Annotated in this window: 50 protein-coding genes and 2 tRNA genes (2 of these 52 only partly in view); 31 read left to right on the plus strand and 21 right to left on the minus strand. The window is 69.3% G+C overall.

The window, feature by feature from the left end:
- The 3 genes from ACFWGN_RS02540 to ACFWGN_RS02550 form a co-directional block, all read left to right on the plus strand.
- Nucleotides 1-222, plus strand: partial view of an alkyl/aryl-sulfatase gene (locus ACFWGN_RS02540; protein WP_377615552.1) — the end only. Its footprint begins 1,668 nt before the window's first position; 222 of the gene's 1,890 nt are visible here — the last part of the coding sequence; the start codon falls outside the window, past its left edge; its stop codon occupies nt 220-222.
- An 8-nt stretch (nt 223-230) separates the two neighbouring features.
- Nucleotides 231-1,064, plus strand: a complete 834-nt coding sequence (locus ACFWGN_RS02545; protein ID WP_377615553.1) for a CPBP family intramembrane glutamic endopeptidase — start codon at nt 231-233, stop codon at nt 1,062-1,064.
- A gap of 146 nt (nt 1,065-1,210) precedes the next feature.
- On the plus strand, nt 1,211-1,714 hold the full coding sequence (locus ACFWGN_RS02550; RefSeq protein WP_377615554.1) for a VanZ family protein: 504 nt from the start codon (nt 1,211-1,213) through the stop codon (nt 1,712-1,714).
- Nucleotides 1,715-1,763: 49 nt separating this feature from the next.
- Here ACFWGN_RS02550 and ACFWGN_RS02555 read toward each other — a convergent pair whose 3' ends face one another.
- From ACFWGN_RS02555 to dnaB, 3 genes are all read right to left on the minus strand, one after another.
- Nucleotides 1,764-2,159, minus strand: coding sequence for an NUDIX domain-containing protein (locus ACFWGN_RS02555; RefSeq protein ID WP_377615555.1), 396 nt, complete (start codon nt 2,157-2,159; stop codon nt 1,764-1,766).
- 284 nt (nt 2,160-2,443) lie between these two features.
- Entirely contained in the window at nt 2,444-2,683 is a 240-nt protein-coding gene (locus tag ACFWGN_RS02560; RefSeq protein ID WP_377615556.1) for a hypothetical protein, read from the minus strand.
- A gap of 288 nt (nt 2,684-2,971) precedes the next feature.
- Nucleotides 2,972-4,348 (minus strand): replicative DNA helicase, encoded by a 1,377-nt coding sequence (gene dnaB / locus ACFWGN_RS02565; RefSeq protein ID WP_056654050.1) that lies wholly within the window; start codon nt 4,346-4,348, stop codon nt 2,972-2,974.
- A 486-nt stretch (nt 4,349-4,834) separates the two neighbouring features.
- On the opposite strand from dnaB, the gene ACFWGN_RS02570 reads away from it, so the two are divergent.
- The gene (locus tag ACFWGN_RS02570; protein ID WP_377615557.1) at nt 4,835-6,187 is read left to right on the plus strand and encodes an MATE family efflux transporter; all 1,353 of its coding nucleotides are present in this window, start codon (nt 4,835-4,837) and stop codon (nt 6,185-6,187) included.
- A 113-nt stretch (nt 6,188-6,300) separates the two neighbouring features.
- Here ACFWGN_RS02570 and rplI read toward each other — a convergent pair whose 3' ends face one another.
- The 5 genes from rplI to ACFWGN_RS02595 all read right to left on the minus strand — a co-directional run bounded on the left by rplI (nt 6,301) and on the right by ACFWGN_RS02595 (nt 10,657).
- The gene (rplI, locus tag ACFWGN_RS02575; RefSeq protein WP_056654042.1) at nt 6,301-6,750 is read right to left on the minus strand and encodes a 50S ribosomal protein L9; all 450 of its coding nucleotides are present in this window, start codon (nt 6,748-6,750) and stop codon (nt 6,301-6,303) included.
- A gap of 17 nt (nt 6,751-6,767) precedes the next feature.
- Nucleotides 6,768-7,004 (minus strand): 30S ribosomal protein S18, encoded by a 237-nt coding sequence (gene rpsR, locus ACFWGN_RS02580; protein WP_030152654.1) that lies wholly within the window; start codon nt 7,002-7,004, stop codon nt 6,768-6,770.
- A 97-nt stretch (nt 7,005-7,101) separates the two neighbouring features.
- Nucleotides 7,102-7,641: a single-stranded DNA-binding protein gene (locus ACFWGN_RS02585; RefSeq protein ID WP_056765068.1), complete on the minus strand. Its 540-nt coding sequence runs from the start codon at nt 7,639-7,641 to the stop codon at nt 7,102-7,104.
- 148 nt (nt 7,642-7,789) lie between these two features.
- Nucleotides 7,790-8,080, minus strand: coding sequence for a 30S ribosomal protein S6 (gene rpsF / locus ACFWGN_RS02590; protein WP_056654034.1), 291 nt, complete (start codon nt 8,078-8,080; stop codon nt 7,790-7,792).
- Between the two features lie 171 nt (nt 8,081-8,251).
- Nucleotides 8,252-10,657 carry a transglycosylase domain-containing protein gene (locus ACFWGN_RS02595; protein WP_377615558.1) on the minus strand — a complete coding sequence of 802 codons (2,406 nt, stop codon included), beginning with the start codon at nt 10,655-10,657 and terminating at the stop codon, nt 8,252-8,254.
- Between the two features lie 332 nt (nt 10,658-10,989).
- On the opposite strand from ACFWGN_RS02595, the gene ACFWGN_RS02600 reads away from it, so the two are divergent.
- The 4 genes from ACFWGN_RS02600 (at nt 10,990) to ACFWGN_RS02615 (ending at nt 16,424) form a co-directional block, all read left to right on the plus strand.
- Entirely contained in the window at nt 10,990-11,598 is a 609-nt protein-coding gene (locus ACFWGN_RS02600; protein WP_056654029.1) for a PadR family transcriptional regulator, read from the plus strand.
- A 52-nt stretch (nt 11,599-11,650) separates the two neighbouring features.
- Nucleotides 11,651-12,742 carry an inositol-3-phosphate synthase gene (locus ACFWGN_RS02605; RefSeq protein ID WP_377615559.1) on the plus strand — a complete coding sequence of 364 codons (1,092 nt, stop codon included), beginning with the start codon at nt 11,651-11,653 and terminating at the stop codon, nt 12,740-12,742.
- 547 nt (nt 12,743-13,289) lie between these two features.
- Entirely contained in the window at nt 13,290-14,612 is a 1,323-nt protein-coding gene (locus tag ACFWGN_RS02610; RefSeq protein ID WP_377615560.1) for an MFS transporter, read from the plus strand.
- Nucleotides 14,613-14,888: 276 nt separating this feature from the next.
- Nucleotides 14,889-16,424, plus strand: coding sequence for an MDR family MFS transporter (locus ACFWGN_RS02615; RefSeq protein WP_191801737.1), 1,536 nt, complete (start codon nt 14,889-14,891; stop codon nt 16,422-16,424).
- A 159-nt stretch (nt 16,425-16,583) separates the two neighbouring features.
- On the opposite strand, the gene ACFWGN_RS02620 is transcribed toward ACFWGN_RS02615, so the two are convergent.
- Nucleotides 16,584-18,131, minus strand: coding sequence for a CCA tRNA nucleotidyltransferase (locus ACFWGN_RS02620; RefSeq protein WP_377615561.1), 1,548 nt, complete (start codon nt 18,129-18,131; stop codon nt 16,584-16,586).
- A 54-nt stretch (nt 18,132-18,185) separates the two neighbouring features.
- Here ACFWGN_RS02620 and ACFWGN_RS02625 point away from each other — a divergent pair, with 54 nt between their 5' ends.
- The 8 genes from ACFWGN_RS02625 (at nt 18,186) to ACFWGN_RS02660 (ending at nt 29,120) form a co-directional block, all read left to right on the plus strand.
- Entirely contained in the window at nt 18,186-18,845 is a 660-nt protein-coding gene (locus ACFWGN_RS02625) for an NUDIX hydrolase (RefSeq protein WP_191801738.1), read from the plus strand.
- Nucleotides 18,846-18,982: 137 nt separating this feature from the next.
- Entirely contained in the window at nt 18,983-21,133 is a 2,151-nt protein-coding gene (locus ACFWGN_RS02630) for a DUF6049 family protein (RefSeq protein ID WP_191801739.1), read from the plus strand.
- Entirely contained in the window at nt 21,130-22,986 is a 1,857-nt protein-coding gene (gene murJ / locus ACFWGN_RS02635; RefSeq protein ID WP_377615562.1) for a murein biosynthesis integral membrane protein MurJ, read from the plus strand. The genes ACFWGN_RS02630 and murJ overlap by 4 nt, the downstream gene beginning before the upstream one ends.
- A gap of 59 nt (nt 22,987-23,045) precedes the next feature.
- Complete coding sequence (locus tag ACFWGN_RS02640; RefSeq protein ID WP_377615563.1) at nt 23,046-24,956, plus strand: protein kinase family protein; 1,911 nt, start codon at nt 23,046-23,048, stop codon at nt 24,954-24,956.
- Between the two features lie 145 nt (nt 24,957-25,101).
- Nucleotides 25,102-26,148, plus strand: coding sequence for a thioredoxin-disulfide reductase (gene trxB / locus ACFWGN_RS02645; RefSeq protein WP_191801743.1), 1,047 nt, complete (start codon nt 25,102-25,104; stop codon nt 26,146-26,148).
- Nucleotides 26,145-26,471, plus strand: coding sequence for a thioredoxin (gene trxA, locus ACFWGN_RS02650; RefSeq protein WP_191801745.1), 327 nt, complete (start codon nt 26,145-26,147; stop codon nt 26,469-26,471). Before trxB ends, trxA begins: the two co-directional genes overlap by 4 nt.
- A gap of 208 nt (nt 26,472-26,679) precedes the next feature.
- Entirely contained in the window at nt 26,680-28,011 is a 1,332-nt protein-coding gene (locus ACFWGN_RS02655) for a PLP-dependent aminotransferase family protein (protein WP_377615564.1), read from the plus strand.
- Nucleotides 28,008-29,120, plus strand: a complete 1,113-nt coding sequence (locus ACFWGN_RS02660; RefSeq protein ID WP_377615565.1) for a D-alanine--D-alanine ligase — start codon at nt 28,008-28,010, stop codon at nt 29,118-29,120. The genes ACFWGN_RS02655 and ACFWGN_RS02660 overlap by 4 nt, the downstream gene beginning before the upstream one ends.
- A 101-nt stretch (nt 29,121-29,221) precedes the next feature.
- Here ACFWGN_RS02660 and ACFWGN_RS02665 read toward each other — a convergent pair whose 3' ends face one another.
- The 8 genes from ACFWGN_RS02665 to rpmH form a co-directional block, all read right to left on the minus strand.
- A complete protein-coding gene (locus ACFWGN_RS02665) occupies nt 29,222-30,445 on the minus strand; it encodes a ParB/RepB/Spo0J family partition protein (RefSeq protein WP_377615566.1) in 1,224 nt (407 codons plus the stop codon).
- Complete coding sequence (locus ACFWGN_RS02670; protein WP_377615783.1) at nt 30,442-31,569, minus strand: ParA family protein; 1,128 nt, start codon at nt 31,567-31,569, stop codon at nt 30,442-30,444. The genes ACFWGN_RS02665 and ACFWGN_RS02670 overlap by 4 nt, the downstream gene beginning before the upstream one ends.
- Before the next feature lie 239 nt (nt 31,570-31,808).
- On the minus strand, nt 31,809-32,483 hold the full coding sequence (gene rsmG / locus ACFWGN_RS02675) for a 16S rRNA (guanine(527)-N(7))-methyltransferase RsmG (protein ID WP_191801749.1): 675 nt from the start codon (nt 32,481-32,483) through the stop codon (nt 31,809-31,811).
- A gap of 440 nt (nt 32,484-32,923) precedes the next feature.
- On the minus strand, nt 32,924-33,445 hold the full coding sequence (locus ACFWGN_RS02680; RefSeq protein ID WP_377615567.1) for a protein jag: 522 nt from the start codon (nt 33,443-33,445) through the stop codon (nt 32,924-32,926).
- Between the two features lie 70 nt (nt 33,446-33,515).
- Nucleotides 33,516-34,580 carry a membrane protein insertase YidC gene (gene yidC, locus ACFWGN_RS02685; protein ID WP_377615568.1) on the minus strand — a complete coding sequence of 355 codons (1,065 nt, stop codon included), beginning with the start codon at nt 34,578-34,580 and terminating at the stop codon, nt 33,516-33,518.
- A gap of 58 nt (nt 34,581-34,638) precedes the next feature.
- The gene (gene yidD / locus ACFWGN_RS02690; RefSeq protein ID WP_191801755.1) at nt 34,639-34,956 is read right to left on the minus strand and encodes a membrane protein insertion efficiency factor YidD; all 318 of its coding nucleotides are present in this window, start codon (nt 34,954-34,956) and stop codon (nt 34,639-34,641) included.
- The gene (rnpA, locus tag ACFWGN_RS02695; RefSeq protein ID WP_191801757.1) at nt 34,953-35,318 is read right to left on the minus strand and encodes a ribonuclease P protein component; all 366 of its coding nucleotides are present in this window, start codon (nt 35,316-35,318) and stop codon (nt 34,953-34,955) included. Before rnpA ends, yidD begins: the two co-directional genes overlap by 4 nt.
- Nucleotides 35,319-35,324: 6 nt before the next feature.
- Nucleotides 35,325-35,462 carry a 50S ribosomal protein L34 gene (rpmH, locus tag ACFWGN_RS02700; RefSeq protein ID WP_010849920.1) on the minus strand — a complete coding sequence of 46 codons (138 nt, stop codon included), beginning with the start codon at nt 35,460-35,462 and terminating at the stop codon, nt 35,325-35,327.
- 492 nt (nt 35,463-35,954) lie between these two features.
- Here rpmH and dnaA point away from each other — a divergent pair, with 492 nt between their 5' ends.
- From dnaA to ACFWGN_RS02755, 11 genes are all read left to right on the plus strand, one after another.
- Nucleotides 35,955-37,379 (plus strand): chromosomal replication initiator protein DnaA, encoded by a 1,425-nt coding sequence (dnaA, locus tag ACFWGN_RS02705; RefSeq protein WP_318244395.1) that lies wholly within the window; start codon nt 35,955-35,957, stop codon nt 37,377-37,379.
- A 1,365-nt stretch (nt 37,380-38,744) separates the two neighbouring features.
- Complete coding sequence (gene dnaN / locus ACFWGN_RS02710) at nt 38,745-39,875, plus strand: DNA polymerase III subunit beta (RefSeq protein WP_056648090.1); 1,131 nt, start codon at nt 38,745-38,747, stop codon at nt 39,873-39,875.
- A 49-nt stretch (nt 39,876-39,924) separates the two neighbouring features.
- Nucleotides 39,925-40,827, plus strand: a complete 903-nt coding sequence (gnd, locus tag ACFWGN_RS02715) for a phosphogluconate dehydrogenase (NAD(+)-dependent, decarboxylating) (protein WP_191801763.1) — start codon at nt 39,925-39,927, stop codon at nt 40,825-40,827.
- Nucleotides 40,828-40,997: 170 nt separating this feature from the next.
- Entirely contained in the window at nt 40,998-42,212 is a 1,215-nt protein-coding gene (gene recF / locus ACFWGN_RS02720; protein WP_377615569.1) for a DNA replication/repair protein RecF, read from the plus strand.
- Nucleotides 42,205-42,798 (plus strand): DUF721 domain-containing protein, encoded by a 594-nt coding sequence (locus ACFWGN_RS02725; RefSeq protein ID WP_377615570.1) that lies wholly within the window; start codon nt 42,205-42,207, stop codon nt 42,796-42,798. Before recF ends, ACFWGN_RS02725 begins: the two co-directional genes overlap by 8 nt.
- Before the next feature lie 345 nt (nt 42,799-43,143).
- Nucleotides 43,144-45,183, plus strand: a complete 2,040-nt coding sequence (gyrB, locus tag ACFWGN_RS02730; RefSeq protein ID WP_377615784.1) for a DNA topoisomerase (ATP-hydrolyzing) subunit B — start codon at nt 43,144-43,146, stop codon at nt 45,181-45,183.
- Nucleotides 45,184-45,379: 196 nt separating this feature from the next.
- On the plus strand, nt 45,380-48,064 hold the full coding sequence (gyrA, locus tag ACFWGN_RS02735) for a DNA gyrase subunit A (RefSeq protein WP_377615571.1): 2,685 nt from the start codon (nt 45,380-45,382) through the stop codon (nt 48,062-48,064).
- Nucleotides 48,061-49,077, plus strand: a complete 1,017-nt coding sequence (locus ACFWGN_RS02740; protein ID WP_377615572.1) for a DUF3566 domain-containing protein — start codon at nt 48,061-48,063, stop codon at nt 49,075-49,077. The genes gyrA and ACFWGN_RS02740 overlap by 4 nt, the downstream gene beginning before the upstream one ends.
- Before the next feature lie 127 nt (nt 49,078-49,204).
- Nucleotides 49,205-49,278: transfer RNA gene (locus ACFWGN_RS02745), tRNA-Ile, on the plus strand.
- A gap of 30 nt (nt 49,279-49,308) precedes the next feature.
- Nucleotides 49,309-49,428, plus strand: coding sequence for a DLW-39 family protein (locus tag ACFWGN_RS02750; protein WP_210410998.1), 120 nt, complete (start codon nt 49,309-49,311; stop codon nt 49,426-49,428).
- A gap of 31 nt (nt 49,429-49,459) precedes the next feature.
- Nucleotides 49,460-49,532, plus strand: a tRNA-Ala gene (locus ACFWGN_RS02755).
- Nucleotides 49,533-49,680: 148 nt separating this feature from the next.
- Here ACFWGN_RS02755 and ACFWGN_RS02760 read toward each other — a convergent pair.
- Complete coding sequence (locus ACFWGN_RS02760; RefSeq protein ID WP_377615573.1) at nt 49,681-50,667, minus strand: hypothetical protein; 987 nt, start codon at nt 50,665-50,667, stop codon at nt 49,681-49,683.
- 150 nt (nt 50,668-50,817) lie between these two features.
- On the opposite strand from ACFWGN_RS02760, the gene ACFWGN_RS02765 reads away from it, so the two are divergent.
- Both ACFWGN_RS02765 and ACFWGN_RS02770 read left to right on the plus strand, forming a co-directional pair.
- Nucleotides 50,818-51,357 (plus strand): peptidylprolyl isomerase, encoded by a 540-nt coding sequence (locus tag ACFWGN_RS02765; protein ID WP_056648078.1) that lies wholly within the window; start codon nt 50,818-50,820, stop codon nt 51,355-51,357.
- Between the two features lie 185 nt (nt 51,358-51,542).
- Nucleotides 51,543-52,238, plus strand: a complete 696-nt coding sequence (locus ACFWGN_RS02770) for a rhomboid family intramembrane serine protease (RefSeq protein ID WP_377615574.1) — start codon at nt 51,543-51,545, stop codon at nt 52,236-52,238.
- 219 nt (nt 52,239-52,457) lie between these two features.
- Here the strand turns inward: ACFWGN_RS02770 and ACFWGN_RS02775 are convergent, their stop codons facing one another.
- Nucleotides 52,458-52,712: a cell division protein CrgA gene (locus tag ACFWGN_RS02775; protein WP_056648075.1), complete on the minus strand. Its 255-nt coding sequence runs from the start codon at nt 52,710-52,712 to the stop codon at nt 52,458-52,460.
- Nucleotides 52,713-52,895: 183 nt separating this feature from the next.
- Between ACFWGN_RS02775 and ACFWGN_RS02780 the strand changes: the two genes are divergently transcribed.
- A complete protein-coding gene (locus ACFWGN_RS02780; RefSeq protein WP_191801948.1) occupies nt 52,896-53,732 on the plus strand; it encodes a DUF881 domain-containing protein in 837 nt (278 codons plus the stop codon).
- A gap of 203 nt (nt 53,733-53,935) precedes the next feature.
- Nucleotides 53,936-54,583 carry an aminodeoxychorismate/anthranilate synthase component II gene (locus ACFWGN_RS02785; RefSeq protein WP_377615575.1) on the plus strand — a complete coding sequence of 216 codons (648 nt, stop codon included), beginning with the start codon at nt 53,936-53,938 and terminating at the stop codon, nt 54,581-54,583.
- Nucleotides 54,584-54,713: 130 nt separating this feature from the next.
- Here ACFWGN_RS02785 and pknB read toward each other — a convergent pair whose 3' ends face one another.
- A complete protein-coding gene (gene pknB / locus ACFWGN_RS02790) occupies nt 54,714-56,777 on the minus strand; it encodes a Stk1 family PASTA domain-containing Ser/Thr kinase (RefSeq protein ID WP_377615576.1) in 2,064 nt (687 codons plus the stop codon).
- Nucleotides 56,778-57,671, minus strand: partial view of a protein kinase gene (locus tag ACFWGN_RS02795; protein ID WP_377615577.1) — the 3' portion only. It continues 822 nt past the right edge of the window; 894 of the gene's 1,716 nt are visible here — the last part of the coding sequence; its start codon lies off the right edge, out of view; it ends in the stop codon at nt 56,778-56,780.

Here is a 57,671-nt window from a genome sequence, read left to right on the forward strand (position 1 = left end):
CGCAACGGCGTCCTCACGTACAGCGCCGCGCCGCAGCGTGGCGAGGCGGGCGTCACGCTCACGACGACGAGCCGGGCGCTGCCTGCCCTGGCGAGCGGGGACGTCACACCGGACACGCTCGCCCAGGCAGGTATCGAGCTGGCGGGCGACGCGACCGTGCTCGGTCGCCTCACGGCCGTGCTGGACCCGGGGGACCCGGACTTCGCGATCGTGACCCCATGACCGGAGGCATGTCCTCACCTGTCGCGCCCCCTTCTCCCCGGTGGCGCGTGGCCCCCTCGGTGCCCGTCGCCGCGGTGGTGTTCGTCGTCTACTGCGTGATCGTCATCGGCCTGATGAAGATCTCGGGCGTGGGGTACGAGCACTTCTTCGACTCCGCGGACTCGACGCTGCGCGCCGCCGTCCTACCGCTCGCGGCGGGCGGGGTCTGGCTCGTCGCCTTCCTCGCCTGGGCGCGCTGGGACCACGTGTTCCGGGACGCACGGCGCCTGCCGACGGGCTGGTTCCTGTGGGTGCTGCCGACCGTCATGGTCCTCCTCTCGGTGCTGCACCTCCTGGGGCTCGAGTGGAGCCTGTTCGCGCCCGCGCACGTGCTCACCGTCCTGCTGGCGAGCCTGCTCGTCGGGTTCACCGAGGAGACCCTGTTCCGTGGGGTCGTCCTGCGCTCGATGCGGCAAGGAGGACGCTCCGAGGGCATGGCGGTCCTGTGGACGACGCTGTGGTTCGGCGGGTTCCACCTGACCAACCTCCTGCTGGACGAGCCCGGGGCGGTCATCCAGATCTTCTTCGCGGCCCTGACCGGGACGGGCCTCTACCTGGCACGGCGCGGGACCGGCACGATCCTGGCTGCCATGGCCCTGCACGCGTTCTGGGACTTCTCGTCCTTCCTGGTCGGCGTCCACCCGGCCGACAACGGTGCGACCCTGGGCGCGAACTTCCTCGTCCCGCTCGTCTACCTCCTGGCCGCGGTGACGCTCGTCGTGCTCGTCGTCCGCGAGCGCACGCGGCCCGCTCGCGAGGCGATCACCCCGCTCCTCGTGCCCGACGGCGGGGCGCGCCCGTGAGGTGCGTCCCGCCCGTCGCGTCGGTGGAGCTCGCGGGGGCTACTGGTCGGCCCGGGACGTGGCGGGTGGGGGTTCGTCGGCGTTGAGCGTCCGGCCCGGCTACGGTGATCCCTCGTGCCCGACCCGAGCTGGAGCGTCCGTCCCCCGTGATCTCTACCCTCCTCGTCGCCCACCCGTGGTTCTCCCCCGCGGTCCTCGCCGTCCTCGTGCTCGGCGGGCCGGTGGTGGGGCGCTGGCTGTCCTGGCGTCCGCGCCTCGCGTGGGCGCTGTTCGCGGCGTCGCTGCTGCCGGTGGTGCTCCTGACGCTCGTCCCGACGAGCCGGGAGGTCTTCGAACGCTGCGCCGTCTCCTGGTCCCTGCCGACGTTCGGGCGCGTGGAGCTCCTGGCCAACGTGATCCTGTTCGTCCCGCCGGTCCTGCTCGCCGCGATCGCGAGCCGCAGACCCGCCGTGGCGCTCGCCGGCGGTGTCGTCGGCTCCGCCGCGATCGAGCTGGTGCAGGCGCTGCTCCCTGGCCTCGGGCGCTCGTGCGACACCAACGACTGGCTCTCGAACTCGATCGGTGCAGTGATCGGCGCGGCCCTGGCCTGGACCGCGATCTGGGCCGCACGACGGTGGCCGCAGCGGGTCGGGTCCACAGGTCGTCGGTGATGCGGGGCGTCCGAGGAGGCTGAGTCCACGGACGCGAGCCACGTCCCTGCTAGGGACCGACGAGGTCCGCCAGAAGTCTCAGGTAGAGCGGGTCGGCGAGCCTGAGCCGTGGGACCTCCTGGACGCCGACGAATCGCAGCTCGTCGTGCTCATCGGGCGCAGCGTTGATGATGCGGCCGGACCACTCGGTGACGAGGTGAGCATCAAGCGGCATCTCGTCCGACTCGATCCGGAACAGGACCGTCGGCTCGACGAGAGCCTCGATACCGAGCTCCTCGCGCAGTTCGCGAGCCAGGGCAGCCACCGCGCTCTCGCCCGGTTCGACGTGTCCACCCGGAAGGTCCCACACGCCGGGGTACCAGCGACGCGACGCCGACCGACGCCCCAGCAACACAGCCCCACCTCGACGGAGCACGCCGACGACGACCCGATGCTCGTTGCCCACGTGGGCATGCTAGCCCTCGCTCGCGGCGCTCGGTTGGTAAGTCCGAACAAGCACGACCCGGGGGTGGTGAGTCTCCGGGGCCACATCAATGTGGTGACACGCATGCTAGGCGCACGCTCCGAAACGAGTATTGCAGCGAGGGCTAGGGGTACTCAAAGGCTGTGGCGAACCGCAAGGCCCGCCCCCTCGAACGGTGAGGCACGCGGGACTATCGCACCTCTAGGTCGCCGGGCGAGTTCAATGCGCGCCGGTGCGCTGGACAACGAGGTGTGTGGGCGTCTCGTTCAGTCTCGGCTGAGGTTCCCGACCAGCGGATCAGTGTCGGCGTCGAACCGTAGGGCGGTACGGACCGACTTCTGCCAGTCCTCCCAGCGCGCTGGATCTGACTGCAAGTACTGGTGGAACAACACCAAGCCCTCGTCGGGGCTGGACTCCAGACCGATATACATGTCAGTCATGAAGAAGGCTGCCCGATACGCCTCAACGAGTGTCAGGGTCTCGGGCAAAGTCGAGTCGTCGGTCACCGGACGATCCTCTCAGCTGGGTCTACCAAAGAGCCGGCTTGGGCTCGGTCCGCCGCGAGTATGGCAGCGAGGGCAAGGGCTACTCAAGGGCTGTGGCGAACCGCAAGGCCCGCCCTCGAACGGTGAGGCACGCCGGATAGTCGCACCTCTAAGTCACCGGGCGAGACAACGGTCCCCTACCCAAACGCCACCACGCCATCAGTTAGCCAACACGTTGCAAAGCGTCAGCCATGCAGCATAGGTGCAGGATCGTGCAATCTAGGCTGCACGTCGACAACAAGAAGGAACTCAGACCTGCATGTCCACGAATCTCGCGTAGTGCCCCTGGAACGCCACAGTGATCGTGTCGGTCGGGCCGTTACGGTGCTTGGCCACGATCAGGTCTGCCTCGCCCGCTCGCGGGGACTCCTTCTCGTACGCGTCCTCACGGTGCAGAAGGATGACCATGTCGGCATCCTGCTCGATAGAGCCAGACTCACGCAAATCCGACATAGCGGGCTTCTTGTCCGTGCGCTGCTCAGCACCACGGTTCAGCTGCGAGATCGCGATGACCGGCACCTCGAGTTCCTTCGCGAGGAGCTTGAGCGCACGGGAGAACTCGGAGACCTCCTGCTGGCGGGACTCGACGCGCTTGCCCGACGTCATGAGCTGGAGGTAGTCGATCACGACGAGCTTGAGGTCGTGCTTCTGCTTGAGCCGGCGGCACTTGGCGCGGATCTCCATGAGCGACATGTTGGGAGAGTCGTCGATGAACAGCGGCGCCTCGGAGATCTTGCCCATGGTGCCGGCGAGCTTCTGCCAGTCGTCCTCCCCCATGGATCCGTTACGCATCTTCTGCAGGTGGATGCGCGCCTCGGCAGCCAACAGACGCATCGTGATCTCGTTACGGCTCATCTCGAGCGAGAACACGACGGACGTCATGTTGTGCTTTATGGAAGCACTCCTTACTATATCGATTCCCAGCGTGCTCTTCCCGATGGCCGGACGTGCCGCGATCACGATCATCTGCCCGGGGTGCAGCCCGTTGGTCAGCCGGTCGAGGTCCGCGAAGCCCGTGGGCACGCCGACCATGCCTTCGCCTCGGTGCCCGGCTGCCTCGATCTCGTCGACCGTCCCGCCGATGACCTCGCCCAGCACGATGTAGTCCTCGGCCGTGCGGCGCTCGGTGACGGCGTAGACCTCGGCCTGCGCGTTGTTGACCACGTCGTCGACGTCGCCGCCGTCCGTCGCGTACCCCAGCTGGACGATCCTGGTCCCGGCCTCGACGAGGCGGCGCAGCACCGCGCGCTCGCGCACGATGCGTGCGTAGTAGCCCGCGTTCGCGGCAGTGGGCACCATGGCCATGAGGTCGTGGATGTAGGGCGCGCCCCCGATCCGGCCCAGCTCGCCGCGCCGCGTGAGCTCGGCGACGACCGTGATGGCGTCCGCGGGCTCGCCGCGCCCGTAGAGGTCGATGATGACGTCGTAGATCGACTCGTGCGCCGGCTTGTAGAAGTCTGTCCCGCGGATCTGCTCGATCACGTCCGCGATGGCGTCCTTGGACAGCAGCATGCCGCCGAGCACGCTCTGCTCGGCGGCGATGTCCTGTGGCGGGGTGCGGTCGAACCCGGGACCGCCGCTGCCTGCGGGCGGTCCAAAGCTCGACTCGAGCTCGTCGATCGACATGCGGGCCCCTCACTCCCCCGGCACGGCCGGGTATCGTCCTGCGTCGCACGTCTGTTCTACTCCGGCCCACCGACACGCCTGCGCCCGCATCGTCGAGGGGTATCGCTGGTGGTGCACCGTCGACCGTTCGGAAGGCCCGAGCATGCGCGACTCAGCGACACTAGATCGCGCTCCCACAGCCCGCAAACGGCCCTGTTCACAGAGGTGTGGACAGCCTGTGGACAGAGGCCCCCATGCTGTTCACAGGCTTGTGGACAACCATGTGGACAAGTGACCAGTTTTCCCCTGTACAGCGCCGGGAGCAGCCAGTTCACTAGGCTCAGCCATGTGGACGAAGAAAATTCCGGCAACACGCCGCCGACACGCCAGCCCTCCCCCGGTCAGGGCGAGGACACCGGTCGTTCACCCCGTTCATCCGAGCACCGCCCCCGGGACACGCAGGACGCCCCAGGCGCTTCGGGGTCACCCGCTTCGTCCACAGGGCCTGTGGAGACACCCGCCGGGTCCCCGCCCCAGCCTCCGAGCCGTCGCCTCATCGACAAGCAGATCCTGGCCCTCGCGGTCCCGGCCCTGGGGGCGCTCGTCGCGGAGCCGATCTTCGTGCTCGTGGACAGCGCCGTCGTCGGGCACCTGGGGACCGCGCAGCTCGCCGGGCTCTCCCTCGCGTCGACGGTCCTGCTGACGCTCGTCGGCCTGTGCGTGTTCCTCGCGTACGCGACCACCGCGGCCGTTGCCCGGCGCATCGGCGCGGGCCATCGGCGCGAGGCGCTCCAGTCCGGGATCGACGGCATGTGGCTCGCGCTCGGGCTGGGCCTCGTGCTCGCCGCGGCCCTGTGGTTCGGGGGCGGCTGGGCGATCGGCGCGATGGGCGGCACGGGCGAGGTCGCGCACCACGCCCTCGTGTACCTGCGGTGGTCGGGCCTGGGCCTGCCCGGCATGCTTGTCGTCCTGGCGTCCACGGGCGTGCTGCGCGGCCTCCAGGACACCCGCACCCCCCTCTGGGTCGCCGCGGGCGGCGCGACGTTCAACGCCATCCTCAACGTCGTGCTCGTCTACGGCGTGGGCCTGGGCATCGCGGGCTCGGGCATCGGGACCGCGGTCGCCCAGCTGACGATGGGCGCCGTCCTCGGCATCGTCGTGGTCCGCGGGGCCCGGCGCGAGGGCGCCTCCCTGCGCCCCGCCGCGGGCGGGATCTGGTCCAACGCGCGCGCGGGCGCACCGCTGTTCGTCCGCACGCTCTCGCTGCGCCTCGCGATCCTCCTGACGGTCTTCGTCGCGACGGGCCTCGGCGAGGTCACGCTCGCCGGCTACCAGGTGGTCGCGTCGGTGTGGGGGCTCGCCGCCTTCGCGCTCGACGCCCTCGCGATCGCCGCGCAGGCCCTCGTGGGCCACGGCCTGGGAGCGGGCGACCGGTCGCACGTGCGCTCGGTCCTGCGGCGCACGCTCCAGTGGGGCGTCGCGGCAGGAGCGCTGCTCGGCCTGGTCATGGCCGTCGGCGGTTGGTGGTTCGCGCTGTTCTTCACGTCCGACCCCGACGTCCGCACCGCCGTCGCGCTCGGCATGGCCGTGTGCGGGCTGCTGCTGCCGATGGCGGGGTGGGTGTTCGTCCTGGACGGGGTGCTCATCGGGGCCGGGGACGGCCGCTACCTCGCGTGGGCGGGCATGGTCACGTTCGTCGTGTACGTGCCGTTCGCGCTGGCGGTCCGTGAGCTCGCGCCCGACGGCGCCGCGGGCCTCGCGTGGTTGTGGGCGGCCTTCGCGGGGGTCTTCATGGCGGCGCGCGCCCTGACGACGGGGCTCAGGGCGCGCGGCGACCGGTGGATGGTCACCGGGGCCTGAGGGGGACTTCCTCCGGGAACGCCGACGGCCCGGCCCCCTCCGCAGAGGGGACCGGGCCGTCGGGTGAGATCTCCGATCCATCCATCCCTCGCGGGACAGGGGCGATCAGTCGATCAGGCAGCCACCACGTTGACCGCGATGTTCGCCGAGACCTCGGCGTGCAGGCGGATGGTGACCGTGTACGAACCGGTCGACTTGATCGGCTGGCCGATCTCGATCTTGCGCTTGTCGACGGACGGGCCGCCGACGGCCTTGACGGCCTCAGCGATGTCACCGGTGGTGACAGCGCCGAACAGACGGCCGCCCTGGCCCGCCTTGGCCTTCACGACGACAGGCTTCGACTGCAGCGAGTCGCGCGTCGCCTTGGCCTCGTCGAGCGTCGCGATCTCGCGAGCCTTGCGTGCCTTGCGGATCGCAGAGATCTGCGACTCGGCACCCTTGGACCACCCGGTCGCCAGGCCACGGGGGACGAGGAAGTTACGGGCGTACCCGTCCTTGACCTCGACCACGTCGCCGGGCTCGCCCAGGCCGGTGACCTCGTGGGTCAGAATGAGCTTTGCCATGTTCTATCCCCTCTCGATCAGCGTGCGGACGACGAGTACGGCAGGAGTGCCATCTCGCGGGCGTTCTTGACGGCACGTGCGATCTGGCGCTGCTCCTGGACGGAGACGCCGGTCACGCGACGGGCACGGATCTTCCCGCGGTCGGAGATGAACTTCCGCAGCAGGGTCGTGTCCTTGTAGTCGACCGACTCGATCTTCGCCGACTTCAGGGGGTTGGACTTCTTCTTGGGCTTGCGCACCACTGGCTTCGCCATGGTGTTGCTCCTTCACAAGGTGCTATCCCCGGCCGGGGCGAGTGCCGTCGTCGGGCACCTGCCCCGCCGGGAAGGGTTTGTCTGGGGTGAGCGGTGACTAGAAGGGGGGCTCGTCCGAGAACGAGGCACCACCCGACGACGCGGGGCCAGCCGTGGCCCACGGGTCGTCGTTGCTCTGCTGGCCACCGCCGGAAGCGCTGAATCCGCCGCCGCCGCTCGAAGCGCCGCCGCCGCCGAAGCCGCCGCCACCACCGAAGTTGCCGCCACCCGAGCGCTGGGCCCGGGTGACCTTCGCGGAGGCGTACTTCAGGGAAGGACCGATCTCCTCCACCTGCAGCTCGACGACCGTGCGCTTCTCCCCCTCGCGGGTCTCGTACGAACGCTGGACCAGACGGCCCTGAACGATGACGCGCATGCCCTTGGTCAAGGACTCGGCGACGTTCTCCGCGGCCTCGCGCCAGATCGAGCAGCGCATGAACAGCGTGTCGCCGTCCTTCCACTCGTTGCTCTGGCGGTCGAAGGTGCGCGGCGTGGACGCCACGGTGAAGTTGGCGACGGCAGCCCCCGCGGGGGTGAAGCGAAGCTCCGGGTCCCCGGTCAGGTTCCCGACCACCGTGATGACGGTTTCACCAGCCATGCCAGCTCCTCATTGTTCGTTACGTATCGAAGACTCTTCGAAGGGGATGACCCCCGTCCGCGGACATCCCACCACGTGCCACTGACGCTGTCCTGGGGACGCGCAGCGCACCGGGGGTGCCACGAGGGAAGTCAGAAGTGCGAGGTGATCAGCGAGCGTCGGTGCGCAGGACCTTCGTGCGCAGGACGACCTCGTTGAGGCCGAGCTGACGGTCCAGCTCCTTGGCCGTGTCCGACGTCGCGGTGAAGTCGACGACGGCGTAGATGCCCTCGGACTTCTTGTTGATCTCGAAGGACAGGCGGCGACGGCCCCAGATGTCCACCTTGTCGACAGTGCCACCGTCGGTCTTGATGACCGTCAGGTACTTGTCGAGCGACGGAGCAACGGTGCGCTCCTCGATCTCGGGGTCGAGGATGATCATCAATTCGTACTGACGCATGCGGTTAACCCACCTCCTGCGGACTCAGCGGTCACGGTATCTCCGTGACAGGAGGGTTGTGCGTCGCTGTGAGGTCACCGTGCTGATGGCAGCACGGATCGAGACACAGCAAGTTCCCAAGGTACCCGGTCGGGGCCGGGGTCGGGAAATCTGTGGGGGTGACGTCGGTCGCTACCCGCCGTTGCCGTTGTTGCCGTTGCCGTTCCCCGGCCTTCCACCCTCCTCGGGTGGCGTTGTCGGCGGTGTCGACGGATCGGGCGTGGGCTTGGGATCCGGCCCCTTGGACAGGACGACCGTGACGGTCTTGCCCATCTCGACCTGCTGACCGGACCCTCCGACCCGGAGCACGATGCCGGGTGCGACGTCTGCCGAGTACTCCTCGGTGAACGAGACCTTGAGCCCCATGCCTTCGAGCACGGCCTTGGCGTCTGCCTTGGACCTCCCGGCCAGGTCGGTCGGGACAGTCACGGTGGTCGGTGCGACCGGCTCCTCCGGCTCGACCAGCTCCTCGATCGCGGGCTCCGTGGGCTCCTCGCTCGGAGTCGGGGACGGCTTGGCCTTCTTCATCGTGTACTCGGGGAAGTCCTGGACCTCGGCGTACTGGGGCAGCGCGAGGACGCCCTCCATGTAGGAGGTCCAGGCGTCGACGGGCCACGTGCCACCTGTGATCGACTTCTTGTAGTACTCGCCGAACGGGGTGATCTGCTCCTGCGTCGACTGGTCACCCTGGTAGAGCCCGACGACCGTCGCCAGCTGCGGGATGTACCCCGCGAACCAGGCCGACTTGTTGTCGTTCGAGGTGCCGGTCTTGCCCGCGACGGGGCGGTTCAACGCCTTGGCCGGTGCGCCGGACGCGCCCTTCGACTCGACGACCTGCGTCATGGCGTAGGTCGCGGCGGCCATGACGTCGGCCTCGAAGACGCGGTCGTTGCGGCCCGGCATGTCGTAGGTCTCAGCGCCCGAGTCCAGCCGCTTGACCGACTGGACCACGTGCGGCGTCGACTCGAAGCCCTGCGCGGCGAACGTCGCGTAAGCGTGCGCGATGTCGATCGGGTGGACCGACGCGGTACCGAGCACGTTCGACGGGACGGCCTTGAGGTCCATGGTGTCCTCGGGGATCCCCGCCTTGACGGCCGCGGCGACCGTCGCCTCCGGCCCGACCTCCATGTTCAGGGCTGCGTAGACCGTGTTCACGGAGTTCGCGGTCGCCGTCGCCAGGTCGATCTCGCCGTACTTGGCGTCACCGAAGTTCTTCACGCCCTGGCCCTTGTCGTAGAAGCCGGGCACCTCCACGTCGTTGTTGCCGTCGTACGTCGCGGACAGGTCGATGCCCTGCTCGAGCGCCGCGACGAGCGTGAACGGCTTGAAGGTCGAGCCTGCCTGGGCGACACCGCGGGTCGCGTTGTTGAACTCCTGCGTGACGAAGTCCGGGCCGCCGTAGACGGACTTGACCGCACCGTCCGCAGGGTCGATCGAGACGATCGTCGGCTTCAGGTTGGGCGAGGCCGGGTGGTCGCCGTCGTAGGGGATGCTCTCCGCGGTCGCGACCGCGAGGTCCTGCATGGTCTTGTCGAACGTCGTGACGATCGTGAAGCCCTTGGTGTCGAGGTCGCCACCGTCATAACCGTTGGCCTCGAGCTCGCGCCTCACCAGGTCCAGGAGGTAGCCCGCCTGCCCACCCTTGGAGTTGGTCACGACCTTTTCCTTGAGCGTGTCGGCGGGGAAGACCGCCTCGGCCTTCTCGGCAGGGGTGATGTGCCCGTCCGCAGCCATGCGGTTGATCACGCGCTGCCACTTCTCCTGCGTGATGTCAGGGTTGTTGGCCGGGTCGTAGACGGTCGGGTTGGGGATGATCGCGGTGATCATCGCGGCCTGGGAGATGGTCAGCTCTGCGGCCGGGACACCGAAGTAGGTCTGCGCGGCGGCCTCGATCCCGTGGGCCCCGCGGCCGAAGTAGATCGTGTTGAGGTAGTTCCCCAGGATCTCCTCCTTGGGCTGTTCCTGCGTGAGCCGCAGCGCGAGCATCGCCTCGCGGAACTTTCCGACGTAGTCCGACACCGTCGCGCCGGCGTAGTACCGCTCGGCGTACTGCTGGGTGATGGTCGACGCGCCCTGGAGGCTGCCCCCCTTGAGGTTGTTCACCATCGCGCGAGCGATGCCCTTGAGGTCGATGCCCGAGTTCGTCCAGAAGGAGCTGTCCTCGGACGCGACCACGGAGTTGCCGACGTAGTCGGGCAGCGTCGCGTAGTCCACGATGACGCGGTTCTCCTCCTGGAAGGTCCCGATCTCCGTGACACCGTCCGCGTAGTACACCGTGGTCTTCTGCTGCTGCACCGCGTAGGCGGGCTCGGCGGGGACCGAGGTCGTCGCGTAGGCGGCGATGACGATGCCGGCGACCAGCGCGGTCCCGGTGAGGAAGGTCCCGAGCAGCACGCGCCAGGACGGCAGCCAGCGACGGAAGCTCTTGACGTGGGAACGGGGGTAGTTGAAGAACCGGCGCTTGCGCGCCGAGGTGCCCGGGCGCGCCGTGCTGCCGGCACGCGCCGTGCCCTTCGTCTGCCTCGCGGAGCTCGCCACGGTTCACCTTCCTCTGGGGGTCTGTACCGGTCCGGACCTGTTCCGCACCGCCGCCCGGGTGTGGGCGCGCCAGGCGCAGAGCATGCATCAGACCACCCTGAACAATAGGGCGTCCTCCCGTGAGGACAAGGCCCCTCGAGGCCTGGTCCGCCATTGTTTCGCCACAGCCACGCCGCAGGTCCCCCAGTCCTTCACATCTGCTCGGCGGCGTGACATATTGCGCGGTACCGCGAATCCACCTAACCTGTCGATGTATCGACTCGATACATCGAGTAGTCGAACCACGCCCGATCCGCCCTCCGCGGTGACAGCCTGACCGAGGAGGAGGTGTCATGGCACGCAGCCGTTCCGACGTGCTGGAGACCGCGATCCTCGGCCTCCTGAACGAGTCCCCGCTGCACGGGTACGAGCTCCGCAAGCGGCTCAACCTGCTGCTCGGGTCGTTCCGGGCGTTCTCCTACGGTTCGCTCTACCCGGCGCTCAAGGCGATGGTCACGCACGGCTACATCGTCGGCACCGAGTCACCCACCACCCCTCCCCACGCGTTGTCGGGCAAGCGGGCACGCATCGTGTACCAGCTGACCGCCGAGGGCAAGGAACGTCTTCAGACGGTCCTCGCGACCTCGGGACCGGCAGCCTGGGAGGACGAGAGCTTCGACGTCCGGTTCGCGTTCTTCGCGCAGACCGACGCCGAGACCCGGCTCCGCATCCTCGAGGGCCGGCGCAGCCGGCTCACCGAGAGGCTGGAGTCGGTCAAGGAGTCCGCCGCACGCACTCGTGAGCGGCTGGACGAATACACCCTCGAGCTGCAGCGTCACGGCCTGGAACAGGTCGAGCGTGAGGTTCGGTGGCTCGACGGACTGATCACGACCGAGCGCGACCGTCGTCGCACCCGGCCGTCGAGCGGCCCTGAGAACCGTCACGGGCAAGACAACCACTAACTACGAAGCCGTCGGCGCGCAGCGCCCCCGGCACTGACAGCAAGGAGCGAGGATGTCCTCCATCCGCGTCGCCATCGTTGGCGTCGGAAACTGCGCATCTTCCCTGGTCCAGGGCGTGCACTACTACCGCGATGCTGACCCGAGCAGCACCGTGCCCGGACTGATGCACGTGCAGTTCGGTGACTACCACGTGTCCGACCTGGAGTTCGTCGCCGCTTTCGACGTCGACGCCAAGAAGGTCGGCTTCGACCTCTCGGAGGCCATCAACGCCTCGGAGAACAACACCATCAAGATCGCCGACGTCCCGCCGCTGGGCGTGCCCGTCCAGCGCGGTGTGACGAACGACGGTCTCGGCAAGTACTACCGCGAGACCATCGAGGAGTCGGACGCCGAGCCGGTCGACATCGTCGCTGCGCTCAAGGAGTCGGGCGCGGACGTGCTCGTCTGCTACCTGCCCGTCGGTTCGGAGATCGCTGCGAAGTACTACGCGCAGTGCGCGATCGACGCGGGTGTCGCGTTCGTCAACGCCCTGCCGGTCTTCATCGCGTCGGACCCCGAGTGGGCTGCGAAGTTCGAGGCCGCAGGCGTCCCGATCGTCGGCGACGACATCAAGTCGCAGGTCGGCGCGACCATCACGCACCGTGTGCTCGCGAAGCTCTTCGAGGACCGCGGCGTCGTGCTGGACCGCACGTACCAGCTGAACGTCGGTGGAAACATGGACTTCAAGAACATGCTGGAGCGCACGCGCCTCGAGTCCAAGAAGATCTCGAAGACGCAGGCCGTGACGTCGAACCTCGAGGGTCCCCTTGGTGGCAAGACCGAGGACCGCAACGTCCACATCGGCCCGTCGGACTACGTCGCGTGGCTCGACGACCGCAAGTGGGCGTACGTCCGCCTCGAGGGCCGCGCGTTCGGCGAGGTGCCCCTGAACCTGGAGTACAAGCTCGAGGTGTGGGACTCCCCCAACTCGGCCGGCATCATCATCGACGCCGTGCGCGCCGCGAAGATTGCCAAGGACCGTGGCGTCGGTGGGCCCATCCTCTCGGCGTCGACGTACTTCATGAAGTCCCCGCCGGTCCAGATGGAGGACACCAAGGGCCGTGCGGCTCTGGAGGCCTTCATCACCGGTCAGAACGAGCGCTGATCCGGAACGACGCAGAGGTTGAGGGCCCGGCACGCTCTTCGCCGGGCCCTCGACCGTCGCGGAGCGCAGGACCAGCGCGACCATGAGAACCTGCGCTGATCCGTAGCGAGCCCGCGAGCACAGGACCAGCGCGACCATGAGAACCTGCGCTGATCCGTAGCGAGCCCGCGAGCGCAGGACCAGCGCGACCGTAAGTACCTGCGCTGATCCGTAGCGAGCCCGCGAGCGCAGGACCAGCGCGACCGTAAGTACCTGCGCTGATCCGTAGCACCCGCCGAGTTGTCAGAACCAGGCCGGGCGATACCCCGCCCTGCTGCTGACGACCGAGCGAAGAGGGTCCGGAACCTGAGGGTTCCGGACCCTCTTCGCATGCCCGACGGCGGAGCGCACAACCCCGTTCGGCCCCGGCAACCCGCTGGCTGAGCTGTCAGAACCAGCCCGGGCTGTACCCCGCCCTGCTGCTGACAACCCCCGAGCCACAGGGGGAGGACCGCCGTCGGCCCGTCCCGGGGCGGGGATCGCTCTCACCACCGCATACCCTGAACCGGTGGGTGTGATCTCGGAACTCGGCGTCCTGCTTCGGCTGCGTGACTTCAGGAAGCTCTTCGCCGTCCGTCTGGTGAGCCAGGCGGGGGACGGGATGTTCCAGGTCGGGCTGGCGTCGCTCCTCTTCTTCTCCCCGGAGTCCCAGGGCACGGCGGCCTCGATCGCTGCGGCGTTCGCGGTGATGCTGGCCCCGTTCACGATCGTGGGACCGTTCGCGGGGGTCTTCCTGGACCGGTGGAGCCGGCGCCAGGTCCTGGTGTGGGGCAACGCGGTGCGCGTGGTCCTGACGGCCGCGACCGCCGTCCTGATGCTGACCACGGGCGTGACGCCGTGGATCTACGTCCTGGCGCTCGCGACGCTCTCGGTCAACCGGTTCCTGCTCGCGGGCCTGTCGGCGGGTCTGCCGCGCGTGGTCGACGGTCCGCTGCTCCTCACGGCGAACTCGCTGACGCCGACGCTCGGTGCCGCGGCGGCCTTCGTGGGCGGCAGCATCGGGTTCCTGCTGAGCCTGTTGTTCGAGCCGGGCCGGGTCAAGGACTCGGTCGCGCTGATGTGCGCGGCGCTCGTGTTCGGGGCGGCGTCGGCGCTCGCGCTGCGCATGTCGCGCGGGCTGCTGGGGCCGGACGAGCCCGCGGAGGCCGCGATCACGACCGAGATCGCCAAGGTGGCCCGGGGCCTCGCGGACGGCGCACGCTATCTCGCGGCACGGCGAACGCCCGGTCAGGCCCTCATGGTCATGGCGACGCACCGCTTCCTCTACGGGGTCACGTTCATCGCGTCGATCCTCATCTCGCGCAACCTGCTGTCGGATCCGGGCAACGCGAACGCGGGTCTGGCGACGTTCGCGACTGTCGTGGGGCTCACGGGGGTCGGTGGCGCTCTCGCCGTCGTGCTGACCCCGACCCTGTCGCGCTACACGGGGCCGCACCTGTGGATCGCGCTCATGCTGGGCCTGGCCTCCGCGAGCCAGCTCCTGCTCGTCACGACGCCGTCGCGCACGGTCGTGTACGCGGGGGCGCTGCTGCTGGGGCTCGCTGCGCAGGCGACCAAGATCGCGGTGGACACGATCGTCCAGCGTGACACCGCGGACGCCTTCCGCGGCCGGGCCTTCGCGTTCTACGACGTCCTGTACAACGCGGCGTTCGTGGGGGCGGCGGCCCTGGCCGCGTTCACGCTCCCGGACACGGGCTACTCGCGTCCGGTCTTCGTGGTGCTCGCGCTCGCGTACGCGGCGGCCGCGGTGGTCTTCGGCCGGTTCGGGGCTCGTCACCCGGCGGAGCCCGACGGCGCCGCTCACCTCCCACGGGCGACCGTCGGCGAGTAGCGCGTGGGGTGAGGTCGCTCACCCTGGGGCCCGTCCACGTGACCGCCCAGCAGCGGATCCGGCCTGTTCCGGGCCGTGCGGCGCGGCCCGCGGCGTCGTCGCGGCGCGACCGATGAGTCCTGCCCGGAAAAGGAGTCGTCAGGGTCGCGGGGAATAACTGAGGATGGTCGAGCGTCGTTTCTCGTAGGGCGTACGACTTCTCGACCCGACGCTCCCCACCTCCCTCGCTGTGCTCCCCCGGGCCGCGCGGGCGCACGCCGACCCCACAGGAGAGCCATGCAGGTACCTCAGAGCACCGCCCCGTCCTTACCCACCTCCGACAAGCTCTCGCGCGAGAACTTCCTCGTGATCGCGCTGCTGCTCGTCTCGGCGTCGGTCGTCATCCTCAACGAGACGACCATGGGCGTCGCCCTGCCGCACCTCATGGCCGAGATGCACATCTCCGCGACCACGGGCCAGTGGCTCACGACGGCCTTCATGCTCACCATGGCGATCGTCATCCCCGCGACGGGCTTCCTGCTGCAGCGTCTCGGGACCCGCGGCGCGTTCCTGCTCGCCATGTCGCTGTTCAGCGCCGGGACGGCCCTCGCGGCGTTCGCGCCCGGCTTCGGGTGGCTGCTCGGTGCGCGCGTGGTACAGGCCTCGGGCACGGCGATCATGATGCCGCTGCTCATGACGACCATCATGACGCTCGTCCCTCCGACGGCCCGTGGCCGGATCATGGGCAACGTCGCGATCGTCATGGCCGCCGCTCCCGCCCTGGGCCCCACGCTGTCCGGTCTGATCCTCGACACCCTGAGCTGGCGCTGGATCTTCGGCCTCGTCCTGCCGGTCGCCCTCGTGGCGCTCGTCGTCGGCGCGAAGTACGTAAAGGACTCGGCCGACCGTACGCACACGCGACTCGACCCGCTCTCGCTCGTCCTCGCGGCCCTCGCGTTCGGCGGCCTGGTCTACGGCCTGTCCAACCTGGGCGAGGCCGCCCGCGCCACGCCGGTCGTGCCCGTGTGGATCCCGCTCGTCGTCGGGCCCGTGTTCCTGGTCCTGTTCGTCGCGCGTCAGCTCGTCCTCCAGCGCCGCGACGCGGCACTCCTCGACCTGCGCGTCTTCTCCTCGCGCGGCTTCACGGTGTCGCTGGGGATCATGGCGGTCAGCATGATCGCGCTGTTCGGCTCGATCATCCTGCTGCCGCTGTACCTGCAGAACTCGCTGGGCTTGGACCCCTTGTACACGGGGCTGCTCGTGCTGCCGGGCGGTCTGCTCATGGGTCTGCTGGGCCCGACGGTCGGGCGCCTGTACGACCGCGTCGGCCCGCGTCCCCTGGTCCTGCCCGGCCTGGTCGCGGTCACGGTGTCGCTCGCCGCGCTGGCGACCGTGGGCGCGAGCACGTCGCCCTGGTTCGTCCTGGGCGCGCACGTCGTGCTCAGCCTGGGCCTGGCGTTCGTGTTCACGCCGCTGTTCACGGGGGCCCTCTCGGCACTCCAGCCGTCGCTGTACTCGCACGGCAGCGCGATGATCGGCACGGTCCAGCAGCTCGCGGGGGCCGCCGGTACGGCGCTGTTCGTCGCGGTCATGACGTCGCGCTCGGTCACGCTGGCGGCTGAGGGCGCGAGCCCGCAGGTCGCCCTCGCGGAGGGCGTGAGCTCAGCGTTCGTCTGGGGCGCGGCGGTCACGCTGGTCGCGGTCGCGCTGACGTTCCTGCTGCGCAGGCCGGCTGCGGTCGAGACGTCCCCCGTCCTGCCCGACGCCGTCGTGCCCGCCACGCTCGACGCTCCCGTCCTCGAGGGCGTCGGGGAGGCGCCCGAGCGGCGCTGACGCGGCCGGGTCGGAGGCAGGACGACGCACGAAGGGCGGGCACCGATGGTGCCCGCCCTTCGTGTACCCACCCCCGTCGTCGTGGGCCGGGTCGACCGCTCCACCGGGCGGGCGCAGACCCGCACCTCGACAAGCGTCAGCCGGCGGCCGGGCTCACGGTCACTGCTCGCGTGCGGCCCACCAGGCGAGCAGCTCCTGGCGGGCGGTCTCCTCGTCGAGGGGTCCGCGGTCCAGCCGCAGCTCGAGCAGGAACTTGTAGGCCTGGCCCACCTCGGGCCCGGGCGCGATCCCCAGGGTCGCCATGATCTGCTGCCCGTCGAGGTCGGGTCGGATCGACGCCAGCTCCTCCTCGCCCCGCAGCCGTTCGATGCGCTGCTCGAGGTCGGTGTACGCGTCGGAGAGGCGCTGCGCCTTGCGCTTGTTGCGCGTGGTCGAGTCGGCCCGGGTCAGGCGGTGGAGCCGCTCGAGCAACGGTCCGGCGTCCGTGACGTAGCGGCGCACCGCGGAGTCGGTCCACTCGCCCTCGCCGTACCCGTGGAAGCGCAGGTGCAGCTCGACGAGCCGCGAGACGTCCTTGACCGTGTCCTTGTCGAAGCGCAGCGCCTTGAGCCGCTTGGCGGTCAGCTTGGCCCCGACGACCTCGTGGTGGTGGAAGCTGACCCCGCCCCCGGACTCGAAGCGCCGCGTGGCGGGCTTGCCGATGTCGTGCAGGAGCGACGCGAGACGCAGGACGAGGTCCGGGGCCGGCACCACGCCGTCGGGCCCCGTCTCCTGCGCGATCGCCTGCTCCAGGACGGTCAACGAGTGCTGGTAGACGTCCTTGTGCCGGTGGTGCTCGTCGATCTCGAGGCGCAGCGCCGGGAGCTCGGGCAGGACGTGGTCCGCGAGCCCGGTCTCGACGAGCACCTCGAGGCCCTTGCGCGGCGCGTCCGACAGCAGCAGCTTGGTCAGCTCGTCGCGCACGCGCTCCGCGGAGACGATCTCGATGCGCGAGGCCATGTCGACGATCGCCGCGCGGGTCGCGGGCTCGACCTCGAACCCCAGCTGTGCGGCGAAGCGTGCAGCCCGCATCATGCGCAGCGGGTCGTCGTCGAACGAGCGCTCAGGGGCGATCGGGGTGCGCAGGACGCCCAGCGCCAGGTCCGCGAGCCCGTCGTGGGGGTCGACGAACAGCATCTCCGGGACGCGGACCGCCATCGCGTTGACCGTGAAGTCACGCCGCGACAGGTCGCCGACGAGCGTGTCCCCGAACGCGACGAGCGGCTTGCGCGACGCAGGGTCGTACTCGTCGGTGCGGTAGGTCGTCACCTCGACCACCAGGTCGCCGGCTCCCCGCGGGCTCCCCTTGGGACCGAACCGCTTGGCGCCGATCGTGCCGAACTCCTTGCCGATGTCCCAGTGCGCGTCGCCCCACGCCGCGAGGAGCGCCTGGGTCTGGTCGGGGTCCGCCGAGGTCGCGAAGTCGAGGTCGTTGCTGGCTCGTCCGAGGAACGCGTCGCGGACCGGGCCGCCGACGAGGGCCAGCTCGTGGCCGGCGGCGTGGAACAGCTCCCCGAGCTCGACCGCCGCGGGCGCCATCTCGGTCAGCACCGCCAGGGCGCGCCGGAGGAGCTCGAGCTGTTCGGGCGTGGTCGGCACCCCACGAGAACCCTCCGCGGGCTGCGCGGAAGGCTCGGGGACGGGGGAGTTCTGGGAAGGAGTCGGCACGACATCCAAGCGTGCCAGATCAGGCGCTGACTCCACACTCGGTAAAGTTGGGTCATGTCCACACCAGCGCACTCTCCGGACCACCGCGGTGTCCCAGCACCGCCCGGTGGGCATGCGTTGCGGATCGATCCGGAAGCCGCGCGCGCCACGACCCCGGCGCCCGCCCCGGCGGCCCCGCTCCCCGTCGTCGAGGAGATCTCCGCAGGTGGACTCGTCGTCGACACGTTCGACGGCCTGTTCCGCGCCGCGGTCATCGCCCGCCGCAACCGCGGCGGACGGCTCGAGTGGTGCCTGCCCAAGGGGCACCTCGAGGGCGACGAGACCCCCGAGGAGGCCGCCGTCCGGGAGATCGCCGAGGAGACGGGGATCACGGGCGCGATCCAGGTGCCGCTCGGGATCATCGACTACTGGTTCACGGGCGAGGACCGGCGCGTCCACAAGGTCGTCCACCACTTCCTGCTCAAGGCCACGGGCGGGCACCTCACGGTCGAGGGCGATCCCGACGGCGAGGCCGAGGACGTCGCCTGGATCCCGTTCGAGGACCTCCCCGAGCGGTTGTCGTACCCGAACGAGCGGCGCCTCGCGGCCGTCGCGCACGATGTCCTCCGAGGTCGGCGCACGACGGCCCGCTTCCGGGGTACCGTGACTCGCACCGTCGTCCGTACCAGCCGGCCGGCACCCGACGACCCCCGGAACCCGACCGACCACTCATGACCTTCCACTTCCCCGTCGGCTCAGCCCGTGCATCGAGCCGCCGCCCCGCAGACTCCACCGCGCCCTCGGCCGCCCCGCGGACTCGGCCGTCCTCTGCCGACCCTCGCACCGGCGCCAGGGCTCCTGGTCCCCGGGCCGTGACCCGGAACCTCGTCGGTGGCCTCCTGACCGCAGCGCTGGCGCTCGCGCTCGTCGTCGTGCCGTCCTCCCCCGGAGGCGCACGTGAGGCTGCGGCCTCCACCGTCGTCGGGACGGGCGGCGCCGCTCCCGCGGTCGTCGACGAACCGGGAACCGTCTCGACCACGCTCGTCTCGATGACGCCCACCACGGTCGGCCCCGGCGGCACCGTCACGGTCGTCGCGCGGATCCACAACGGTACCGACGAGACGCTCACCGACCCCCGGGCCACGCTCGGCGTGAACTGGCGCCTCCTGGGCACCCGGTCCGCGCTGGCCGCCTGGGCCGACGAGCCCACCTCGAAGCGGTCCGCCGAGGCCATGGCGACCGAGAACCTCGAACCGATCGCCCCTGGCCAGGACGCGACGGTCACGTTCGACCTGGACACCGACGACTTCAACCTCGAACCGGGATCGACGTGGGGTCCCCGTCCCCTCTCGGTCACCGTCACGGACGGGTCCGCGCGGCTCGACGTGCTCCGCACCTTCCTCCTGTGGGAGGACTCCGCGGCGCCGTCGCCCGTCGGGCTGAGCATCCTCGCCCCCGTGACGGGCCCCGCGCTGGACCTCGTCACCGCTCCGGACACCGAGGGCCAGGAGCAGACGAGCGTCAGCGTCGCGGCCGTGGACGACGCTCTGGGTGCAGACCAGCGCCTGGGGCACCTCCTGTCTGCGACCGCGGGTCGCCCCGAGGTCGCCTGGGCCGTCGACCCGGCCCTGGTCGCCGCCGCGCGGACCTCGGCCGAGAGCTCGACCGCAGCATGGGTCTCCGCGTTCGACGAGGCGTCCACCGACCGGTCGATCTTCGCGCTCCGCCCCTACGACCCGGACCCTGCTGCCTATGCGCAGGTCGGGGCGGCGCTTCCCGCGCCGACCGTCCCCCTTCCGGGGGGCGCGACGACGGATCCCGCCTGGCGCACCGACCTCACGCTCCCCGGCGACGAGGTCCCCGGCCGGGCCACGGTGCGCACGAGCGTCCAGGCCGGCTCCCCCCTCGTGGTGGTCCGGGGCGACGGGCTGACCCCCGTGGACTCCGTGAGCTACACACCGACGGGTCTGGCCACGGTCGAGACGGACGCAGGGCCCGCGACCGCCCTGGTCTCGGACTCCGCGCTCACCGAGGCCTTCTCGGCCGGGGCCCAGACCTCGGGGGCAGGTTCGACGGCGGACGCCACGCAACGTCTCCTCGCGGAGACCGCGGTGATCGCCTCGGAACGCCCAGCGGACCGACGAAACCTCCTGATCGCCCTCTCCCGAGGGTTCGACCCGGACCCGGCCGCGTTCGACGCCGTGCTCGACGCGCTCGAGGCCACCTCCTGGGTCACGCTTGCCCCCGTCGACGACCTGCTGACCGCGCAGGTGCCCGACGTCGAGCGCAACGCCCTCCCCGAGACGGACGGGGGCGAGGGCGTCCTGCCGGCCTCCGAGATGTCGGCGCTCCAACGGGCCCGCTCCGAGGTCTCGACCTTCTCCACGATCGCCACCGACCCCACCGCGATCACGCAGGAGGCAGAGCCCGCGCTCGTCGTGCCCACGGCCGTGGCGTACCGAACGGAACCCACCGAGCGGACAACCGCGGTGCAGGCCGCGATCGCCGACGCGGACCGCCTCCGTTCCTCGGTCGCCGTGGTCCGTCGGGGGTCGGGCGTCCTGCTCATCAACACGTCCGGCAACATCCCGGTGCGGGTGCGGAACACGCTCGACCAGGAGGTCACGGTCCAGGTCGCGCTCCGGCCCGACAACGCGCGACTCAAGGTCGTCTCGTTCCCGGTCGGCCCCATCCCACCGGGCACCGAGGTGGACTTCAAGGTGCCGGTCCGGGCGTACGGCAGCGGCAACGTCCGCGTCGAGGTCGAGATCCTCGCCGTCCCGTCCGGGACCGTCGTCGCCCCGTCCTCCGACTTCTCGGTCAGGGTCCGCGCCGACTGGGAGACGGTCGGTACCGCGGTGTTCGCGGGACTGGTCGCGCTGCTCATGATCGGCGGGCTCTGGCGGACGATCCGGCGCGGGCGCTCCCCGCGCCGTGTCGCGGAGATGACCCCCGCGTCCGGTGTCCCGACCACGCAGGCCTCGGCGCCGCCGTCGGGCACCTCGGCAGGGGGCGACGAGTGAAGCACGCCCGCCCGAGCGGCACCCCGCGCGGGCCCCGCCCCGTGCCCGACGGCGCGGCGCGCGCCGCCGACGAGACGACGCCGCCCGCGCCGGACGGCACCCAGGACACCGAGGCAGGGACGACGACCGTGACCGGCACCAAGGGCGGACTCGGCCGCAGCTCGATGCTCATGGCCTCCGGTACCGCGGTCTCCCGCATCCTGGGGCTCGTCCGCAACGTCCTGCTCATCACCGCGATCGGGACCACGGGCCTCGCCGCTGACGCGTTCGACGTCGCGAACAAGATCCCCAACGTGCTCTTCGCGATCCTCGCGGGCGGTGTCCTCAACGCGGTCCTCGTCCCCCAGATCATCCGCGCGTTCCGTTCCAAGAACCCGCAGGAACGCCTCGACAAGCTGCTGACGCTGTCCGGGGTCCTGCTCCTGGGGCTCAGCCTGCTTCTGACCTCGGCGTCCACGATCATCGTGTCGCTGTACACCGACGGGTGGGGGTCGGCGCAGTTCTCGCTCGCCGTGGCCTTCGCGTTCTGGTGCATCCCCCAGCTGTTCTTCTACGGGCTGTACACGCTGCTCGGGCAGGTGCTCAACGCCCGCGGACAGTTCGGGCCGTTCATGTGGGCCCCCGTGGTCAACAACGTCGTGTCGATCGTCGGCTTCCTCGCGTTCATCGTGATCTACGGTCCGTACGCGACGGGCGCGGTCGAGGACCTCGGCACGTGGGACGGCGCCAAGATCGCGCTCCTCGCCGGGACGGCGACCCTCGGGGTCGCGTCCCAGGCCCTGATCCTGATCCTGCCCCTGTGGCGCTCCGGCTTCCGCTGGCACTTCCGCCTGGGCCTGCACGGGATCGGGCTGCGCTCTGCGGGGCAGGTCGCGATCTGGACGTTCGGCGCGGTGATCCTCGAACAGATCGGTGTCCTGTTCACGACACAGTTCGCCTCGAGCGCCCCTGCCGCAGCGCTGCGGCAGACGTTCGGCGACTACGCCTCCGACCCGGCCGCACTCGGGATGGTCACGGGGGTCGTGACCGGCGCTCCCGAGGCCTTCTCCGTCGCGGGCAACGCCGCCTACACCCAGGCGCTCATGATCTACCTGCTGCCCCACTCGCTCGTCACGGTGTCGATCGCCACGGCGCTGTTCACCGGGATGAGCGCCGCCGCGGGGGCCGGCGACTTCGCTCGCGTCCGGCACGACCTGTCCCGCGGCGTGCGGACCGTGGGGGTGTTCACGGTCTTCGCGACCGCGGTCTTCGCGATCCTCGCGCTGCCCCTCACCAAGCTCCTGCTCATCAACGTCTCGCCGAGCGGGGCCGTCGCCGTCAGCCAGATCCTGGTCGCCATGGCGTTCGGCCTGGTGCCGCTCGGGGGCATGGTCCTCATGAAGTGGGTCTACTTCGCCTACGAGGACGGCAAGACCGTGTTCATGATCCAGGTCCCCGCGACCGTCGCGCTCGTGGGCATCGCGTGGCTCGCGACCCGCACGCTCGACCCGGTGTGGTGGGTCGTCGGTGTCGGTGCCGCGATGTCGCTGTCCAACATGATCGTCGTCCTCCTGCGGACCGCGGGCCTGCGGCGCAAGCTGCACGGGCTGGACGCGTTCCGGATCGTGCGGATGCACGTCAAGACCATCCTCGCCGCGGGAGCCAGCGCTGCGGTCGGATGGGGTGTACTTCAGCTCTTCGGCGACCTGTACGGACTGTCGTGGCTCCGTGCCGCGGTCATCACGGCAGTTGTCGGGATCGTCATGACCGTCGTGTACATCGGCGGTCTCAAGGCAATGCGGGTCCGTGAGCTCGACCAGCTCGCCGACCCGCTGCTCCGCAAGCTCGGGCGACGACGTCCGGCCACGAGATAGAAGGCGCCCGTACCATGTGGGGGGAAGATGTCAACGGCAAGGAAGTTCGAGGTGGGCAGGTGACCGCAGCAGGACCCGGCACGACGCTGGTAGGGCGATACCTGCTGGCCGAACGACTGGCGAGCGACCTGGTCGACGTCACCGCCTGGTCCGCGCACGACTCGGTGCTCAACCGCACCGTGCGAGTCTCGCTCGTCACCGGGGAGCACGTCACCGAGGCGATCGACTCGGCCCGACGCGCCGCACTCGTCGCCGACCCCCGCCTGACGCGCGTCCTCGACGTGGGGACCGACGACGGCGTCGCCTACGTCATCACCGAACCCTTCGCGGGCATCACCCTGTCCGAGGTCGTCGCCGGCGGGATCGTCGACGCCCAGCAGGCCCGGGTGATCGTCGGCGAGGCGGCAGCCGCGCTCGAGGTCGCACGACGCCGAGGCGTCCACCACCTCGCGCTGCGCCCCGAGGCCGTCCGCGTCGACGGCAACAAGGTCCTCGTCACGGGCCTCGGCCTCGACGCCGGGATCAGCGGGCAGGACCAGCACGACGCCGAGGCCACCTCGCACCTCGACGCCGTCGGGCTCGTCGCGCTCCTCTACTACGCCATGACCGCGCGCTGGGCCGGGCCCAGCCTCGACGTCCCCTGGATCAGCTCCGACTCCGTCCACCCCCTCCCGGCCCAGCGGGACGCCTCGGGCATCCTCCCGCTCTCGGCCGTCGTCCCCGGGGCCCCTGCCGACCTGTCCGAGCTCTGCGCTCAGGTCTTCGCGGACGCCGCAGCACGTCCTGCCGGGTCGGGTGCCGACGCCTCGTCCGACGGCGACGTCGAGAGCACGGCTCCCGCAACGCCCGCCCAGGTGGTCTCGGCCCTCGAGCCCTGGGGCACCCTCTCCGTGGTCGCCGCGATCCCGACCTTCGTCCAGCGACCCGCGCCGCAGCCCACCAACGGCGTGAACCGCCAGTCGATCCGCAGCGCGTTCGACGTCCCGCTCTCGACCCCGCCAGGCACCCCGCCGCCGGCGGTCCCGTTCCATCGTCCGACGACCGGACGGATCCACCGGGTGCCTCTGAGCGGCGCATCGACGCTGCCCGACGGCGCCAGCTACCCGGCCCCCACCTACGCCGACTCCCCCGCTCCTGCGGCCTACGCCGCGGTCCCGGCCCCTCCCACCGGTGGCTACCCGACGCAGCCCGCCCCCGCCGTGCCGCACCCGGTCTCCGCAGCGCAACCCACCGTCAGCGTGCCGCCACCCCCGGCTGCGGCTTCTCAGCCTTCTGCCGCGCAGGCCGCCGCTGGTCCGCCGTCGGGCCCCTTCGCCACCACCCCCGCCAAGAAGACCGGGTCCAAGAGCACCTGGATCATCATGCCGATCGTGCTGCTCCTCGTGATCGTCGCGGTCGTGTGGGGCGTCAAGTTCGGGCTCAGCGGTTTCGGTGGTGCATCCTCGCCCAACGACGACAACGACGCCCAGGCGCCGGCGGACTCCGGCCCGTCGGAGGGCGGGACCGACGAGGACCTGCCCGTCAACACCGATCCCCTCACGATCGCGAGCGGCGGACTGCTCGACCCGGACGTCGCCGATCCCGGCGACGTCGGGGAGAAGCCCGACGCCATGCCCTTCGCGATCGACGGTGACCCGTCCACCTTCTGGTTCACCTACTCCTACAAGGACGGGGGCTTCGGCGGGCTCAAGTCCCGTACCGGTTACACCATCTCGTTCCGGGAGCCGGAGACCGTCCAGCGGATCGTCTTGAGCACGAACAACACGGGCGGACACGTCGAGGTCCGAGCCGTGACCCCCGCCGAGCCCGACGGGGGCGAGATCCTCGCCTCGGGCACGTTCTCGGAGACCGTCGAGCTCACGCTGGATCCCGCCACCGAGGGGACGATGTTCGTCCTGATGATCACCGAGCTGCCGCAGGCTCCCGACGGCGCCTACCGCGTCGAGCTCAACGAGATCACCGTCTACTGAACGGCACCGACCAGCGCTGACCGCCCTGCGGTGCTCCCCGCGTCGGCGTGGGGAGGACTGCAGACCAGCGGAACCGGTGCCTTCGGAACAGAAGGGCGCCGCTCGGCGTTGGACCCGGTGCACCACCCACCACTGAGGAGTACACGTGACGGAGAACAGCCCCACGACCGCGCCGCGGAACGTCATCATCGTGGGTTCGGGCCCTGCCGGGTACACGGCCGCCGTGTATGCCGCGCGCGCGGGTCTTGAGCCCCTCGTCCTGGCCGGTTCGATCACGGCCGGTGGCGCGCTGATGAACACGACCGAGGTCGAGAACTTCCCCGGGTTCCCCGACGGGATCATGGGTCCCGAGCTCATGGAGAACCTGCAGAAGCAGGCCGAGAAGTTCGGCGCGCAGGTCGAGTGGGACGACGCGATCGAGCTGCGGCTGGACGGCCCGGTCAAGACCGTGGTGACGGGCAACGGCGAGACCTATACGGCACGCGCCGTGATCCTCGCGACCGGCTCTGCGTACCGTGAGCTGGGCCTGGACGACGAGAAGCGCCTGTCCGGGCGTGGTGTGTCCTGGTGTGCGACGTGCGACGGCTTCTTCTTCCGCGACCAGCACATCGTGGTCGTCGGCGGTGGAGACTCCGCGGTCGAGGAAGCGACCTTCCTTACCCGCTTCGCGTCCAAGGTCACCATGGTCCACCGCCGCGACGAGCTGCGTGCGTCCAAGATCATGGCCGACCGCGCCAAGGCCGACCCCAAGATCGAGTTCGCCTGGAACAGCGAGATCGTCGCTATCCACGGAGAGAACAAGGTCGAGTCGCTGACGCTGCGCGACACGGTCACGGGTCAGGAGCGCTCGCTCGACGCGACCGGCCTGTTCGTCGCGATCGGTCACGACCCGCGCACCGAGCTCGTCAAGGACCAGATCGACCTGGACGACGAGGGCTACATCCAGGTCCAGGGCCGCACGACGCTGACCAACATCGAGGGCGTGTTCGCGTGCGGTGACGCGGTCGACCACACCTACCGCCAGGCCATCACCGCGGCCGGCTCGGGCTGCTCCGCTGCTCTCGACGCCCAGCGCTACCTCACCGAGATCGCCGACGCCTTCGAGGACGCCGCTGGTCTCCCCGAGATCGCCGGCACCCCCGACGTCCCCAACCCCGACGAGCTGCCGCAGGCACTGGAGGAGATCCGATGAGCAACACCGTCAAGGTCACCGACGACACGTTCAAGGCCGAGGTCCTCGAGTCGGACGTTCCCGTCATCGTGGACTTCTGGGCGACGTGGTGCGGACCGTGCCTGCAGATCGCCCCGATCCTCGAGGAGCTCGCGGGCGAGTACGCGGGCAAGGTCAAGATCGCCAAGCTCGACTCCGACGAGAACCCCGCGATCACGGCCGCGTACGGCGTGGTCTCGATCCCGACGCTCAACTTCTACTCGGGCGGAGAGCTCGTGAAGTCGATCGTCGGCGGGCGCCCCAAGCGCATCCTCGCCGAGGAGATCGACGCGCTGCTCTCCTGACACGCCTCGCTCCGCCTTCCGCGGAGCGCACCTCGAAGGGGTGGACCGGTCCTCGCGACCGGCCCACCCCTTCGTCGTCCGCAGACCCAGCACGGCTGCTGCTCCAGGACGTGACGGGTCCTGGGCGTCGCGTCCTTCGACCGGGCGACGGTGTCCGGGGAGCGACCCTTCACGGTTCCCCCCGATTCGTCGTGCGAGACTGGGGATCGTGAGCACGACACCGACGCACCCCGCTCAGCCCGCTCCCTCCGGGGGCACCCGCCTCGACCCGTGGTTCGGCGCCTACGCCGAGCGCGCCCACGGCATGCGAGCGTCGGAGATTCGCGCCCTGTTCGCGGTCGCAAATCGCCCCGAGGTCGTCTCGCTCGCCGGCGGGATGCCCTACCTCGAAGGCCTTCCCCTCGACACCATCGCGGACGCCATGCAGCGACTCGTCGCGACCCGCGGCACCACCGCTCTCCAGTACGGCTCGGGTCAGGGCGCAGAAGAGCTCCGTGAGCGCATCATCGACATCGTGCGCCTCGAGGGCATCGACTGCCAACCCGACGACGTGGTCGTGACCACGGGCTCCCAGCAGGCCCTCGACCTGGTGACGCGCATCTTCATCGACCCGGGCGATGTCGTCGTGGCCGAGGCCCCCAGCTATGTCGGCGCGCTCGGCGTCTTCCGGTCCTACCAGGCGGACATCGTCCATGTCCCGCTCGACGAGCACGGGCTGGTCCCCGAGGCGCTCGAGGAGACCTTGACGCGGCTCACTGCCGAGGGACGTCGCGTCAAGCTGCTCTACACGGTCCCCAACTTCCACAACCCGGCGGGCGTCACCATGTCGCTCGAGCGCCGGCCCCGGATCCTCGAGATCGCGCAGCGTTTCGGCGTGCTCGTCATCGAGGACAACCCGTACGGGTTGTTGGGGTTCGACGGCGATCCCCTGCCGGCTCTACGCTCGCTCGACGACGACGGCGTGCTCTACCTCGGGTCCTTCTCGAAGACCTTCGCCCCCGGCTATCGGGTCGGCTGGGTCGTGGCCCCGCACGCGGTCCGCGAGAAGCTCGTCCTGGCGAGTGAGTCGGCCATCCTCTGCCCGTCGAACGCCTCGCAGCTCGCGATCGCTATGTACCTCGAGACGTGCGACTGGCAGGGACAGATCAAGCAGTTCCGGGAGCTGTACCGCGAGCGGCGCGACGCCATGATCGGTGCCCTCTCGGAGCACCTGCCTTCGGCGTCGTGGACCGTTCCCGACGGCGGCTTCTACACGTGGGTCAAGCTTCCCGACGGCCTCGACGCACGATCCATGCTGCCCCGTGCTGTCACGGCGCGCGTCGCCTACGTCCCCGGGACAGCGTTCTACGCAGACGGGTCCGGGGCGGACCACGTGCGGTTGTCCTACTGCTTCCCGACGCCCGAGCGCATCCGTGAGGGAGTCCGCCGGTTTGCCGGCGTCGTGTCCGCGGAGAGGGACCTCGTCGAGATCTTCGGTACGTCAGGCGCTCCGGACTCGGACCTGACCGATGTCGAGAACCCCGGCCCCAACCTCGCGTGAGCACCACCCTCGCACACACGAGCACCCTGCAGAACGTCGAGAGGACCAAGACCGTGGGCACTGCTGCGGAGAACGCCATCCTTGCGGAGGACGTCGTCGAGCCCGACGCCGCCACGACGGCCGGGAGCGTTGCCGACTCATCCCTTCCCGAGGTACAGCGCGTCGTCATCCTCGCCGGAGGACTCTCGCACGAGCGTGACGTGTCGCTCCGCTCCGGCCGACGCGTCGCGGAGTCACTCCGAGGGGCCGGGCTCGACGTGACGGTGCTCGACGTCGACGCCTCGCTGCTCTCGACGCTGGCGGCCGAGCGCCCCGAGGTCGTGTGGCCGCTCCTGCACGGCGCGAGCGGCGAGGACGGATCTGTGCGCGACGTGATCGAGCTCCTCGGCCTGGACTACGTCGGAACCGGCCCCAGGGCGTCCCGCGGCGCATGGAACAAGGCGATCGCCAAGAACGTCGTGCTGGCCGCCGGGATCGACACTCCCGACTACGTGACCCTCCCCCAGAGCCTGTTCCGGGAGCTCGGCGCACAGCCGGTGCTCGACGCGGTCGTCGGCCGGCTGGGACTGCCGCTCGTGGTCAAGCCCAACCAGGGAGGCTCGGCTCTGGGCGTGACGCTCGTGACGCGTGCTGAGGATCTTCCCCGGGCGATGGTCGACTGCTTCTCCTACGGCGACCTCGCGCTCATCGAGAAGGCCGTCCAGGGCGTCGAGGTGGCCGTCAGCGTGGTGGACGGTACCGACGGGCCGCGCGCTCTCCCGGCAGTCGAGATCGAGACCGATGGGCCGTACGACTACGACGCCCGGTACAACCCCGGCCGGACCAGCTATTTCACGCCCGCGCGTCTCACCTCGGCAGTCGCGGCACGTGTCGCTCAGACCGCCGTCGACGCTCACGTGGCTCTGGGGCTTCGCGGCCTCTCCCGGTCAGACCTGATCGTCGACTCCGAGGGCGTCCCACACTTCCTCGAGGTGAATGTCGCCCCGGGCATGACGGAGACGTCGCTCTTCCCTCAGGCTGCGCAGGCTGCGGGCCTCGACCTCGGCGACCTCTACCGTCAGATCGTCTCGCAGAGCGCCGGCTCGCCCGCGCGGGCAGCGACAGCCTGAGCGTCCCCGACAGGACGACACGAAGCCCCGGTGAGCATCTACTCACCGGGGCTTCGTGTTTCACGTGAAACATGGGGCCGCCTCCAGGTGCGCGGACCGCCCTACTGACGCAGCAGGCCCGGGTCCTCCGGGGCCATGAGATCAAGGATCCTGTTGAGATCCTCGACCGAGGCGAACTCGACTGTCAGGCGGCCCTTGTTCTTGCCGAGATCCACCTTGACGCGAGTCTCGAACCGGTCGGACAGGCGGACCGCGAGGTCGTCGATCGCCGCGATGCGCTGCCCGGGGCGTGGTGCGCGTTCCACCGGCTTCTTCGCATCGAGCCCCCCGAGGGCGACGATCTCCTCCGTGGCCCGCACCGAGAGACCCTCCGAGACGATCCTCTGGGCGAGTCGTTCGATCTCCGCACCGTCGGTCAGGCCCAGCAGAGCGCGCGCGTGTCCGGCCGAGAGCACCCCCGCCGCCACCCGACGTTGTACGAGCGGAGGCAGCCGCAGCAAGCGCAACATGTTCGAGATCTGCGAACGGCTGCGCGAGATCCGGGTACCGAGCTCCTCGTGCGTGCACCCGAAATCGTCGAGAAGCTGTCGGTAGGCGGCAGCCTCCTCGAGCGGGTTCAGTGCGCTGCGATGAAGGTTCTCGAGGAGAGCATCGCGGAGTAGATCCGCGTCCTCGGTCTCGCGGATGATCGCCGGGATGACATCCAAGCCCGCTGCCTGCGTCGCCCGCCAACGGCGCTCACCCATGATGAGCTCGTAGGCGCCCTCGTTCTCCGGGTCTCGTCGGACGACGATGGGCTGGAGAACACCGATCTCCTTGATCGACCCGACCAGCTCGTCGAGCTCGCCCTCGTCGAAGACCGTGCGCGGCTGGCGGGAGTTTGCTCGAATCAGCCCCACGGGGAGCTCAGCGAACGTCGCCCCGGGAACCGGGACCAGATCGTCGTTCGACGTCGGCGCGCCGTCCGACTGACCAAGCGCCGCCGATGTTTCACGTGAAACATCGCCTGGGCGCGCGCGCCCCTTCTCGATCGGAGGCTCCGTGGGGATCAGCGGACGAGACGTCGACTCAAGCTCGGTGGCGGAATCGGCGAGGCCGACCAAGCCGACCGGCGAATCAGAGGACTCTCGTTCGACGGTGAGGACGGCCGAGGTGCTGAGGCTCGATGCCCCCACTCCCCCGCCCTCAGGGTTGGTGTTCTGCTCGACCGACGCAGCAGCCTGCGGCGCGGACGGGAAGAACACATCGACGGGGCGCTCACGCTCTGGGCTCGTCGGAATCAAGGCTCCAAGACCACGACCGAGCCCACGGCGCTTCTCACTCATCGTGCATCCTCCTGGTAGCTAGGCAGCACTGCCCATCGTTCTGCGAGGTAGTTCTGCCGGGAGACGTCGCGAGATGCGCCGTCAAGGGGTTGAACCGGTGCGGGGCGTCCACGGTCAGCAACCTCCCGAGCGGCTTCGAGATAGGCGAGCGCACCGGTCGAGCTCGGATCGTACGTGATGACCGTCTGCCCATGGCTGGGCGCCTCGGAGATGCGTACCGAGCGGGGCACCGTCGTCTTCAGGGTCTGCTCGGGGAAATGCTCGCGGACCTCGGAGGCAACCTGCTGCGCGAGGTTGGTGCGACCGTCGTACATGGTCAAGAGAATGCTCGAGACATGCAGCTGGGGGTTCAGGTGCGCCTTGATGAGTTCGATCGTCTTGAGGAGCTGACTGAGACCCTCGAGGGCGTAGTACTCGCACTGGATCGGAATGAGGACCTCACGGCCGACCACGAACGCGTTGACGGTCAGCAGACCGAGGCTGGGCGGGCAATCGACGAGGACATAGTCGATGCGCTCAAGACCTTGCGCGATGCGCTCCTCCAAGAAGACGTCGACCGCACGGCGGAGTCGCGTTTCACGGGAAACCAAGGAGACGAGCTCGATCTCCGCACCCGACAGGTCGATCGTCGCAGGAACGCACCAGAGGCTCGGAATGTCGGGGCATTGCTGAACCGCCGAGGCGAGCGGGGCCCCGTCCACCAATACCTCGTAGACGGAGGGAGTTCCAGCGCGGTGCTCCACACCGAGGGCGGTCGACGCATTCCCCTGCGGGTCGTTGTCGATGACGAGGACGTTGAGCCCAGCCTGAGCGAGTCCCGCCGCGAGGTTGACCGTCGTCGTCGTCTTCCCGACGCCGCCCTTCTGATTGGCGATCGTGATGATGCGGGTCGCCGCGGGACGGGGGAACTGTCGTCCGTGAAGGTCGATCCGCCGACGGGCGTCGATGGTGAGCTGGGCAGCGAGGGGCGTATCGTCGTCCATCTCGGGCAGGCTCGCCATGAGGGCAGCACGACGGTCGTCTTCGTTCGCCATCGCCGCAGCGCCCTGGCCCCCCGTGCCGGCCGACGATGTTTCACGTGAAACATCGGCGAACGGAACTGCCTCTCGATGATCGAACGGCATGCTCTGGTACCGATCGGAACTCTCAGTCACGCCCATCTCCCTCAATTGACCCACCACACAGCATGCGCTCAAGACTCGACAATGATCGGAGTCTCAAGCGCGTGTCGCACCGGAACTCGGCAGGCTAGCCAATCGATGCTGTACAGCCGCCGCATCGTTCGCGTGTCCGGTGTTGTCGACGCTACCTCACGGAGCCATCCCCGGGTGGCCCTCCACCGGTGTCGCGACGACGGACCAGGTCAGGCAGGGGTCCGTCGCACCCGGAGTACCGTCGTCGGCTCGACGCCCTCGATGCTGAAGGCCTGCAAGATCTCCGGCTCCTCAGTCTTGTACTTCCGCAGGACCTTGCGCGCCGGCTCGATCTCTTGCTCGACGTTCTTGCCCTTGAGGATCACCATCTCGCCCCCGCGCTCGACCAGCGGAAGCGACATCCTGGCAAGCTTCTCGAGCGCAGCCACGGCGCGCGACGTCACGGCTTGGCACTGGAAAGCACCGTGGTACTCCTCGGCCCGACCCCGCTTGACCTCGACGTTGGTCAGCTCGAGCTCCTCCACAACCTCGTTCAACCAGGTGCAGCGCCGCTCCATGGGTTCAACGAGAAGCACCTGTGCCTCTGGGAGCATTGCCGCGATGACGATGCCAGGCAGACCTGCTCCAGATCCGATGTCGGCGATGGTCCCGCTCGTGGGGAGGTACTGCACCACGGCAGCGGAGTTCAGGATGTGGCGCTCCCAGATGCGGGAGACCTCGCGCGGGCCGATCAAGCCACGCAACTCTCCTTGGTCATGCAGCATCTCGGCGAACCGTGAGACGAGCGGAAAGGAGGCTCCGAAGTACTGCTGTACCTCCGGCGAATCGGAGAGGGTTTCACGTGAAACATCGTTCGCGAAACCGTCGCTCATCTCGTTCGTCATGTACTCCTCTTTCGGTGCAGATCCCCCTTGCGGCGAAACGCACGTAGTGCCGGACAACCAGAGTCCATGGTGTCACGTCCCAGCCGCGGTCGGACCGAACGTTCGACGTGAAGCGACTCGGCCGCTCACGCCACGGAAACGACCGTATCGTGATCGACCCGGACGACCCACACGTCGCTACCCCCTCGGGTGCTGGTCGAGTCGGAGTCGCCCCCCACCCCCGCGGCGCGGCTGTCCTCCGCGCGGTCTCCTCGTTCGCGGTCCTGATACCTCTCGACCACAGAACCACGTTCCCGTTCGAACCCCGACCCCATGGTGGAGAGCCGCACTCTCAGGGATGCTTGACGAAGCACATGTCCGCCATGATCGGCGACGACGAAGCCGCCCGATGTTTCACGTGAAACATCGGGCGGCTCAGAGGTAGGGAATTCCGTAACGAGTCAGGACACCTCGACCGGGCGGATCACGACGTAGCGCTCCGGGTCGGTTCCGCGTGAGTCGCTCGTGAGACCAGCAGCCGCCACGACGTCGTGGACGACCTTGCGCTCGAACGCATTGAGCGGATCCATCGACAACTCTTCGCCGGACTCCTTCACCCTGGCGATCGCGACAGTTGCGAGCTCCGTGAGCTCGACCTTGCGCTGAGCACGGAAGCCGGCGATGTCGAGCATGAGGCGACTCCGCTCCCCCGTCCGTGCCTGGACAGCGAGGCGAGTGAGCTCCTGGAGAGCGTCCAGAACCTCACCCTCCTTGCCCACCAGATGACGGAGCGACGCACCGTCGTCGGCCACGATCTCGAGCGCCGCGCGGCCGTGGTCGATGTCGATGTCGATGTCACCGTCGAGGTCTGCGATGTCGAGGAACTCCTCGAGGTAGTCCGCAGCGACCTCGCCCTCTTCCTCGAGGCGCGTCATCTCGTCAGGTGCTTGGTCTTCGGCAGCGGGTGCGTCGGTCGACGACATGCTGACTCCTTGGGGTCAAGAGAACCCCGGGTCGCGAAGGATCCTCGGTGCTCTCGGAACGGGACTAGGGCTACTTCTTCGGCTTCTTCGGAGACGGAGAACCCTTGCCGGTTCCCTGTGCCTTGCCGCCGGTCTCGTCGTCGGACGGTGCATCCTCGACCTTGTCCGACGGAGCCGTGGTTCCGGTGATGACGCGGGGCGTGCCCGGCTTCTGACGATCCTTGCGCTTGGGCTGCTGGCGCTGTCCACGCGGCTGCTCGATGACAGGCGCCGCGTCCTCGACGATGCCCTTGGCGGCCGCCTTCCGCGCCTGACGCTCCTTCATCAACCGCTCGGCTTCGGAGCCCGGTGCAGGCATGCGCTTGATCGTGTAGAACTGCTGCCCCATGGACCAGAGGTTCGTCGTCGTCCAGTAGACGAGGACACCGACGGGGAAGTTCACGCCGGACACCGCGAAGATGAAGGGGAAGACGTAGAGCATCATCTTCTGCGTGGAGGCCATGGGGCCCTCGAGCGCCGACTTCGGCATGTTCTTCATGGTCAGCTGGCGCTGCGTGAAGAACGTCGTGGCGCACATCGCGACGATGAGCGCACCGATGACGATCTTGACCTGCAGGTCGTCCGTCTTGAGGAAGACGTCAGAGAGGTGGGCACCGAACAGCGAGGAGCTCTCGATGTCCTTCGCGACCGCCGCGTTGATGGGACCGATCGGGTCGGCCGAACCGTCCGAGATGGGCACGAGCCCGTTGAGCACGCGGAACAGGGCGAAGAAGATGGGCGACTGCAGAAGGATCGGCAGGCAGGAGGCGAACGGGTTGGTCCCGTGCTTCTTGTAGAGCTCCATGGTCTCGCGACTCATGGCCTCGCGGGACGCCGGATCCGACTTGCCCTTGTACTTCTTCTGGATGGCCTGCATCTCGGGCTGCAGCATCTGCATGCCACGGGAGGCCTTGATCTGCTTGAAGAAGAGCGGGATCAGCAGGATACGGATGATGATCACGAGCCCGACGATCGAGAACACCCAACCGAGACCCGGGCCGTCGCCCATGCCCAGGAACACGAGTCCCTGGTGACACAGGTACATGATCCACGCCACGACCCACTCGATCGGCGCGAGGAACGCGAAGAAGTCCATCCGTACTACTCCCTAACCTTCAACAAACTGGGTCCTGCCGACGTCGCCGGCAGGAGGACTAGTGCGAGTGCTTCCTCAGCGCCTCGGGGACGTCGTCGACGCCTCCCTTGCTCCAGGGGTTGCATCTCAGCAGCCGCCAGGCGGCAAGCCGTACGCCGCGCAGCACTCCGTGCCGGCGTATCGCGACGAGCGCGTACTGCGAGCACGAGGGGTAGTACTTGCAGGTCGGGCCAGTCATCGGAGAGATGACGCTCTGATATCCGCGGATCAGACCGACGAGCACGAGCAGGGGGATCCTCCGCACGAAGCGCCAAGACCGCGCAGCCCACCCGGAGGTGACGACGTCGGGACCCTCCACAGGGACTGCCGCACTCATGCGTCTACCGTCCGCTGACTCCACCGGGTCACCGCGCGCCTGACGCAGGACGCGAGGTCCTGATCGAGCTGATCGAAGTTGCTCGAGCCTGACGCCGGAAGGGCCCGGACAACCACCCGAGTCCTGGGCGGGAGCGCATCCAGATACGACAACGAGGCGGCGCGCAGACGCCGCTTCACCTTGTTCCGGTGCACGGCGTTGCCCACAGCCTTGGATACGACAAAACCGACCTGTGGTGGTTCGTCTCCCCCAGGATCCTGGATGAGATGAACCACCACGGTCGATCGTCCCGCGCGCACGCCGCTGCGCACCGCCCGTTCAAAATCTACGGAACGGCGCATGCGGTGCGCCGCGGGCAGCACCTGCTGTCAGGCAGAGAGCTCGGCGCGGCCCTTGCGACGACGGGCAGCCAGGATGGCGCGGCCGGCGCGGGTGCGCATACGCAGCCGGAAACCGTGGGTCTTCGCACGGCGCCGGTTGTTCGGCTGGAAAGTCCGCTTGCTCACGAGGTACTCCAAGAACGTCGGGGAGGTACACCGTCTATGTCCTCGACGATGCAGTGCTACAGCTGGTAGAGATGCAGTTCTGCATCCCAGCCGTCCGTGTACCCGCCACGATGTGTCCGTGGATTCGCCCCCGTGAGGGCGCGCGAAAGTACCTGGAACGGCTGTATGACGTTACGCCGGGGGACCCCCTCGGGTCAAACCCGGGCTGGAACACGCCGAGCCTGTCATGATATGTCGTGCGGTAGCCGATACGTCTAGGGTGAGGACGCGGCCGCGGACCCACCATCGACGGCCTTCCGTCGCCACCCTGGTGCCACCCGGGTTCGAGTGATCCCCCGAGCCACCCGTCGTCGACACGCGATGTGACTTCAGAAGCGCACCCTGCTAGCAGCCCACAGGTTGTGGAAAACTATGTGGATAACCGGTCTGCGTGACACACTCCAGGTCGGTCCTGCTCCTCCTGCTCCACACGACGACGAAGGAAATCACCTGGTGCCCCACCCTGACGAGAACATCACTGATGTCTGGGCACAGACGATCGCCGTCCTCGAGGCCAGCCCCGACATGACGCCGAGGCAGATCGCGTTCATCAAGCTCGCGAAGCCCCTGGCGATCCTCGACGACACCGTCTTCATCGCCGTCCCGCACGAGCAGACCCGCACCTACCTCGAGACGCGCGTCCGAGACGAGCTCGTCTCCGCGATGTCTGGTGCCCTCGGCCGCGACGTCCGGTTCGGCATCACCGTCGATCCGGAGCTCAGCTCCGAGCCGCCGTCCCCCGCCGCACTCACTGCCAGCTCCCCCGAACCTCTGCCTCTGCGCAGCGAGGTCGAGCACGAGCGACCGCTTCCCGCCCCCTCTCCGCAGCGTCCTCCCGCCGAGCCGACCAGGCTGAACCCGAAGTACATCTTCGAGACGTTCGTCATCGGCTCGTCCAACCGGTTCGCGCACGCGGCTGCGGTCGCGGTCGCCGAGGCACCTGCGAAGGCCTACAACCCCCTCTTCATCTACGGACAGTCGGGCCTCGGCAAGACGCACCTGCTGCACGCGATCGGCCACTACGCGCACAACCTCTACCCGAACGTCCGCGTGCGCTACGTGAACTCTGAGGAGTTCACCAACGACTTCATCAACTCGATCAGCGAGGGCAAGGCAGGGACGTTCCAGCGGCGCTACCGCGACGTCGACGTGCTCCTGATCGACGACATCCAGTTCCTGCAGGGCAAGGAACAGACGATGGAGGAGTTCTTCCACACCTTCAACGCGCTGCACAACGCCAACAAGCAGCTCGTCATCACCTCGGACCTCCCACCCAAGCAGCTCAACGGATTCGAGGACCGGCTGCGCAGCAGGTTCGAATGGGGTCTCATCACGGACGTCCAGCCCCCGGACCTCGAGACGCGCATCGCGATCCTCCGCAAGAAGGCCGCGAGCGAACGGCTCGCAGCGCCGGCCGATGTCCTGTCCTACATCGGTTCCAAGATCTCGACGAACATCCGTGAGCTCGAGGGCGCCCTCATCCGCGTGACGGCGTTCGCGAACCTCAATCGCCAGCAGGTCGACCTCGCCCTCGCCGAGATCGTCCTCAAGGACCTCATCACCGACGACGACGCGTCGGAGATCACCCCGGCCAGCGTGATCGCGCAGACGGCTGCGTACTTCGGGCTGACGATCGAGGACCTGTGCGGGAGCTCGCGCTCTCGGGTCCTCGTCACGGCCCGTCAGATCGCGATGTATCTGTGCCGTGAGCTGACCGACCTGTCGCTGCCGAAGATCGGCCAACAGTTCGGTGGCCGCGACCACACCACGGTCATGCACGCGAACCGGAAGATCACCGAGCAGATGGCCGAGCGGCGTTCCACCTACAACCAGGTCACCGAGCTCACGAGCAGGATCAAGCAGCAGCACCGAGGCTGACGCTGCTCACCGACGTCCCCGGGCCCTCCCGGGTGGGGCGTCTTCCTCGATCATGCTGCGCCGCCCAGACCGCGCCCTCCGACGGCTGCCTGGGCCCCAAGGTGAAGCCCCAAGCGACGGCGTCGGAGATCGGGGCGCCGTCCGTGCGGTGCGAGCCCTGTTGCACTCCCGGGGTGCCGGCTGGACCGCTGCCCAGCCGGCCTCACGGCACAACGCGGCAACGTCCGTACCCTGGCCCGACGCACGTGCCTCGCAGAGCCCGTCTGCACCCTCTGCTCGACGGTCCCCGCGGGCCTACCCGGGTCGTCCGTGCCGGCCCCGCCAGGAGACGAACTTCTCGGGTTGCCCGCTCCACCCCGCAGATCGCCCCGTCGAGCCACGCTGCGACGGAGACCGAGCACGACGACGAGCACCCCGTCGTCGTGCTCTCGTCCGACGACCGCCACCACCGGGAGTCTACGCAAGGCCTCGGTCGATCGAGCCTGGCAGGCATTATGCGGCTTATAGGGCTTTTCCACGGATGGCGCGATGCGGACCGCAGACCTTGTGCACAGGGACACATCGGGGTGTGCACCCGACCTCCCGCAGCCTCGACGGACGCACAGTGGCAGTGAGGGCTTGTGTACAAGCTGTGGGGAAGGGAAGGCCGTCCCCAGAGTTGTCCACAGGGCCTGGGGGTATGTCCACCACCGCTTCGTCACTGTCCCCAGAACTGGACTCCTGCGTCCCCAGTCTCCTGTGTACAAGCCACTCTGTCCTGTGTACGGCTCGTCCCGCAGAGCCGCCAACCCACAACCTTGTGCACCTGCCTGTGGATAACTGTGGATGACCGGGCACATCGTGTGGACAGAGGACACCTCATCGGTGGACGGCGCACTGTGGACAACTCGTCGTCAACAGTGCCTGCGATTTACCCACAGGCTCGTCCCCTGTTCGTCCACACGAAGAAAGGGCATCTGACCTGGGAAGAGACCGCTTTTCCACACTTTGCACAGCACCGATGACTACGACGAATGATCTCTAACCAGGAAAAATCCACACGCCTTCATCTGGTCCCGAGAGCTCAGCGCTGCCCCAACTCGCACGTGTGACCGCGGTCACAGCCAGGGCTGGAAGAGCCCAGACCACGGGTACTCGAGATCGCCCGTCCACGAGCCTGCCAGAGGTACCGCACCCGGCGCAGACTCGCGTAGGGTTCATGCGGGCACGACCCGAGCAAGGTCTCGTCCTCCCCGACGGCGAGGAGGACGGAGCAGGGCGGCGTGACGTGCGTGCAGAGTTCTGCACAGACACTCTCCGATCCTGTGTACCGCGCGGTGGAGTGCCTGACATGTGAAGATCGATCCATGGACGAGAGGGTGTGGGATGAAGTTCCGGGTTGAGCGTGATGTCCTGGCCGACGCTGTGACGTGGACGGCCCGTACGTTGCCGACCCGACCTCCTGCTCCCGTCCTCGCGGGCGTGCGCATCGAGGCCGACGCCGTCGGGACGATCGGTCTGTCGAGCTTCGACTACGAGGTCTCAGCGCGCTCGGAGATCCCTGCCGAGGTCACCGAGCCGGGCACCGTCCTGGTGTCCGGTCGACTCCTGGCCGAGATCTCCCGGGCCCTGCCCGCCAAGCCCGTCGACTTCGCCGTCGAGGGCAACAAGGTCATCGTGACCTGTGGAGCGAGCCGCTTCACGCTCCTCACCATGCCCGTCGAGGACTACCCGGCCCTGCCGGCCATGCCGGAGCTCTCGGGCACGGTCTCGGGCGACGAGCTGACGCACGCCGTCGCCCAGGTGACGGTCGCCGCGAGCCGTGACGACACGCTCCCGCTCCTCACGGGTGTCCGCATGGAGATCGAGGGTGAGCGCATCACGCTGCTCGCGACCGACCGCTACCGCCTCGCGCTGCGTGAGCTCACGTGGACCCCCGGCACCCCCGACTTCAGCGCCGTCGCGCTGGTCCGGGCTCGCACGCTCAACGACGTCGCCAAGTCGCTCGGCAGCTCGGGCCTTGTCAACGTGGGCCTCACGGCGGGTACCGGCGTCGACCTGATCGGTTTCGAGGCCGGCGGGCGCCACACGACCTCGCAGCTCGTGGACGGCGACTACCCCGCGGTCCGTCGCCTGTTCCCCGACGAGACCCCGATCCACGCGGTCATGGCGACCGCTCCGCTGATCGACGCGGCCAAGCGCGTGTCGCTCGTGGCGGAGCGCAACACGCCGATCCGGCTGTCGTTCACGGACGGCCAGGTCGTCCTCGACGCAGGCCAGGGCGACGACGCACAGGCGTCCGAGGCCCTCGAGGCCGTGCTCGTGGGCGAGGAGATCTCGGTCGCGTTCAACCCGCAGTTCCTGCTCGACGGCCTCGGTGCCCTGGGGACGGACTTCGTCCGCCTGAGCTTCACGCACCCGAACAAGCCGGTGGAGTTCACCGGTCAGGAGTCGCTGGACGGCGAGGACTCCTCGCACTACCGCTACCTGCTGGTCCCCATCCGCTTCGCGAGCTAGCAGAGGCCGGCCCGCGCAGTACACGAGCTCAACGGCACGGAGGCACGCGATGGTCACGCACATCGGTCTGGTCGGACTCGGCAAGATGGGCGCGAACATGCGTTCGCGCCTGCGCGCCGGTGGTATCGAGGTCACGGGCTTCGACCGCAACCCGGACGTCTCGGACGTCTCGACGCTGGCTGAGCTGGTCGAGGCTCTCCCCGCGGGGCAGCGTGTCGTGTGGGTCATGGTTCCCTCGGGGGCCATCACCCGCGGGGTGGTGACCGAGCTGGGCGAGCTGCTCACGGCCGGTGACGTGGTCGTCGAGGGCGGCAACTCGCACTTCTCGGACGACGCGGAGCACGCCGCGCAGCTCGCTCCGCAGGGCATCGGCTACCTCGACGTCGGCGTCTCGGGCGGTGTCTGGGGCCTCGAGAACGGGTACGGGCTCATGGTGGGCGGCGACGCGGCTCTCGTCGAGGCCGTGATGCCGGTCTTCGACGCGCTGCGCCCGGACGGCCCGCGCGACGAGGGCTTCGTCCACGCCGGGGCGGTCGGTGCGGGCCACTACGCCAAGATGGTCCACAACGGCATCGAGTACGGGCTCATGCAGGCCTACGCCGAGGGCTACGAGCTCCTCGAGGCCAAGGACATCGTGACCGACGTCCCGGGCACCCTCAAGGCCTGGACGCGTGGGACGGTCGTCCGGTCCTGGCTGCTCGACCTCCTGGTCAAGGCGCTCGAGGAGGACCCCGAGCTGGGCGCGATCAGCGACTGGGTCGAGGACTCGGGCGAGGGCCGGTGGACCGTGGACGAGGCGATCGACAGCGCCGTGCCCCTCCCCGTGATCTCGGCCGCGCTCTTCGCGCGCTTCGCGTCGCGACAGGGGGCGTCGCCCGCGATGAAGGCGGTCGCAGCGCTGCGCCAGCAGTTCGGCGGGCACGCGGTCAAGCCCGCGGGCCCGGCCTCCTGACGGATTCTGTCCCGCCTGCTCGACGACGCCCGCCGCCTCGCGCGCACAGCGTCAGGTCGAGGCGTCACACTGGTGGGAGCACCTTCCTGACCGTCGTGTCCACAACGGCTCCCTGCCCTGTGGACGAAGATCGCCTCGTCGACCTCGTCGACCGCAAGCCGTAGGACCAGATGTACATCTCCCACCTCTCCCTCGCTGACTTCCGTTCGTACACGTCCGTCGACGTCGAGCTCGAGCCCGGCGTGAACGCCTTCGTCGGGCCGAACGGCCAGGGCAAGACGAACCTCGTCGAGGCGATCGGCTACGTCGCGACGCTCGGCAGCCACCGTGTCCCGTCGGACGCGGCGCTGGTCCGCGCCGGTGCCTCGCGGGCCGTGATCCGCACGAGGATCGTCCGCGGGGACCGGGCGAGCACGGTCGAGATCGAGATCTCCCCGGGCAAGGCGAACCGGGCCAGGATCAACCGGGCGCCCGCGGGCCGCCCCCGGGACGTGCTCGGCATCGCCCGCACGGTGCTCTTCGCCCCCGAGGACCTGGCGCTCGTCAAGGGCGACCCGGACGGGCGGCGCAGGTTCCTCGACCAGCTCGCGGTGCTCCTCGTCCCGCGGTTCGCGGGAGTCCTGAGCGACTACGACCGGGTGCTGCGACAGCGCAGCGCGCTCCTCAAGTCGGCGGGGGGCGCCATGCGTGCCTCACGGTCGCAGTCGCCGGACCTGCGCACGCTCGACGTCTGGGACGCCAAGCTCGCGTCGACCGGCGCGGAGATCATCGCGTTGCGGCTCCAGCTCGTCGAGGCGTTGCGGCCGTACGTGGCAGCGGCGTACGAGCAGGTGAGCTCTGGGCAGGGCGAGGCGCACGTCGCGTACCGCTCCTCGCTCGCGGCCGCGATCGAGGAGGCGAGCGACGCCGTCGGGCAGGAGGGGGCCCCGCAGAGCGCCGCCGAGCTGGAGGCCCAGCTCCTGACCGCCATGACCTCCTTGCGCAGCAAGGAGATCGACCGCGGCGTGTGCCTCGTGGGGCCGCACCGTGACGACCTGGTCCTGACCCTGGGCGGCCTGCCCGCCAAGGGGTACGCGAGCCACGGCGAGTCGTGGTCGTTCGCGCTCGCGCTGCGCCTCGCGTCGTACCGGCTGCTCACGGACGGGGCGCCTCAGGAGTCGGGCTCGCTCCTGTGGTCGCCGGACTGGGGGCCCGACGGCGAGCCCGTCCTGCTGCTCGACGACGTGTTCGCCGAGCTCGATGTGCGCCGCCGCGACCGGCTCGCGGACCTGGTCGCCGGGGCGAACCAGGTCATCATCACGGCCGCGGTGCCCGAGGACGTCCCGGCCCAGCTCCAGGGGCTGCGGCTCGACGTCCTCGACGGACAGGTGACCCGCCGTGCGTGACCAGCCGGGCGGCGACCCGGAGGACGACGCCGGCCACGAGGACGACGAGCCCACGCGTCCTGCGGGACTGCCCGTGGGCGAGGTCGTCGACCTGACCCCTCCGGCCCAGGTCGCACGCGAGGCGCTCAACCGCGCCCGGGCCGCGGCCCGAGCCAAGGGCATCCGCCCCGGGCAGCCCGCACGGCGGATCCTGGCCGACCCTCCCCCGTCGTCGGGTGCCCGGCCCGGTGGGCGTGACCCCCAGACGTTCGGCGCGGTCGTCCAGCGGCTGCTCCACGAGCGGGGATGGGTGCAGGACGTGTCGGTCGGCGGGGTGATCGGGCGCTGGCGCGAGGTGGTCGGCGACCAGGTGGCCGACCACTGCGTGCCCGAGACCTTCGAGGACAAGGTGCTCGTGGTGCGCGCGGACTCGACTGCGTGGGCCACCCAGGTCAAGCTGCTGACCCCTCGACTGCTCGAGCGGCTGGCGCAGGAGGTCGGTGAGGGAGTGGTCGAGACCGTGACCGTCCTGGGGCCGGCAGGGCCCAGCTTCCGCCGCGGTCCCAAGACCGTCCGTGGCCGTGGCCCGCGCGACACCTACGGCTGATCGCGAGGGCGATTCGTCCCGATATGACGGTCGCGTACGGCGTGCGGGCCAGGCTGTCGGCGAACAGATCCACCGACCTGTGGAGAACCTTGTGGAGAACTCGCTCCGAAGGGCTCATAATCCGCTGTTTTGGCTGCCTCCCAGGTAGAATGGTGAGGTCATTCCGGGTCACTCCGCGCGCGCCGACTGGCACGCGCGCGAGCCGGAACCGATGAGCCGTGCAGCGATCCTCCCCAGCGGGTGAACCTGTCGCGTGCAAGATGACGAGGAGCGCTTCCGCCCGTGGCAGAGCACACAGACAACGTCCCTTCGAGCCTGCCCCCGGAGAGCGGTGGAGGTCCCGGCCTGGACCAGGACCCTTCGGGCGGCACGTACGACGCGAGCAACATCACCGTCCTCGAAGGGCTCGAGGCCGTCCGCAAGCGACCCGGTATGTACATCGGCTCGACCGGTGAGCGAGGGCTCCACCACCTGGTGTACGAGGTTGTGGACAACTCTGTGGACGAAGCCCTCGCGGGCTACGCCGACACGATCGACGTGACACTTCTGGCCGACGGAGGTGTACGCGTCACCGACAACGGCCGCGGTATCCCCGTCGCGATCCACCCGACCGAGGGCAAGCCCACGGTCGAGGTCGTCATGACGATCCTCCACGCCGGCGGGAAGTTCGGCGGGGGCGGCTACGCGGTCTCCGGTGGACTGCACGGCGTGGGCATCTCGGTCGTCAACGCGTTGTCGCGCAAGGTCCAGACGGTGATCAAGCGCGACGGTCACGTCTGGAGCCAGAACTTCAAGGACGGCGGCAAGACCGACGGGCCTCTCGTCGAGGGCGAGGCCACCACGGAGACCGGCACGACACAGACGTTCTGGCCGGACCCGGAGATCTTCGAGACGACCGAGTTCGACTTCGAGACCCTCCGCTCGCGCTTCCAGCAGTACGCGTTCCTCAACAAGGGGCTGCGCATCACGCTCACCGACGAGCGCCGTCAGTTCCTGGACACCGACGACGAGGTCACGGGCCAGGTCTCGGACCCCGCGGAGGACCTCGTCGCGGCCCCCGAGGGGGAGGACGAGTTCAAGCCCCGCGTGGTGTCGTACAAGTACGACGAGGGGCTGGTGGACTACGTCAAGCACCTCAACGCGGCCAAGAAGGTCGAGCTGATCCACGACGAGATCATCGACTTCGAGTCCGAGGACAAGGAGCGGCGCATCTCGGTCGAGATCGCGCTCCAGTGGACGAGCTCCTACTCCGAGTCCGTGCACACGTTCGCCAACACGATCTCGACGACCGAGGGCGGCACGCACGAGGAGGGCTTCCGTGCGGCCATGACCTCGCTGGTCAACGAGTACGCGCGGGCCAAGGCCATCATCAAGGAGAAGGACGACAACCTCACGGGCGACGACATCCGCGAGGGTCTCACGGCCGTCCTGTCGATCAAGCTCGGCGAGCCCCAGTTCGAGGGCCAGACGAAGACCAAGCTCGGCAACACCGAGGCCAAGTCGTTCGTGCAGCGCGTCGTCCGCTCGCAGCTCACGGACTGGTTCGACTCGCACCCGACCGAGGCGCGCGACATCATCCGCAAGGCCATCCAGGCCTCGCAGGCGCGGCTCGCCGCCCGCAAGGCGCGCGAGGCGACGCGGCGCAAGGGGCTCCTCGAGTCCGGCGGCATGCCGGGCAAGCTCAAGGACTGCCAGTCCAACCGGCCCGAGGAGTGCGAGGTCTTCATCGTCGAGGGCGACTCGGCAGGCGGCTCGGCCGTCCGTGGACGCAACCCGCACAACCAGGCGATCCTCCCGCTGCGAGGCAAGATCCTCAACGTCGAGCGCGCCCGCCTCGACCGTGCGCTGGGCAACAACGAGGTCCAGGCGCTCATCACGGCGTTCGGCACGGGCATCGGCGAGGACTTCGACATCGCCAAGCTGAGGTACCACAAGATCGTCCTCATGGCGGACGCCGACGTCGACGGACAGCACATCTGCACGCTGCTGCTGACGCTGCTCTTCCGGTACATGCGCCCGCTGATCGAGCACGGCCACGTGTACCTCGCGCAGCCGCCGCTGTACCGGCTCAAGTGGTCCAACGCACCGCACGACTACGTCTACTCCGACCGGGAGCGCGACGCGTTCCTGGTCGCGGGTCAGGCCGCGGGCAAGCGCATCCCCAAGGAGAACGGGATCCAGCGCTACAAGGGTCTCGGCGAGATGGACTACTCGGAGCTGTGGGACACGACCATGGACCCCGAGCACCGCACGCTCAACCAGGTCACGCTCGACGACGCGGCTGCCGCGGACGAGATCTTCTCGATCCTCATGGGCGAGGACGTCGAGTCGCGCCGCAACTTCATCCAGCGCAACGCCAAGGACGTGAGGTTCCTGGACATCTAGCGGGTAGGTCAGGGTCGGTGGCGAAGGATGGCCGGGTGGAAGACCCGGCCGTCCGCGCGCCGACCCCGACCTACCGCGCGACGGCACGGCGGACGACCGGCCCCGGGACCTTCACGGTCGAGCGGGCGCGCTTCCGCCGGGCCGTGACGACAGCTTCACCACACAGCAGGACCACGACAGGACGAGGTAGACGACGGTGACGGACGAGACTCCCGAGCAGGACGAGAACCAGGGGACCCTTCCCGGGGACGGGACCGAGGTGACGCTGGGGGCCGACGGCGCGGTCGCGGTGCAGCACGGCCGGATCGCACAGGTGGACCTGCAGCTCGAGATGCAGCGCTCGTACCTCGACTACGCCATGAGCGTCATCGTCGGACGAGCGCTCCCCGACGTGCGTGACGGCCTCAAGCCCGTCCACCGTCGCGTGCTGTACGCGATGCACGACGGCGGCTACCGCCCCGACCGTGCGTTCTCCAAGTGCAGCCGTGTCGTCGGTGACGTCATGGGAAAGTTCCACCCGCACGGTGACACGTCGATCTACGACGCCCTGGTCCGCCTGGTCCAGGACTGGTCGCTGCGCTACCCGCTCGCTGCCGGCCAGGGGAACTTCGGGTCTCCTGGCAACGACCCGGCCGCGGCCCCTCGATACACCGAGTGCCGCATGGCGCCGCTGGCCACGGAGATGGTCCGGGACATCGACAAGGAGACCGTCGACTTCCAGGACAACTACGACGGCCGTACCCAGGAACCCGTCGTCCTGCCCTCGCGGTTCCCGAACCTGCTGGTCAACGGCTCGGCCGGTATCGCGGTGGGCATGGCGACGAACATCCCCCCGCACAACCTCCGTGAGGTCGCGGACGGCGTGAAGTGGCACCTCGAGCACCCGGAGGCCTCCAAGGAGGAGCTCCTCGAGGTCCTGCTGACCAAGATCAAGGGCCCGGACTTCCCGACCGGCGCGACGATCCTCGGCCACAAGGGCATCGAGGAGGCGTACCGCACGGGTCGTGGATCCATCACCATGCGCGCGGTCGTCAACGTCGAGGAGATCCAGAACCGGATCTGCCTCGTCATCACCGAGCTCCCCTACCAGGTCAACCCCGACAACCTGGCGCTGCGCATCGCGGACCTGGTCAAGGACGGCAAGGTCCAGGGCATCGCGGACATCCGCGACGAGACGTCCGGTCGTACGGGGCAGCGCCTCGTGATCGTGCTCAAGCGCGACGCGGTCGCGAAGGTCGTCCTGAACAACCTGTACAAGCACACGTCCCTCCAGGAGAACTTCGGCGCGAACATGCTCGCGCTGGTCGACGGCGTGCCGCGCACGCTGAGCATCGACGCGTTCGTCCGGCACTGGACGACGCACCAGATGGACGTCGTCATGCGCCGCGCCCGGTTCGACCTGCGCGCCAAGGAGGAGCGGGCGCACATCGTGCGCGGCTACCTCAAGGCGCTCGACGCGCTCGACGCGGTCATCGCGCTCATCCGTGGTTCGGCCACGGTCGAGGACGCCCGAGAGGGCCTCATGGCGCTGCTCGAGGTCGACGAGGTCCAGGCCCGCGCCATCCTGACCCTCCAGCTGCGCGCCCTCGCGGCCATGGAGCGGCAGAAGCTCATCGACGAGTACGCCGAGCTCGAGGCCGCGATCAAGGACCTCAACGACATCCTGGCCCGTCCCGAGCGCCAGCGTCAGATCGTGGGCGACGAGCTCGAGGAGATCGTGGCCCGGTACGGCGACGAGCGTCGCACGACGATCCTGCCCTACGACGGAGAGGTGTCGATCGAGGACCTCATCGCCGAGGAGGAGGTCGTCGTCACGATCACGCGCGGTGGCTACGCCAAGCGCACGCGCAGCGACAACTACCGTCAGCAGAAGCGCGGCGGCAAGGGCGTGCGCGGCGCGCAGCTGCGCGAGGACGACATCGTCGACCACTTCTTCGTCACGACGACGCACCACTGGCTCCTGTTCTTCACGAACCTCGGCCGGGTGTACCGGGCCAAGGCGTACGAGCTGCCCGAGGGCGGGCGCGACGCCAAGGGCCAGCACGTCGCGAACCTCCTGGCGTTCCAGCCCGGAGAGAAGATCGCCCAGGTCCTGGACCTGCGCGACTACGACGCCGCGGAGTACCTGGTGCTCGCGACCCGTCGCGGTCTGGTCAAGAAGACGCGCCTCGCGGAGTACAACTCGCCGCGCTCGGGCGGTCTCATCGCGATCAACCTGCGCGAGGACGAGGACGGCAACACCGACGAGCTGGTCTCCGCCCGGCTGGTCGACGCGACGGACGACCTGATCCTGGTCTCGCGCAAGGGACAGTCGACCCGCTTCACGGCCGACGACGACGCCATGCGTCCCCTCGGCCGGTCCACGTCGGGTGTGACGGGCATGAAGTTCCGTGACGAGGACGACCTCCTGGCCATGGACGTTGTCCGGGACGACGCGTTCCTCTTCACGGTCACCGAGGGCGGCATCGCCAAGCGGACCCAGCTCACGGAGGACAACTACCGCGTCCAGGGTCGCAACGGGTTCGGGATCAAGGTCGCCAACCTGCCCGAGCGCAACGGTGACCTGGTCGGCGCGCTCGTGGTCGACGCCGACGACGAGGTGCTCGTCATCATGGAACGGGGGAAGATCGTCAGGTCGTCCGTCGACGAGGTCAAGCCGACGGGTCGTACGTCGCAGGGCGTGATCTTCGCCAAGCCGGACAAGAACGACAAGATCATCGCCGTTGCCCGTAATGTCGAACGTCGACTGGGGGAGGATCGGGATACCGTGGACGAGGAAGCATCCGAGCAGGGGCAGCCTGACGTCGCCTCTCCCGCCAGCACCACCGGGCAGGAGGCTTCGTCGGAAGCGGCCCCCGGAGCCACCGAGGATGGTAGATGAGCAGCGAGAAGAAGTCCCCGCCGACGATCGTGCCGAAGGTGGTGACCCCGCGTCCTGACGACGTGACGGGCACCGCGAGCCGCCCTGCGGCGACCAACGGCACGGCACGGCCCGCAGGGGGCGGGACGACCAGCGGCGCGCAGGCCGGGGCGAACGCCCCGGTGCCGCCGCCTCCTGCGACGGGAGCGGCGTCGTCGGGCGGGACCGAGGCTCCCGTGCCGCCGCCCCCCGAGTCGAACGGCGGCACGGCGCGCTCCGGTGCGCTCAAGGCCGCCGCGGCCGCCATGGCGACGGCCAAGGCTGCCGCCAAGAAGCTGTCCGACCCGGCTCCGGCGACCGCCAAGCCGGCGACCGCCAAGCCGGCGGCGAGCCCGGCGCCTGCAGCTGCCGCCCCGGCGGCTCCTGCTCCACAGTCCACGACCGAGATCGACGACCGAACGGTGCCGCGCGTGACGAAGAGCTCGACGAGCACCACGGCTCCTGGCGGTACGCAGGAGGTCCCCGCGATGCACTACACGGCCGCCGGCTTCAGCGGGACGGCCCGTCCGGTGACGGGAACCACTCCAGCGGCTCCGGCCGCTGCGACGGCCACCGCGGCTGCTCCTGCGCCCTCGACGGGGGCGACGCCCGCCGCGCGACCGGCGTCCGACGGCCCCCGCAGGGTCCGTCTGACGGTGTCGCGGGTCGACCCGTGGTCGGTCATGAAGCTGTCGTTCCTGCTGGCCGTGGCGATCGGGATCATGACGGTCGTCGCGACCGCGGTCTTCTGGACCGTGCTGGACGGCATGGGCGTCTTCACCGAGGTGAACTCCCTGGTGGAGAGCATCGTCGGCAAGGAGAGCCCGGTCGACGTGCTCCAGTTCGTGGAGTTCAACCGGGTCGTCGCGCTCGCCACCCTGATCGCGATCGTGAATATGGTGCTGATCACAGCGCTGTCCACGATCATGGCGTTCATCTACAACCTGGTTGCCGCGATGGTGGGCGGAATCCACCTCACGATGACGGACGACTAGGGCAAAACGTCCCCTGACCGGGGCGTCGTCGCAGGCCGTGGGGCGTCCTGCACGGCTCCCGACGATGTCCCGGTTTGGGTACCACCCGAGAAGTGCGATAGTCTCAAGCGCTGCCGCAGCACAGCAAGGGCCTATAGCTCAGACGGTTAGAGCGCTTCCCTGATAAGGAAGAGGTCAGAGGTTCAAGTCCTCTTAGGCCCACTGCCGGAAACCCACCCGAGGGGGAACGTCATGAAGAAGTTCTTCGTACTGCTGCTCGTTGCTGGTGCTGGATTCTTGATCTGGCGCAAGGTGTCCGAGGACAACAACGAGCGCGATCTCTGGGCAGAGGTCACCGACACTTTCGAGTGACGGTTCTCTGCACGTCGGTTCCGAGCGTTCTGGGGCCATGGCGCAATTGGTAGCGCACCTGCTTTGCAAGCAGGGGGTTGGGGGTTCGAGTCCCCCTGGCTCCACACAGTGAGAAGGCCGTCGGCCGGGTCCATGACCTGGTCGGCGGCCTTCTGCGTACCCCGGACGTCTCGGTCGCCCGGAGGCAGCGGCATACCTGAGAGGGGCCCGCCCGGCGAGACCGGACGAGCCCCTCACGTTCTCTCGCAGGTGTCAGGCCGTCGGCTTCTTGTCGTCGCCCTCGGTGCTTTCGTCGGTGCCCGACGACGCCGCGTCCTTGGCACGTCCGGTCGCCTTGCGCGTGGCCTCCTTGGCATCGGTCACGGCGTCCTGGACCTTGCCGGAGATCTTGTCCCCTGCGTCGGCGACGGCACCCTGGACCTTCTCGCCGGTCTCACGGCCCTTGGCGACAGCTGCACCGGCCGCTTCGCCGACGGCCTCGGCCGCGTTCCCCACGGCTGCCCGTGCGTCGTCGAAGGTCGAGGCAGGTACCTGGTCCCAGGGCTCGGCCCACGGGTCGGTGGTCGGCTGGGCACGGCGCCACAGCACGTAGGCGCCCCCGGCCGCGGTCACGCCACCCACGACCCACCACAGAGCCTTGCTCTTCTTCTGCGGGTCCGCAGCCTCAGCAGCCGCCGTGAGCTTGGCGGGCGCAGCCTTGGCGGCCTTCTTGGCCGATGCGGCCGAGGCGTCGATGCCCTTCTTCGCTGCCTTGGCAGCCTTCTTCGCGGCCTTCTTGGACAGGGTCTCGGTGGTGGCGGCGGAGTCGGCCGTGGCGGACGCCGCTGCGTCCGCCGCGCGGGACGCAGCGTCTGCTGCGGCCGCGGCCGCTGCGTTGAAGCTCGCCACGATCTTGGGCAGGACCTCGTCGACGAGCTTGTCGTGCGCGGTGTCGATCGCGGGCGCCGCCTTCCCTGCCGCCTTCTCCACGCGTGGTGCGGCAGCCTGGACGCTGTCCTGCCATGCCTTCTCGACGCGAGGCGTCAGCCACTCGACGAACGCCTCGACCTTGGGGCTGCCCCACTCCTTGGCCTGACCGGCGGCCTCCTTGGCCTGGTCGGCGAGCTGGACCGCGGTCGTCTGCGCCTTGGCGCCGGCCTCTCCGACGAGCGCAGCGACCTCAGCGGCCTGATCCTTGAGCTTCTCGGTATCGATCGTGTCGGTCACGGCGCGTGCGGAACGGCGGGTTCGGTCGGACATGGAGACTCCAGGTGTTCGTGGTGCGGGCTGTAGGCGCTGGAACTCCACTCTGCCACCGTGCCCGGGGGCTCGCGAGGCAAGCGCGCCGTGGTGCGGGACACGAGCCGAGCGACAGGGCGGGGGTACAGGCGACCGTGTGAGAATGGGGGCATGTTCGCAACCCTCCACACCACTGCTGGTGACATCCGTATCGAGCTCCTGCCGAACCACGCGCCCAAGACGGTGGCGAACTTCACCGGTCTGGCGAAGGGCACCACGACCTGGACGGACCCGCGCACGGGCGCGGAGCGCAACGACCCGTTCTACGACGGTCTGATCTTCCACCGCGTGATCCAGGACTTCATGCTGCAGGGCGGGTGCCCGCTCGGCACCGGTACGGGTGGTCCCGGCTACACGTTCAACGACGAGATCCACCCCGAGCTCCAGTTCGACCGCCCGTACCTGCTGGCCATGGCCAACGCCGGGTCTCGCCGCAACCCGGTCTCGGGTGAGGTCGAGGGCACCAACGGGTCGCAGTTCTTCATCTCGACGGTCCCCACGCCGTGGCTCAACGGCAAGCACACCATCTTCGGCGAGGTCGTGGACGACGAGTCCCGCGCGGTCGTGGACGCGATCAACGCGACGCGGACCCGTCCGGGCGACCGCCCGGTCGAGGACATCGTCATCACCTCGGTCACTATCGAGGACTGACCATCTCCGGCCCCGCCTTCGGGACACCGGGGCCGGCGCAGCCGGCCCCGGTGTGTCCCCGACACCCCGACCGCGTCTCGTACGTCCGCTGCCAGCGCTGTGGACGTCCCGCCTGCCCCGAGTGCCAGCGCCCGGCGGCGGTCGGCGTCCAGTGCGTCGACTGCGTGCGCGAACAGGCCCGCGCGGTGCCCCAGACGAAGACGGCCCTCGGCGGGACCGTCCGTACGGGGCGGCCGGTCGTCACGCTGACGATCATCGCGCTGTGCGTCGTCAGCTGGCTGCTCCAGCGGGCCACCGGGGGCGAGTGGACGCAGCGGTTGGCGTTCGCACCGTTCATCGGTGACGTGCAGCCCTACCGGTTCCTCACCGCTGCCTTTCTGCACTCGACGAGCGTCTTCCACATCCTGTTCAACATGTACGCGCTGTGGATCACCGGGCCCTTCCTCGAGCAGATGCTCGGGAGGGCGCGCTTCATCGCGCTGTACGTCCTCGCGGCCGTCGGAGGATCCGTCGGGGTCGTGCTGCTCGCCCAGCCGACGGCTGACGGCGGGTGGTTCACGCCGGTCGTCGGTGCGTCCGGGGCCGTGTTCGGGCTCTTCGGTGCGATCCTCGTGGTCCTGAGGCGCCTGGGTCGGAACGCCGCCCAGATCCTCGTCCTGATCGGGATCAACTTCGCGATCGGCTTCATGGTCAGCAACATCGCCTGGCAGGCGCACCTGGGCGGGCTCGTCGTGGGACTCGTCCTCGGGGCCGGGTACGCCTACGCTCCCAAGGAACGGCGCAGGCTGTGGAGCATCGGCATCACGGTTCTGGTCGCGGTCACCCTGGTGATCGTCACCGTCCTCAAGTACAGCTCGGCCCCACAGTTCGTGCTGTCCTGAGCAGACTGCTCGATCTCGGATAGTTATCCACAGAGTTACTCACAGGTGTGGAACTACACCGATGTAGTTATCCACAGGTCGGGGGATCTGTGGACAGCCGTCCGTCCCACGCCCCGGCGCGTCGCGCGCACGCAAGAGGGTGGGGTCCGCAGCTCTGCGGACCCCACCCTCTCGTGGACCGAGCCCGCCCGACGTGGGGGCTCCACGTCGTCGAGCGAACTACTTCCAGCGCGTGGTCAGCGCGAATCCGGCGATGATCAGGACGAACCCGACCACCAGGTTCCAGTTGTGGAGCGCCGGGATCGGCAGGCCGAGGCCACCGCTCGTGAGGTAGAAGATGACGATCCATGCCAGGCCCAGGAGCATCAGGGTCAGCATGGTCGGTACCAGCCAGCGCGGGTTGCCGGTCTCAGGCTTCTTCACCTGCGGGGCCTTGACCTTGGCGGGCTTCTTACGGGACTTCGACTCGGGCACGAGAGCTGGCTCCTGTCCTCGGGATGCGTGTTCCTGGCACCAGTCGTGTGCAGGAGCTGTGTCGGGTGGGACGAAGCGCCGTTGCGCGACGTCGTGAACGGCGACGCCATTCGTCATCTAGCGTAGTGGGCGGACAGAATAGCGTGTGCACGGGCAGGTGGACGAGAGCCGGGAGTGAGCCAGATGGATCGCCGTCACGGAGCGACGCACGACACGGGGGGCGCAGGAGCCGAGGATGCTCCGAGCTCCACCGCCGGCGAGCCTGCGGTCACGGCTGCGACCCGGCCGCTCACCCGAGCACGTCGTATCCGGTCGAGCGTCACGGTGCTCCTGGTGCTCGGCCTCTCGGGGCTCATGTTCTCGGCCAGCGCACGCCTCGCGCAGGGCCAGGAAGGGCGCCACCCCGAGAACCTGACCGACCTGGTGCAGAGCGAGGAGCGTCGGGTCGAGGACATGACCGAGAAGGTCGTCGGCCTCGAGGTCGAGGTGTCGAGGCTTGCGGCCGGTACCGGCCAGACGGAGACCGAGTCTCCTGAGCTCGTCGAGCGCACCGGGATCGTCTCCGGGGCGGTCGCGGTGACGGGGCCGGGGCTCAGCGTCACGCTCGACGACGCCCCGTTGACCCAGGACCACTCCAAGGCGCGCGTGGACGACCTCGTGGTCCACCAGCAGGACCTGCAGGAGGTCATCAACGCGCTCTGGGCGGGAGGCGCCGAAGCGATGACTCTCCAGGGCCAGCGCGTCACTCCCACGACCGCCTTCCGGTGCGTCGGGAACGTGCTCAACCTCCACGGGCGGGTGTTCTCACCGCCCTACACGGTGTCCGCGGTGGGCGACCCCGTGCAGCTCCAGAAGGCGCTCGATCGTTCCGACGCGATCGACATCTACAAGCAGTACGTGGACGAGTACGGCCTGGGGTGGAAGGTCGACAAGTCCGACTCGCTGCTCATGCCCGTGTTCGAGGGAGCGCCGGACCTGAAGTACGCGCGTGTGGCCGGCTCGGCCGACGAGGGCGCGTGACCGGGTCGGACACGGCGACGGGATTCGCTTCCCGTGTGCCGACCGCCGGCGAGCACCCGTATGGACACAGCCGCCGGCACCCCGCAGCAGGGACAATGATGAGCAGGCGGGGCCGGGTCCGGCCGCGCCGGACGAGCCGCTCACCCGGCGCGGCGTCCGGCTGCTTCAACGCAACGACTTCCGAAGGAACAGGTGGGTAAGGGATGGTCCGCATCCTCGTCGTCGACAACTACGACTCGTTCGTCTACACGATCGTCGGTTACCTGAACCAGCTCGGGGCGCGGACCGTGGTCGTGCGCAACGACGCGGTCCCCGACGTGGGCGCGGACGGTCGGTTCCGCGACGCTGACGGTGTGTTCGACGGCGTGCTCGTCTCCCCCGGCCCCGGCACCCCCAAGGAAGCCGGGCAGAGCGAGGCCGTGATCCGCGCGTGCGCGGCGTCCGGCACGCCCATGCTGGGTGTCTGCCTGGGGCACCAGGCGCTTGCCGAGGTCTACGGGGCGACCGTCACGCACGCCCCCGAGCTCATGCACGGCAAGACGAGCCCGGTGGTCCACGAGGACCTCGGCGTGCTCGCCGGCCTCCCCTCGCCCTTCACCGCGACCCGCTACCACTCGCTCGCCGTGGTGCCCCGGACGATCCCGGCCGAGCTCGTCGTCACAGCGACGACCGAGAACGGCGTGGTGATGGGTCTGCAGCACCGCGACCTGCCGCTGCACGGCGTGCAGTTCCATCCCGAGTCCGTGCTCACCGAGGGGGGCCACCTGCTGCTCGCCAACTGGTTGACGGTGTGCGGGTCTGTCGACGCGGTCGAGCGTGCGCAGGGCCTCGCCCCTCTCGTGCGCCTCTGACGAGCCTCGCGAGGCTCGACCAGCTTCTGAACGCGAGGAGGGCCCGGCACCAGATGGTGCCGGGCCCTCCTCGTCTCAGGAGCCGACGCGCGTCGGGTCAGCGGACCGACCGAGACCCCACGTCAGTGCGTCACGGGGTGGACGTGCCGTCGTCGTCCCCGCCACCGGTGGGCGGACCGCTCGAGATGACCAGGTCCACCTTGGTCCCCTCGTCGACCTCCGTGTTCGCGCCGGGGCTGGTCGAGATGACCCGCCCCTTGGGCACGTCCGCAGACTCCTTCTCGGTGACGTTCCCGGGGTTCAGCCCGTTGGCGTAGAGAGCCTCGATGGCCCTGTCCTTGGTCATGCCGACCAGGTCACCGGGCACCGTGGTCTTCTCCGGCCCCGTGGGCACGATGGCCTTGGCCACGACGAGGGTGACCTTCTGGCCCTGCTTGGTGGGACCCGGCTTGGGCGTCTGGTCGATGACGGTGCCCGCGGTCTCGACGCTCTCCTTGGTCGTGATGACGGAGGTCAGCCCCAGCTTGCCGAGCTCGGTGACGGCCTGGTCCTCGGTCATGCCGATCAGGTCCGGGACGCTCACGTTGCCGCTCGAGATGAAGATCTTGACCGTGGATCCCGCAGCGGCGCTCTCGCCACCGCCAGGATCCGTCCGGGTCACGAGACCCTTCTTGATGGTCCCGTTGTCCTCGGCCTCGACCGTCGGGTCGACCACGAGGTTCGCAGCGGTGATCTTGGAGTGCGCCTCCTCCTGCGTCAGACCCGTGACGTCGGGGACCAGCACGGTGTCCGGTCCGGCGGAGAAGAAGACCTCGACCTTGGTGCCCTCGGGGACCTCCGTGCCGCTCTCGGGGTCCGACTTGGTGAAGGTTCCCTCGGGTTCGGTCGACTCGGTGTCCCGCGCATACAGGTACACCAGGCCGACCTCCTCGAGCGCCTGCTTGGCCGACTCCTCGGTCGTCGAGGCGTCGAACTGAGGAACGGCGACGTCGACCGGGGCGTCGGGGCGTGAGTTGATCACGATCATGGTGATGATCGCGGCAAGAGCCAGGACACCCACCGCGATCAGGGCCCACATCAGGCCGCGCCTCTTGGCCGGCTCCTCCTCGGGTTCCTCGGCGGCCAGCCCGTTGCCGGGCTGCTGGCCCGGAGGGACCGCTGCCGGGGCGACGCCCGTGGTCTCCCACGGGTTGGGAGGCGTCGCGACGGCCGGGCTCATGACCTGGGTCGCGTTCTCGAGCGGCTGCTGGACCTGGGTCGCGGCGACCGCGGCCCCTGCCACGGCGCCGGCGGCCGCAGCTGCGGCCGCCCCGATGGCCGGGGCCGTGATGTGCCCGCCGCGGACCGCGTTCTCGAGGTCGTTGCGGAACTCGGCGGCACTGCTGTAGCGCGCGGTACGTTCCTTGGCGAGGGCCTTGAGCGTGATGCGGTCGAGGACCTCCGGCACGTCGGGGGCGAGGTCGCTCGGCTTGGCCGGCGCCTCCCGCACGTGCTGGTAGGCCACGGCGACGGGCGAGTCGCCGATGAACGGCGGACGCCCGGTGAGCAGCTCGAACAGCAGGCAGCCGGTCGAGTAGATGTCGCTGCGAGCGTCGACCGTCTCCCCGCGCGCCTGCTCGGGCGAGAGGTACTGGGCCGTGCCGATCACGGCGTGGGTCTGCGTCATGGTCGCCGCGGAGTCCGCGACAGCGCGCGCGATGCCGAAGTCCATGACCTTGACCGCCCCCGTGGGGGTGATCATGACGTTGGCCGGCTTGATGTCGCGGTGCACGATGCCCGCGTGGTGGGAGTACTCGAGCCCCGACAGCACACCGGCCGTGATCTCGATGGCCTCGTCGATGGGGACGGCCTGGCCGTCGCCGAGGATGTCGCGGACGGTGTGGCCCTCGACGTACTCCATGACGATGAACGGCACGTGCGCCGTGCCACCGCCGGGCTCGGTGTGGGTGTCCTCGCCCGTGTCGTAGACGGCGACGATGGCCGGGTGGTTCAGAGCGGCGGCGGCCTGTGCCTCGCGACGGAACCGCGCGAGGAACGACGGGTCGCGCGCGAGGTCGGAACGCAGGATCTTGATCGCCACGGTCCGTCCCAGGCGCGTGTCGTGGCCGATGTGCACCTCGGCCATGCCGCCGCGGCCGATGAGCTCACCGACCTCGTAGCGGCCGGCGAGTACCCGGGGAGCGTTGTCCACCACTTAGGAATCCTTCGAGGTTGTCGGAGCCGAGGACGCAGAGGCCTCCGGCGCAGTACTGAGCATCATCCCATCGCTGGACGTCGAGTCCTGGGACGCGTGCAACGATCTGGTCACGGTCACCGAGCCCGCGTCGTCCGTGCCGTCCCCGCCACCCCTGACGAGAGTCGCCACGAGGACCACGAGCAGCAGGATCAGCAGGGCCACGAGCGGCCACGACAAGCCCTTGGCGAACCCGCCGATCCGTTGGCCCGTCGTCGTCGAGGTGCGGCCGCCTGCCGGCTCCTGGGAGGCTCGGCGTCGCTCGGCGCGCGTCACCCCGCCCGGCTGAGCCTCCGCGGGAGCGGGAGCCGACGACCCCGCGGTGCGCGACGTCGTCGGGCCGGCGTCCGGGCGCCTCGGACGCGAGGCCGCCGCACCGTGCATCTCCCGGCGGGGCGGGTACGAGCGCGGGACCGCAGGGGCCTCCGGCCCGCCCGACGAGTCGGCGCGTTCCCAGGGGAGGGCGTGGCCGGTCTGCGGAGCCTCCGACGACGAACGGGGGGCGGGCGGCGGAGGCGGCGGGGGGACGGCTTGGTCGTCGTACGGGACGTCGTCGCGTGCGACCGACGCGGCCGATGCCGCGGAGGGGGCCGAGAGCGCCGAGTAGCCCGACGGCGCCGAGAGCGCCGAGTGCCCGGAGTACGCCGACCAGCCGGAGGTGGCCGGCCCTGCTCCCCCGGCCGCCGGGGCCGGGGGCACCGTGGGCAGCGGACGCGACCGGAGCTCGGCAGGGATCTCGATGGGTGTGGGCGAGCTCGGAGCCGTCGGAGCCCCGTGGCGCGCGGGCTGCGGCCGGCGCGAGCGCCTGCTCCCCGAGGCAGCGCCGGAACGGGCCGTGGCCCCCCACGGGTCGCG

The sequence above is a fragment of the Oerskovia sp. NPDC060338 genome, from assembly GCF_042726295.1.
In the GTDB taxonomy this organism is placed as follows: domain Bacteria; phylum Actinomycetota; class Actinomycetes; order Actinomycetales; family Cellulomonadaceae; genus Oerskovia; species Oerskovia merdavium.

Coding starts and splice junctions, on each gene's coding strand:
- dnaN (WP_056648090.1), top strand. CDS start 38,745: ATGAAGTTCCGGGTTGAGCGTGATGTCCTGGCCGACGCTGTGACGTGG.
- rpsF (WP_056654034.1), bottom strand. CDS start 8,080: ATGCGTCAGTACGAATTGATGATCATCCTCGACCCCGAGATCGAGGAG.
- ACFWGN_RS02740 (WP_377615572.1), top strand. CDS start 48,061: ATGAGCAGCGAGAAGAAGTCCCCGCCGACGATCGTGCCGAAGGTGGTG.
- ACFWGN_RS02605 (WP_377615559.1), top strand. CDS start 11,651: ATGTCCTCCATCCGCGTCGCCATCGTTGGCGTCGGAAACTGCGCATCT.
- recF (WP_377615569.1), top strand. CDS start 40,998: ATGTACATCTCCCACCTCTCCCTCGCTGACTTCCGTTCGTACACGTCC.
- rpsR (WP_030152654.1), bottom strand. CDS start 7,004: ATGGCGAAGCCAGTGGTGCGCAAGCCCAAGAAGAAGTCCAACCCCCTG.
- ACFWGN_RS02665 (WP_377615566.1), bottom strand. CDS start 30,445: ATGAGTGAGAAGCGCCGTGGGCTCGGTCGTGGTCTTGGAGCCTTGATT.
- gnd (WP_191801763.1), top strand. CDS start 39,925: ATGGTCACGCACATCGGTCTGGTCGGACTCGGCAAGATGGGCGCGAAC.
- ACFWGN_RS02600 (WP_056654029.1), top strand. CDS start 10,990: ATGGCACGCAGCCGTTCCGACGTGCTGGAGACCGCGATCCTCGGCCTC.
- ACFWGN_RS02680 (WP_377615567.1), bottom strand. CDS start 33,445: ATGTCGTCGACCGACGCACCCGCTGCCGAAGACCAAGCACCTGACGAG.
- rsmG (WP_191801749.1), bottom strand. CDS start 32,483: ATGACGAACGAGATGAGCGACGGTTTCGCGAACGATGTTTCACGTGAA.
- ACFWGN_RS02585 (WP_056765068.1), bottom strand. CDS start 7,641: ATGGCTGGTGAAACCGTCATCACGGTGGTCGGGAACCTGACCGGGGAC.
- dnaB (WP_056654050.1), bottom strand. CDS start 4,348: ATGTCGATCGACGAGCTCGAGTCGAGCTTTGGACCGCCCGCAGGCAGC.
- trxA (WP_191801745.1), top strand. CDS start 26,145: ATGAGCAACACCGTCAAGGTCACCGACGACACGTTCAAGGCCGAGGTC.
- rplI (WP_056654042.1), bottom strand. CDS start 6,750: ATGGCAAAGCTCATTCTGACCCACGAGGTCACCGGCCTGGGCGAGCCC.
- ACFWGN_RS02750 (WP_210410998.1), top strand. CDS start 49,309: ATGAAGAAGTTCTTCGTACTGCTGCTCGTTGCTGGTGCTGGATTCTTG.
- ACFWGN_RS02760 (WP_377615573.1), bottom strand. CDS start 50,667: ATGTCCGACCGAACCCGCCGTTCCGCACGCGCCGTGACCGACACGATC.
- ACFWGN_RS02670 (WP_377615783.1), bottom strand. CDS start 31,569: ATGCCGTTCGATCATCGAGAGGCAGTTCCGTTCGCCGATGTTTCACGT.
- ACFWGN_RS02615 (WP_191801737.1), top strand. CDS start 14,889: ATGCAGGTACCTCAGAGCACCGCCCCGTCCTTACCCACCTCCGACAAG.
- ACFWGN_RS02545 (WP_377615553.1), top strand. CDS start 231: ATGTCCTCACCTGTCGCGCCCCCTTCTCCCCGGTGGCGCGTGGCCCCC.
- ACFWGN_RS02785 (WP_377615575.1), top strand. CDS start 53,936: ATGGTCCGCATCCTCGTCGTCGACAACTACGACTCGTTCGTCTACACG.
- ACFWGN_RS02780 (WP_191801948.1), top strand. CDS start 52,896: ATGGATCGCCGTCACGGAGCGACGCACGACACGGGGGGCGCAGGAGCC.
- ACFWGN_RS02765 (WP_056648078.1), top strand. CDS start 50,818: ATGTTCGCAACCCTCCACACCACTGCTGGTGACATCCGTATCGAGCTC.
- yidC (WP_377615568.1), bottom strand. CDS start 34,580: ATGGACTTCTTCGCGTTCCTCGCGCCGATCGAGTGGGTCGTGGCGTGG.
- ACFWGN_RS02625 (WP_191801738.1), top strand. CDS start 18,186: ATGTCCACACCAGCGCACTCTCCGGACCACCGCGGTGTCCCAGCACCG.
- yidD (WP_191801755.1), bottom strand. CDS start 34,956: ATGAGTGCGGCAGTCCCTGTGGAGGGTCCCGACGTCGTCACCTCCGGG.